General features: G+C 52.8%; 57 protein-coding genes, 3 tRNA genes and 3 pseudogenes (2 of these 63 only partly in view). 32 read left to right on the top strand and 31 right to left on the bottom strand.

Annotated features, from left to right (window positions below; all coding sequences use genetic code 11):
• The 3 genes from DRI82_RS11700 to DRI82_RS24760 form a co-directional block, all read left to right on the top strand.
• Positions 1-1,047: the 3' portion of a CMD domain-containing protein gene (locus DRI82_RS11700; RefSeq protein WP_114193812.1), read on the top strand. It extends 156 nt beyond the left edge of the window; the window shows 1,047 of its 1,203 coding nt (coding positions 157-1,203); its start codon lies off the left edge, out of view; the stop codon is at positions 1,045-1,047.
• Between the two features lie 577 nt (positions 1,048-1,624).
• Entirely contained in the window at positions 1,625-3,133 is a 1,509-nt protein-coding gene (gene dtpA / locus DRI82_RS11710; protein WP_425452650.1) for a dipeptide/tripeptide permease DtpA, read from the top strand.
• 108 nt (positions 3,134-3,241) lie between these two features.
• Positions 3,242-3,337: a hypothetical protein gene (locus tag DRI82_RS24760; protein ID WP_411705006.1), complete on the top strand. Its 96-nt coding sequence runs from the start codon at positions 3,242-3,244 to the stop codon at positions 3,335-3,337.
• Between the two features lie 97 nt (positions 3,338-3,434).
• Here the strand turns inward: DRI82_RS24760 and DRI82_RS11715 are convergent, their stop codons facing one another.
• Positions 3,435-4,466: an AraC family transcriptional regulator gene (locus DRI82_RS11715; RefSeq protein ID WP_114193818.1), complete on the bottom strand. Its 1,032-nt coding sequence runs from the start codon at positions 4,464-4,466 to the stop codon at positions 3,435-3,437.
• Positions 4,467-4,726: 260 nt separating this feature from the next.
• Between DRI82_RS11715 and DRI82_RS11720 the strand changes: the two genes are divergently transcribed.
• From DRI82_RS11720 to gstA, 4 genes are all read left to right on the top strand, one after another.
• The gene (locus DRI82_RS11720) at positions 4,727-5,521 is read left to right on the top strand and encodes a PhzF family phenazine biosynthesis protein (protein ID WP_114193820.1); all 795 of its coding nucleotides are present in this window, start codon (positions 4,727-4,729) and stop codon (positions 5,519-5,521) included.
• Positions 5,522-5,557: 36 nt separating this feature from the next.
• Complete coding sequence (locus DRI82_RS11725) at positions 5,558-6,181, top strand: glutathione S-transferase family protein (RefSeq protein WP_114193822.1); 624 nt, start codon at positions 5,558-5,560, stop codon at positions 6,179-6,181.
• A 170-nt stretch (positions 6,182-6,351) separates the two neighbouring features.
• The gene (locus tag DRI82_RS11730) at positions 6,352-6,624 is read left to right on the top strand and encodes a hypothetical protein (RefSeq protein WP_114194145.1); all 273 of its coding nucleotides are present in this window, start codon (positions 6,352-6,354) and stop codon (positions 6,622-6,624) included.
• A 174-nt stretch (positions 6,625-6,798) separates the two neighbouring features.
• A complete protein-coding gene (gene gstA / locus DRI82_RS11735; protein WP_114193824.1) occupies positions 6,799-7,404 on the top strand; it encodes a glutathione transferase GstA in 606 nt (201 codons plus the stop codon).
• 96 nt (positions 7,405-7,500) lie between these two features.
• Here gstA and pdxY read toward each other — a convergent pair whose 3' ends face one another.
• The 5 genes from pdxY to anmK all read right to left on the bottom strand — a co-directional run bounded on the left by pdxY (position 7,501) and on the right by anmK (position 12,079).
• Complete coding sequence (gene pdxY, locus DRI82_RS11740) at positions 7,501-8,361, bottom strand: pyridoxal kinase PdxY (protein ID WP_114193826.1); 861 nt, start codon at positions 8,359-8,361, stop codon at positions 7,501-7,503.
• Positions 8,362-8,451: 90 nt separating this feature from the next.
• Entirely contained in the window at positions 8,452-9,726 is a 1,275-nt protein-coding gene (gene tyrS, locus DRI82_RS11745) for a tyrosine--tRNA ligase (protein WP_114193828.1), read from the bottom strand.
• Between the two features lie 139 nt (positions 9,727-9,865).
• Positions 9,866-10,519, bottom strand: coding sequence for a pyridoxamine 5'-phosphate oxidase (gene pdxH, locus DRI82_RS11750; RefSeq protein WP_114193830.1), 654 nt, complete (start codon positions 10,517-10,519; stop codon positions 9,866-9,868).
• 89 nt (positions 10,520-10,608) lie between these two features.
• Positions 10,609-10,911: an MliC family protein gene (locus DRI82_RS11755; protein WP_114193832.1), complete on the bottom strand. Its 303-nt coding sequence runs from the start codon at positions 10,909-10,911 to the stop codon at positions 10,609-10,611.
• A gap of 46 nt (positions 10,912-10,957) precedes the next feature.
• Positions 10,958-12,079, bottom strand: a complete 1,122-nt coding sequence (gene anmK, locus DRI82_RS11760) for an anhydro-N-acetylmuramic acid kinase (protein ID WP_114193834.1) — start codon at positions 12,077-12,079, stop codon at positions 10,958-10,960.
• A 383-nt stretch (positions 12,080-12,462) separates the two neighbouring features.
• On the opposite strand from anmK, the gene DRI82_RS11765 reads away from it, so the two are divergent.
• On the top strand, positions 12,463-12,930 hold the full coding sequence (locus tag DRI82_RS11765; protein ID WP_114193836.1) for an outer membrane lipoprotein: 468 nt from the start codon (positions 12,463-12,465) through the stop codon (positions 12,928-12,930).
• 147 nt (positions 12,931-13,077) lie between these two features.
• Here the strand turns inward: DRI82_RS11765 and slyA are convergent, their stop codons facing one another.
• Positions 13,078-13,509: a transcriptional regulator SlyA gene (gene slyA / locus DRI82_RS11770; RefSeq protein WP_114193838.1), complete on the bottom strand. Its 432-nt coding sequence runs from the start codon at positions 13,507-13,509 to the stop codon at positions 13,078-13,080.
• A gap of 228 nt (positions 13,510-13,737) precedes the next feature.
• On the opposite strand from slyA, the gene DRI82_RS11775 reads away from it, so the two are divergent.
• From DRI82_RS11775 to DRI82_RS11780, 3 genes and pseudogenes are all read left to right on the top strand, one after another.
• Complete coding sequence (locus DRI82_RS11775) at positions 13,738-13,929, top strand: DUF1656 domain-containing protein (RefSeq protein WP_114194147.1); 192 nt, start codon at positions 13,738-13,740, stop codon at positions 13,927-13,929.
• 113 nt (positions 13,930-14,042) lie between these two features.
• A pseudogene (locus DRI82_RS24330) lies at positions 14,043-14,777 on the top strand (efflux RND transporter periplasmic adaptor subunit); the annotation flags it as partial.
• Positions 14,778-14,822: 45 nt separating this feature from the next.
• The gene (locus tag DRI82_RS11780; RefSeq protein ID WP_170138701.1) at positions 14,823-16,856 is read left to right on the top strand and encodes an FUSC family protein; all 2,034 of its coding nucleotides are present in this window, start codon (positions 14,823-14,825) and stop codon (positions 16,854-16,856) included.
• An 80-nt stretch (positions 16,857-16,936) separates the two neighbouring features.
• On the opposite strand, the gene sodC is transcribed toward DRI82_RS11780, so the two are convergent.
• The 3 genes from sodC to DRI82_RS11795 all read right to left on the bottom strand — a co-directional run bounded on the left by sodC (position 16,937) and on the right by DRI82_RS11795 (position 18,871).
• On the bottom strand, positions 16,937-17,458 hold the full coding sequence (gene sodC, locus DRI82_RS11785; RefSeq protein WP_114193842.1) for a superoxide dismutase family protein: 522 nt from the start codon (positions 17,456-17,458) through the stop codon (positions 16,937-16,939).
• 141 nt (positions 17,459-17,599) lie between these two features.
• Positions 17,600-18,496 (bottom strand): aldo/keto reductase, encoded by an 897-nt coding sequence (locus DRI82_RS11790; protein ID WP_114193844.1) that lies wholly within the window; start codon positions 18,494-18,496, stop codon positions 17,600-17,602.
• Between the two features lie 135 nt (positions 18,497-18,631).
• Positions 18,632-18,871 carry a DUF1289 domain-containing protein gene (locus tag DRI82_RS11795; protein ID WP_114194149.1) on the bottom strand — a complete coding sequence of 80 codons (240 nt, stop codon included), beginning with the start codon at positions 18,869-18,871 and terminating at the stop codon, positions 18,632-18,634.
• A 241-nt stretch (positions 18,872-19,112) separates the two neighbouring features.
• Between DRI82_RS11795 and DRI82_RS11800 the strand changes: the two genes are divergently transcribed.
• From DRI82_RS11800 to rnt, 4 genes and pseudogenes are all read left to right on the top strand, one after another.
• Positions 19,113-19,727, top strand: a complete 615-nt coding sequence (locus tag DRI82_RS11800) for a TetR/AcrR family transcriptional regulator (RefSeq protein ID WP_114193846.1) — start codon at positions 19,113-19,115, stop codon at positions 19,725-19,727.
• A 125-nt stretch (positions 19,728-19,852) separates the two neighbouring features.
• Positions 19,853-20,944 (top strand): alkene reductase, encoded by a 1,092-nt coding sequence (nemA, locus tag DRI82_RS11805; protein WP_114193848.1) that lies wholly within the window; start codon positions 19,853-19,855, stop codon positions 20,942-20,944.
• Between the two features lie 249 nt (positions 20,945-21,193).
• On the top strand, positions 21,194-21,601 hold the full coding sequence (gene gloA, locus DRI82_RS11810) for a lactoylglutathione lyase (protein ID WP_114193850.1): 408 nt from the start codon (positions 21,194-21,196) through the stop codon (positions 21,599-21,601).
• Positions 21,602-21,679: 78 nt separating this feature from the next.
• A pseudogene (rnt, locus tag DRI82_RS11815) lies at positions 21,680-22,356 on the top strand (ribonuclease T).
• An 86-nt stretch (positions 22,357-22,442) separates the two neighbouring features.
• Here the strand turns inward: rnt and DRI82_RS11820 are convergent.
• A complete protein-coding gene (locus DRI82_RS11820; protein WP_114193854.1) occupies positions 22,443-22,790 on the bottom strand; it encodes a Grx4 family monothiol glutaredoxin in 348 nt (115 codons plus the stop codon).
• Positions 22,791-23,218: 428 nt separating this feature from the next.
• Between DRI82_RS11820 and DRI82_RS11825 the strand changes: the two genes are divergently transcribed.
• Positions 23,219-24,052, top strand: a complete 834-nt coding sequence (locus tag DRI82_RS11825; RefSeq protein ID WP_114193856.1) for a C40 family peptidase — start codon at positions 23,219-23,221, stop codon at positions 24,050-24,052.
• Positions 24,053-24,220: 168 nt separating this feature from the next.
• On the opposite strand, the gene cydH is transcribed toward DRI82_RS11825, so the two are convergent.
• Positions 24,221-24,310 carry a cytochrome bd-I oxidase subunit CydH gene (gene cydH, locus DRI82_RS11830; RefSeq protein WP_114193858.1) on the bottom strand — a complete coding sequence of 30 codons (90 nt, stop codon included), beginning with the start codon at positions 24,308-24,310 and terminating at the stop codon, positions 24,221-24,223.
• Between the two features lie 340 nt (positions 24,311-24,650).
• On the opposite strand from cydH, the gene purR reads away from it, so the two are divergent.
• Complete coding sequence (gene purR / locus DRI82_RS11835) at positions 24,651-25,676, top strand: HTH-type transcriptional repressor PurR (RefSeq protein ID WP_114193860.1); 1,026 nt, start codon at positions 24,651-24,653, stop codon at positions 25,674-25,676.
• Positions 25,677-25,710: 34 nt separating this feature from the next.
• On the opposite strand, the pseudogene DRI82_RS11840 reads toward purR, so the two are convergent.
• Positions 25,711-26,034, bottom strand: a pseudogene (locus DRI82_RS11840) (LysR substrate-binding domain-containing protein); the annotation flags it as partial.
• Between the two features lie 70 nt (positions 26,035-26,104).
• Here DRI82_RS11840 and punC point away from each other — a divergent pair.
• Positions 26,105-27,313, top strand: coding sequence for a purine nucleoside transporter PunC (gene punC, locus DRI82_RS11845; protein WP_114193864.1), 1,209 nt, complete (start codon positions 26,105-26,107; stop codon positions 27,311-27,313).
• A gap of 345 nt (positions 27,314-27,658) precedes the next feature.
• On the top strand, positions 27,659-28,810 hold the full coding sequence (cfa, locus tag DRI82_RS11850; protein WP_114193866.1) for a cyclopropane fatty acyl phospholipid synthase: 1,152 nt from the start codon (positions 27,659-27,661) through the stop codon (positions 28,808-28,810).
• Between the two features lie 75 nt (positions 28,811-28,885).
• On the opposite strand, the gene bglB is transcribed toward cfa, so the two are convergent.
• Positions 28,886-30,025 (bottom strand): beta-galactosidase BglB, encoded by a 1,140-nt coding sequence (bglB, locus tag DRI82_RS11855; RefSeq protein WP_114193868.1) that lies wholly within the window; start codon positions 30,023-30,025, stop codon positions 28,886-28,888.
• 219 nt (positions 30,026-30,244) lie between these two features.
• Positions 30,245-30,898, bottom strand: a complete 654-nt coding sequence (locus DRI82_RS11860) for a riboflavin synthase subunit alpha (RefSeq protein ID WP_114193870.1) — start codon at positions 30,896-30,898, stop codon at positions 30,245-30,247.
• 265 nt (positions 30,899-31,163) lie between these two features.
• Here DRI82_RS11860 and DRI82_RS11870 point away from each other — a divergent pair, with 265 nt between their 5' ends.
• The 4 genes from DRI82_RS11870 (at position 31,164) to DRI82_RS11885 (ending at position 33,095) form a co-directional block, all read left to right on the top strand.
• The gene (locus tag DRI82_RS11870) at positions 31,164-32,537 is read left to right on the top strand and encodes an MATE family efflux transporter (protein WP_114193874.1); all 1,374 of its coding nucleotides are present in this window, start codon (positions 31,164-31,166) and stop codon (positions 32,535-32,537) included.
• A 212-nt stretch (positions 32,538-32,749) separates the two neighbouring features.
• Positions 32,750-32,826 (top strand) — tRNA-Val (locus DRI82_RS11875).
• A gap of 66 nt (positions 32,827-32,892) precedes the next feature.
• Positions 32,893-32,969: transfer RNA gene (locus tag DRI82_RS11880), tRNA-Val, on the top strand.
• A gap of 49 nt (positions 32,970-33,018) precedes the next feature.
• Positions 33,019-33,095, top strand: a tRNA-Val gene (locus tag DRI82_RS11885).
• A gap of 61 nt (positions 33,096-33,156) precedes the next feature.
• Here the strand turns inward: DRI82_RS11885 and narP are convergent.
• A complete protein-coding gene (gene narP, locus DRI82_RS11890) occupies positions 33,157-33,789 on the bottom strand; it encodes a nitrate/nitrite response regulator protein NarP (RefSeq protein ID WP_114193876.1) in 633 nt (210 codons plus the stop codon).
• A gap of 25 nt (positions 33,790-33,814) precedes the next feature.
• The gene (gene narQ, locus DRI82_RS11895; protein WP_114193878.1) at positions 33,815-35,542 is read right to left on the bottom strand and encodes a nitrate/nitrite two-component system sensor histidine kinase NarQ; all 1,728 of its coding nucleotides are present in this window, start codon (positions 35,540-35,542) and stop codon (positions 33,815-33,817) included.
• 300 nt (positions 35,543-35,842) lie between these two features.
• Here narQ and napF point away from each other — a divergent pair, with 300 nt between their 5' ends.
• The 7 genes from napF to napC are packed head-to-tail and all read left to right on the top strand — an operon-like array spanning position 35,843 to position 41,709.
• A complete protein-coding gene (napF, locus tag DRI82_RS11900; protein WP_114194151.1) occupies positions 35,843-36,364 on the top strand; it encodes a ferredoxin-type protein NapF in 522 nt (173 codons plus the stop codon).
• The gene (napD, locus tag DRI82_RS11905; protein WP_114193880.1) at positions 36,361-36,630 is read left to right on the top strand and encodes a chaperone NapD; all 270 of its coding nucleotides are present in this window, start codon (positions 36,361-36,363) and stop codon (positions 36,628-36,630) included. The genes napF and napD overlap by 4 nt, the downstream gene beginning before the upstream one ends.
• Positions 36,627-39,113, top strand: a complete 2,487-nt coding sequence (gene napA, locus DRI82_RS11910; RefSeq protein WP_114193882.1) for a nitrate reductase catalytic subunit NapA — start codon at positions 36,627-36,629, stop codon at positions 39,111-39,113. The genes napD and napA overlap by 4 nt, the downstream gene beginning before the upstream one ends.
• A gap of 5 nt (positions 39,114-39,118) precedes the next feature.
• On the top strand, positions 39,119-39,811 hold the full coding sequence (napG, locus tag DRI82_RS11915) for a ferredoxin-type protein NapG (RefSeq protein ID WP_114193884.1): 693 nt from the start codon (positions 39,119-39,121) through the stop codon (positions 39,809-39,811).
• Complete coding sequence (gene napH, locus DRI82_RS11920; RefSeq protein ID WP_114193886.1) at positions 39,798-40,661, top strand: quinol dehydrogenase ferredoxin subunit NapH; 864 nt, start codon at positions 39,798-39,800, stop codon at positions 40,659-40,661. Before napG ends, napH begins: the two co-directional genes overlap by 14 nt.
• Entirely contained in the window at positions 40,658-41,101 is a 444-nt protein-coding gene (napB, locus tag DRI82_RS11925) for a nitrate reductase cytochrome c-type subunit (RefSeq protein ID WP_114193888.1), read from the top strand. The genes napH and napB overlap by 4 nt, the downstream gene beginning before the upstream one ends.
• 8 nt (positions 41,102-41,109) lie before the next feature.
• A complete protein-coding gene (gene napC / locus DRI82_RS11930) occupies positions 41,110-41,709 on the top strand; it encodes a cytochrome c-type protein NapC (protein ID WP_114193890.1) in 600 nt (199 codons plus the stop codon).
• Positions 41,710-41,911: 202 nt separating this feature from the next.
• Here the strand turns inward: napC and ccmI are convergent, their stop codons facing one another.
• The 14 genes from ccmI to nrfA all read right to left on the bottom strand — a co-directional run bounded on the left by ccmI (position 41,912) and on the right by nrfA (position 54,216).
• Positions 41,912-42,781 carry a c-type cytochrome biogenesis protein CcmI gene (ccmI, locus tag DRI82_RS11935; RefSeq protein ID WP_114193892.1) on the bottom strand — a complete coding sequence of 290 codons (870 nt, stop codon included), beginning with the start codon at positions 42,779-42,781 and terminating at the stop codon, positions 41,912-41,914.
• Positions 42,778-43,239: a cytochrome c-type biogenesis protein gene (locus DRI82_RS11940; RefSeq protein WP_114193894.1), complete on the bottom strand. Its 462-nt coding sequence runs from the start codon at positions 43,237-43,239 to the stop codon at positions 42,778-42,780. The genes ccmI and DRI82_RS11940 overlap by 4 nt, the downstream gene beginning before the upstream one ends.
• Entirely contained in the window at positions 43,236-43,793 is a 558-nt protein-coding gene (locus tag DRI82_RS11945; protein ID WP_114193896.1) for a DsbE family thiol:disulfide interchange protein, read from the bottom strand. Before DRI82_RS11945 ends, DRI82_RS11940 begins: the two co-directional genes overlap by 4 nt.
• Positions 43,790-45,742, bottom strand: a complete 1,953-nt coding sequence (locus DRI82_RS11950; protein WP_114193898.1) for a heme lyase CcmF/NrfE family subunit — start codon at positions 45,740-45,742, stop codon at positions 43,790-43,792. The genes DRI82_RS11945 and DRI82_RS11950 overlap by 4 nt, the downstream gene beginning before the upstream one ends.
• Positions 45,739-46,218, bottom strand: coding sequence for a cytochrome c maturation protein CcmE (ccmE, locus tag DRI82_RS11955; protein ID WP_114193900.1), 480 nt, complete (start codon positions 46,216-46,218; stop codon positions 45,739-45,741). The genes DRI82_RS11950 and ccmE overlap by 4 nt, the downstream gene beginning before the upstream one ends.
• Positions 46,215-46,484: a heme exporter protein CcmD gene (ccmD, locus tag DRI82_RS11960; RefSeq protein WP_114194153.1), complete on the bottom strand. Its 270-nt coding sequence runs from the start codon at positions 46,482-46,484 to the stop codon at positions 46,215-46,217. Before ccmD ends, ccmE begins: the two co-directional genes overlap by 4 nt.
• Positions 46,484-47,221, bottom strand: a complete 738-nt coding sequence (locus DRI82_RS11965) for a heme ABC transporter permease (RefSeq protein WP_114193902.1) — start codon at positions 47,219-47,221, stop codon at positions 46,484-46,486. Before DRI82_RS11965 ends, ccmD begins: the two co-directional genes overlap by 1 nt.
• A gap of 275 nt (positions 47,222-47,496) precedes the next feature.
• Positions 47,497-48,315: a heme lyase NrfEFG subunit NrfG gene (gene nrfG / locus DRI82_RS11970; protein ID WP_114193904.1), complete on the bottom strand. Its 819-nt coding sequence runs from the start codon at positions 48,313-48,315 to the stop codon at positions 47,497-47,499.
• Entirely contained in the window at positions 48,312-48,716 is a 405-nt protein-coding gene (nrfF, locus tag DRI82_RS11975; protein ID WP_114193906.1) for a heme lyase NrfEFG subunit NrfF, read from the bottom strand. The genes nrfG and nrfF overlap by 4 nt, the downstream gene beginning before the upstream one ends.
• Positions 48,709-50,538 (bottom strand): heme lyase CcmF/NrfE family subunit, encoded by a 1,830-nt coding sequence (locus tag DRI82_RS11980; RefSeq protein WP_245956828.1) that lies wholly within the window; start codon positions 50,536-50,538, stop codon positions 48,709-48,711. The genes nrfF and DRI82_RS11980 overlap by 8 nt, the downstream gene beginning before the upstream one ends.
• Positions 50,539-50,603: 65 nt before the next feature.
• The gene (gene nrfD / locus DRI82_RS11985) at positions 50,604-51,566 is read right to left on the bottom strand and encodes a cytochrome c nitrite reductase subunit NrfD (RefSeq protein ID WP_114193910.1); all 963 of its coding nucleotides are present in this window, start codon (positions 51,564-51,566) and stop codon (positions 50,604-50,606) included.
• Positions 51,563-52,234, bottom strand: a complete 672-nt coding sequence (gene nrfC / locus DRI82_RS11990; protein WP_114193912.1) for a cytochrome c nitrite reductase Fe-S protein — start codon at positions 52,232-52,234, stop codon at positions 51,563-51,565. The genes nrfD and nrfC overlap by 4 nt, the downstream gene beginning before the upstream one ends.
• Entirely contained in the window at positions 52,231-52,797 is a 567-nt protein-coding gene (gene nrfB, locus DRI82_RS11995; protein ID WP_114193914.1) for a cytochrome c nitrite reductase pentaheme subunit, read from the bottom strand. The genes nrfC and nrfB overlap by 4 nt, the downstream gene beginning before the upstream one ends.
• Before the next feature lie 45 nt (positions 52,798-52,842).
• Entirely contained in the window at positions 52,843-54,216 is a 1,374-nt protein-coding gene (gene nrfA, locus DRI82_RS12000; RefSeq protein ID WP_245956829.1) for an ammonia-forming nitrite reductase cytochrome c552 subunit, read from the bottom strand.
• A gap of 792 nt (positions 54,217-55,008) precedes the next feature.
• Between nrfA and pykF the strand changes: the two genes are divergently transcribed.
• Both pykF and DRI82_RS12010 read left to right on the top strand, forming a co-directional pair.
• Positions 55,009-56,421: a pyruvate kinase PykF gene (pykF, locus tag DRI82_RS12005; protein ID WP_114193918.1), complete on the top strand. Its 1,413-nt coding sequence runs from the start codon at positions 55,009-55,011 to the stop codon at positions 56,419-56,421.
• A gap of 296 nt (positions 56,422-56,717) precedes the next feature.
• Positions 56,718-56,719, top strand: a 2-nt sliver of a protein-coding gene (locus tag DRI82_RS12010; RefSeq protein ID WP_114193920.1) for a major outer membrane lipoprotein. Its footprint extends 235 nt past the window's final position; only 2 of the gene's 237 nt are visible here; the start codon is cut by the window's right edge — 2 of its three bases fall inside, at positions 56,718-56,719; its stop codon lies beyond the right edge, outside the window.

Below are 56,719 nucleotides of genomic sequence, written 5' to 3' on the forward strand. Positions count from 1 at the left end.
CTTGAAGGACGCAAAGACGTATTTGACGTGTCATTGGCGGCTTACAGAGTTTTCTTTCCTGAATCAGTGAAGGTTTCGCGAGAAGTCACGCTGTCGCTTTATGACCGTTTGAGTACGGCGCTGACGGTGGCGCAGGTGACGGGCGTCCAAACGCTTTGTAGCCATTACGCTGCCCGCCTCACCCCGCTGCCCAGCCCAGATGCCTCCCGCCAAAGCAATACCCGCCTTACCCAGATTACCCAATACGCCCGACAGCTTGCCAGCCAACCGACGCTCATCACCCGGCATGGCTTGCAACAATTATTGGAGGTCGGATTAAGTGTGGCGGATATCGTCACCTTCACGCAAATCATTGGTTTTGTCAGTTATCAGGCCAGGGTCATTACCGGTATTTCAGCCCTGGCGGGTCGCCCTGTCGCTGTCATTCCTGCTTTCCCCGCCGTTGATGATGCACCGGCAGAGAATTTCCCGCCCCCGTCGTCGGCTTGGGTTTCACACTTGCCGCCGGTGCAAATGACCGAGGCGACGCCCTTGCAACTGGACATCCTGGATCAGAGCCACCCCGATGCACGTTTGCTGCCGTACTATTTGCTGCTGGCGCACGACGCTGCTGCACTTCGCGAGCAATCTGGCATCGTGAACGGCATTCTCTATGCCGAGGCAGGACTGAAAGACAGCCAGAGAGAGTTGGCTGCGCTGGTGGTATCAAGGATCAATGGCTGCGGTGAAAGTGCGAATACCCATGCCGAGGATTTCCTGCAACTTACGGCCGATCGGCTTACCGTCAATCGCCTGTGGCTTGGGGTACCAGACGCAATGGCGGTTGATAACACGGACAATCAGCAACAACAGCGATTGATTATCCGCCTCGTGGCTACTTTGACGCGTTCACCGGAAAGGTTCGGTCCGCAAGATCTGCAACCGTTATTGGCAGAGGGATTCAGCATCGCTGAGATATTGGATGTCATTTTAGCCACGGCATTAACCGGCTGGACCAATCGCCTGATGCAAACTCTCGGATCCACCGATACGCCGACTCTGCAATAACACTTTTACCCTCCTGAGCGCGAGTGAGAGCGTCCATTTCTGGCCTCTCACCCGCCGATTTATCTCGGAATTTTCTCGACAAATCTCTTTTTCAAATCCAAAACATCTTTTCAATCGAAAATTTAGTCTAATAATGCAGGGCAGATCACACTTGGCTGTGAATCGACTCAATAGTGCACGGCAAATGAGATGTCAGAATTTCGAATGTCATGGAAAAATTGATTTATGCATGACAATGAGTGGCATGCGGCGCACCAGACAATCACATGAACTGATTTTTCCATAAGTGACAGAATATATAACCATTTGAAAATTGAATACTATCTAACCAACACAATAGTTTGAATAATTGATTAAACATAAGCGTTAATTCTGCATAACATTTGAAGAACGGTTTTATCGGGACGTCCGAGATATATGTAACCGAATATGACAAATCTCTTGCCTCGTTGACAAAGATAGTGAACATTACCTGCCGTCATTCCTTCCTATAACAATGCAAAGGGTGCTTATTTCGCAGCACCAACTTTTGCTTTCCCAGACATTTTCTGGCGAGAAGTCTTACACAGAGGTCCCAGTGAAAACTGAAAACACAACAAAAGATGAAAGCGTCAGTATGAACGCGTTCAAACAACCCAAGGCGTTCTATCTCATCTTCTCCATCGAATTGTGGGAACGATTTGGTTACTACGGCCTGCAAGGCATCATGGCCGTCTATCTGGTCAAAATGCTTGGCCTGTCAGAAGCAGACTCCATCACCCTTTTCTCCTCATTCAGCGCACTCGTTTATGGTTTTGTCGCCATCGGTGGCTGGCTGGGCGATAAAGTGCTGGGAGCCAAGCGCGTCATTGTGCTCGGCTCGCTGGTTCTGGCCATTGGTTATGCGCTGGTGGCCTATTCCGGCCATGACATCATGTGGGTGTATATGGGTATGGCAACTATTGCTGTCGGTAATGGTTTGTTTAAAGCCAATCCGTCCTCCCTGCTCTCTACGTGTTACCAGAAAGACGATCCGCGCCTTGATGGTGCGTTCACCATGTATTACATGGCGGTCAATATCGGTTCGTTTTTCTCTATGCTTGCCACTCCGTGGTTGGCGGCGAAATATGGCTGGAGCGTGGCGTTTTCCCTGAGCGTGGTAGGTATGCTGATTACCCTGGTCAACTTCATGTTCTGCAAAAAATGGGTTAAGAAACAGGGTTCCAAACCTGATTTCGAGCCGTTGCAATACAAGAAATTGCTGATGGTCATTATTGGTGTGGTCGCGCTGATTACCCTGTCGACCTGGTTGTTGCATCACCAGCAAATCGCCCGCTATGCGCTGGCGCTGATTTCGGTGGGCATCATCATTATCTTCGCCAAGGAAACCTTTAACCTGCATGGCATTGCACGGCGCAAAATGATCGTCGCCTTCCTGTTGATGCTGGAAGCCGTGGTGTTCTTTGTGTTGTATAGCCAGATGCCGACTTCACTGAACTTCTTCGCAATTCACAATGTTGAAAAGACCCTGTTCGGCCTGACGTTTCAACCAGAACAGTTCCAGGCACTGAACCCGTTCTGGATTATGGTTGCGAGTCCGATACTGGCGGCGATCTACACCAAAATGGGCGATCGTATGCCAATGCCACACAAATTCGCATTGGGTATGGTGCTGTGCTCGGGTGCATTCCTGGTTCTGCCATGGGGCGCGTCGTTGGCCAATGATCAGGGTATCGTTTCGGTAAACTGGTTGGTATTGAGCTATTGCTTGCAGAGTATTGGCGAACTGATGATCTCCGGACTGGGTCTGGCGATGGTGGCACAATTGGTTCCACAGCGCCTGATGGGCTTCATTATGGGTTCATGGTTCCTGACTACCGCCGCGGCAGCGATCATTGCGGGTAAAGTGGCAAATCTGACTGCAGCGCCAAAAGACATCATTGATGCGCATGCTTCACTGGCTATTTATAGCCATGTATTTATGCAGATTGGTATTGTTACGGCAATCATTGCCGTGCTGATGCTGCTCACCGCGCCAAGGCTGCATCATATGACGCTGGATAACGCTGAAGACAAGCGGCTTGCAGAATTAGCTACCGCGCAATAAGACGTTCCTCAGCAGCATAACTGGAAAACGCGCCTTTCATTCAGGGCGCGTTTTTTTATCCTTTATTAAATAAATGATATTGATAAATAAAAGACGCTAGCCGAACCCATGGATAACGCGCGCAAAAGCCTTTTCAGCGAAGTGTGGCAAGTGCCTTATCTGCCGCTGGATCCTGCTGATGTCGGTTATAGTTATGAGGGCTGAAAAGGTTGTCGGTAAATTTCATGTTGAATCAATACGGTGTTTTTTACTTTAGCCCAGCATGCCACTATTGCCGCTATCTGCAACGGTTATCGCCTGATTAGAGCGCACCAACCCAATTTACGTGCGTCTGTTCACCCGCAACCAGACTCATTTTCTGCGCCATCATAATGTGCCGTAACTCCTTTGGCGTCGCGCCGTAGGTTTCAACAAAATGCCGGCGCAGCGTGCTCAACTCCAGACCACAACGCTTGGCAATAATCGACAGGCTGAGATCGGAAACGGATGCATTGCGCAGCAATCGTTTTGCCAACGTCAACCGCCGGTTACGGACAAAATGCGCTATGCCTCCCAACGGTTCAAAAAGACGGTAGAGGCTGGAGCGAGAAATCGCAAAGTGCTTGCACAATAGTTCAACGGAAAGGGGTGCGGAAAGATTTCTTTCGATATACAGGCAGATCCTTTCCAGTTTGCTGCCCAGTATCTCGGGTTGCTGCACGATATTACCGGCGGTGACCTGCAGGGCTTGCATAAATACCGCCGCAGCCCCTGCTCCCGTGCTGAGGATCTCCTGCTCGGTCATTTGATCAAAGACCTGCAGCATGGCGTTGAAGTGGTTGCGAACCAGAAAGTTGACCGGTGAAGTGACAGGAATAGGGTGTCCATGCAGCGAGGCGATATCCACTGAGTTGGTCACCGCATACTTTGGCATAATCATGTATTGGTAGGTGCACCGATGCGGCGGATGTTTTCCCGGATAAACATGCACTTTTATCGGCAGTGACATATCCTGGATCAGGATATCCCCTTGGGAAAGTAATACCCGTCGGCCAAAACATTGGCACTCCATGGCACCGATGATAACAATGAAAATCAAAATATGATCGGGCATGGAAAAGAGATTGCCATGCTGGCGATGAAGGTCGTGTTCGCAGACGGTGAGCACACCACCAATAATTTTGCCGAAGTTATACCCTGTCACACGCCAATCAAATTCAGCAAAATTCTTTTTAGGCAGTACCAATTTTAAACCTGCGGAGGACATCCCGTCTTCCCATTCGTAAAAGCTCGTATCAAAATCCTGATAATGTGTTGCCGAATCAGTGATTTTACGTGAAGCAGCATACGTCATTAGGAATATCCGTCAAATACTAGGAATATTCCTAGAGATTAATCCGATTACCGAAACCAAATCAACTAGCAAATGTAATCTTTAACGTAAATGCGTATTTTTGACTTTTTAATCCATGCAACCGCCTGTCCAGCCTGAACAATTTGAGTTAGACGGCTCGTTGTCTCGATGCTTGCCCCGTTTGCGCTTTATTAAAGACTCCGCCCACCTATTTCGGCATAATTCTGGCATAACGCCATCCAGTGAGGGAAAACCACACCATGACCGCACCTGATTTCTTTTTAGTCGATGCCTTTACCGACCATATTTTTGGCGGCAATCCTGCGGCTGTCTGCCCTCTGCAACGTTGGCCGGACGATGATCGCCTCCTGCGCATGACCCAGGAGCACAATCAGGCTGAGACGGCCTTTTTTGTCGCAACAGAAGACGGCTTCGAGCTGCGCTGGTTTACCGTGCTCGGCGAGATTAATCTCTGTGGGCACGCAACTCTGGCCACTGCGCAGGTGATTTTCAACCACCTGCACTATCCAGGGGATGAGATTCGCTTTTCCACCCGTTTTGTCGGGCCGCTGACGGTCAAACGCAAAGACGACGGGTTAATGCTGGATTTTCCTGCGTGGTACCCGGAACCGGTAGAAACACTGCCGTCGGCGCTGCTGGAAGGATTGGGCATCACACGGGCCGGGCAGGCGTTTTCAGGCCGCGATTACCTGCTGGTTTTGGAAAATGAACAGGCTGTTCGCAACGTCAATCCTGATTTTTCCCTATTGGGTCAGGCCGGCAAGTGCGTCTGCATTACCGCCGCTGGTGACGACTGCGATTTCGTCAGCCGCTTCTTTTGCCCCGGTGACGCCCATCAGGAAGATCCGGTTACCGGCTCCACGCACACCATGCTGATTCCTTTCTGGTCGAAACGCCTGGGTAAACAGCAGATGATGGCGCGTCAATTGTCAGCCCGCGGGGGCGAATTGCGCTGCGAATATACCGGTGATCGGGTATTGATTTCCGGACAGGCACGAACCTATTTGCAAGGCTCACTTTTCCTGACAAACTGAATTCCCGCATTCGGCGGATTAATCAGGAGCGACGCTGTGTTAACTATTCTAGGCAGGTCATCTTCCATTAACGTAAGAAAGGTTCTGTGTACTTGTGACGAGTTGGCGCTCAACTATGTGCAACAGCATTGGGGTGCAGGGTTTGCCCCCACGGCAACACCCGAATTTATGGCGCTCAATCCCAATGCGCTGGTCCCCGTCATGCAGGAGGGTGATTTTGTCCTCTGGGAGTCGAATACCATTTGCCGTTACCTCGCCAATACCCATCCGCAGGCGGGCCTATTACCGGTCGATCCACAGCAGCGTGCCCACGTTGAGAAATGGATGGACTGGCAGTTGGGGGATTTGAATAACGCCTGGCGTTACGTCTTTATGGCTCGTTTACGCAATACCCCAGCGAATCCCGATCCTGCGCTGCTGGCTGCCAGCGAGAAAAGCTGGAATCACCAGATGCAGATCCTCGATCAGCAAGTGGATAAAACGGCGGCCTGGGTGACCGGCGAGCACTTTACCCTTGCCGATATCGTGCTCGGGCTCTCCCTGCACCGCTGGCTGATGACACCCATGTCCCGCCCTGCGCTTCCGGCATTGGATGCCTATTACGACCGTCTGCGCGAGCGTCCGACATTTGCCACTTACGCCACGCAGGAATGGCCATAAACACTGATTACCGTTCCCCGTGACTGAAGGTTTTTCCCAGAGGGCATGCGGATTGAGTGCCCGATCGGCGAATCAATAATGTGATCTTCATTTAGGTCACATTATTTTCAGTCGCAAGGATAAAAATCTGATAACGTAAAGTTATGAATATAATCACCTGGTCGCACTCTATGAGCAAAGGAAAAGTACTGGAGGAATCACGTCAGTTAAAACGACTGCATGCCGCCACGCGCAAACAGTCGCACTGGTACAAATGGATTGCTTTCATCGCCGCTCTGGACTGCATTCTGGTGATTTTTTACGATCAGGATATGCGCAACATTGTCTTTTCGGGCGGCGTAACCCTAGTCTGTCTCTATCTCTACCTGAAAGAGCGTAATAAAGCGCGCGGCTATCGGCGTGAATACGACCAAAAGTTCGGCAGGGAAAAAGAGAACATCTGATTCCTGCCCTCTCTGAAATATCAGGGCGACCCTGCGCACCGGGCGAGGGTTACGGCGGATTTTGCTAAATTGTTAAGTTACCCACTGACTTTTATCATTACGCGCATTAGGATTAATGGCGTTTATGTTTCAAGCCGTATTGGCCACTCTCATCGCGCGCTTAAGGAGTCTTCGATGAAACTGTATTACAAACCCGGTGCCTGTTCGCTTTCTCCGCACATTGTTCTTCGTGAAGCAGGTCTGGATTTCACTATCGAGAAAGTCGATCTGGCCAGTAAAAAGACCGAACGAGGCGATGACTACCTTGAGGTCAATCCAAAAGGCCAGGTTCCTACATTGCAGTTGAATGACGGCAGCATTCTCACCGAAGGGGTGGCTATCGTTCAGTATATTGCCGATCAGAAACCCGATCGGCAGTTGCTGCCTGAAGTCGGTACTCTGGCGCGCTACCACGCCCTAGAGTGGTTGAACTATATTGCAACTGAACTGCACAAAGGATTTACCCCGCTGTTCAATCCACGTACCCCGGACGAATACAAAACTATCGCCCGCGAAACGCTGGACAAAAAGTTCGCCTATGTCAATGACGTGCTCGGCAAACAGCAATATCTGCTGGGCGCACGCTTCAGCGTGGCAGATGCCTACCTGTTTACCGTTCTGGGCTGGGCCAAGGCGTTGAAATTCGATCTGGGTGCCTGGCCCAATATTTCTGCCTATCTTGGTCGTGTCGCAGCGCGTCCGGCGGTTGATGCCGCGCTGACCGCTGAAGGTCTGAAGTAAGTCGGGCCAACAAACAGCCAGAAAAAAAGCGCCTCATTCAGGGGCGCTTCGATAGAGTGGCTACACTGGCGTTAACAACTGCCAGACGTTACCGAGCTAGACTTTAACAGCAGTAAAATGGTGCTGAGGCTGCACGATACCGTCCTGTGCGGCAACGATTTGCAACTCATACTCACCCATTTCGTGCGTGGTCTTCATCACTTCGTAGACTGCCGCGGTAACGTGCTCCAACGCATTCGCCAGAGACTCCCCCTTGAGCAAATTCACCAGCAGCAATCCGCTGGTCAGATCGCCCACGCCAACCGGTTGACGCGCCGGGAACTCAATCAATGGCCGACTGATATGCCAGGCTTCATCAGCCGTAACCAGCAGCATTTCAAAGCAGGCCGCGCTGTAACCTGCGCGCGCCAAATGCTTGACCAGAACGATTTTTGGCCCCTGCGCACACAGTTCGCGAGCGGCACTGACCGCCTGCTCCACATTGTTCACCGCATGGCCGCACAACAGTTCCAGCTCAATAAGATTTGGCGCAATCACATCGCTGCTTTGCAACGAACGCTTGCAGTGAAACTCTGCCACGCCCGGCGCAACAATACAGCCTTTCTCAGGATGACCCATGACCGGATCGCAGAAATAGAGCGCATGCGGGTTGGCCTTTTTCACCTGACTGACGATCTGCTGGATATGCTCACCCTGCTCAGCCGATCCAATGTAACCACTCAGCACCGCATCACAGTTTTTCAACTGATCGATATCCGCAATACCTTGGGCAATTTCACTCAGATGGCTGGCTGGCATGACGCAACCGGTCCAGTGACCATATTGGGTATGGTTGGAAAACTGTACGGTATTGAGCGGCCAGACATTCGCCCCCATCCGACGCATCGGGAATTCGGCGGCACTGTTTCCGGCATGACCAAATACAACGTGTGACTGTATTGAAAGAATATTTTTCATCGGGACAATCTAACCCATATCATCATCGCGTGGATGGACAGACGCCAAAATTAAGGGGGCGATCACCCCCTTGTTTGCCAGCTATTGTTGTTATTTCCAGCTCACGAGACAGTAGTGTTTTTTACCGCGACGCAGAAGCGTATAACGACCAAACAGGCGGTCGCTGTCGCTGAAGGTATATTCTGCGTTGGACTGTTTTTCACCGTTGATGGTCACTGCATTGGATCCAATCATGGTACGTGCCTGCCCACGGGAAGGCACCAGTTCAGCGGCGACCAGCGCCTGTTGCAAATCGGCATCTTTTTCCAGCTCGACCGATGGCATACCGTCCTGCGCCAATTGCGCGAAGTCGGCTTCCGTCATGTCGCCCAGCGATCCAGAGAACAGGCTCTGGGTGATGCGGCGCGCCGCAGCCAGACCTTGTGCACCGTGCACCATGCCAGTGACTTCCTCGGCCAGAACGTATTGGGCGCGTGGCGCGACGCCGCTGTTTTTGTCTTCTTCTTCCAGCGCATTGATCTCATCAAGGCTCAGGAAAGTGAAGAATTTCAGGAAGCGGTAAACGTCAGCATCCGCCGTATTGATCCAGAACTGGTAGAATTTATAGGGGCTGGTTTTTGCCGGATCCAACCAGACTGCGCCACCTTCGGTTTTGCCAAACTTGGTGCCATCGGCTTTGGTGATTAACGGCACGGTCAGGCCAAATACCTGTTTCTGATGCATACGACGGGTCAAATCGATTCCGGAAGTAATATTCCCCCACTGATCGGAACCGCCGATTTGCAGCTCAACGCGGTGCAGATTGTAGAGCGATGCGAAGTCGTAACCTTGCAACAGGTTGTAGGAGAACTCGGTAAACGAAATACCGCTGTCATCGCGATTCAAACGCTGTTTGACCGCTTCTTTATTAATCATCTGGTTGACAGAGAAATGCTTGCCGATGTCACGCAGGAAGGTCAGGACGTTCATGTCACCGAACCAGTCGTAATTATTCGCGGCAATTGCGCTGTTGTCACCACAGTCGAAATCAAGGAACGGCGAAACCTGCTTACGGATTTTCTCTACCCATTCATTGACGGTTTCGTTGGTGTTCAGCTTACGCTCGGCGGCCTTGAAGCTCGGATCGCCAATCAGGCCGGTCGCCCCACCCACCAGCGCAACCGGCTTGTGCCCGGCCAACTGAAAACGTTTAAGACAGAGCAACGGTACCAGATGGCCCAAATGCAAGCTGTCGGCGGTCGGATCGAAACCGCAATACAGTGCAATTGGCCCTTGCGCCAGCCGCTCCGCTAACGCTTCCTCGTCCGTAACCTGGGCCACCAGGCCCCGCTCTTGCAGTTGTTTAACCAAGTTGCTGCTTGTCATCAATGACTCCATTGTCTTGTGCATAAAACATATCTGGCAGCACGGCGTCGCGCGCGCCCAATCGCGAACATCTAAATAAGTGGCATAGAATAAAGCGCCCGTGACACGAGCGCTAGGATTTAGCGAGATATTTCGTTATTCAGGGGGCCAGACGGTCAATTTTCCACGCGTCGCCTTCACGCTGGTAAATAAAACGGTCATGCAGGCGGTGTTCACCGCCCTGCCAGAACTCTGCGGAGTGAATTGAAACGCGATAACCGCCCCAGAAGCTGGGTAGCGGGACGTCGCCCTGGCGGAACTTCTCTTTCAGTTCGAGGAACTTGCTTTCCAGAATGCCGCGCGCGGAAATCCGCGAGGATTGCTGTGATACCCAGGCACCAATCTGGCTGTCTTTAGGGCGACTGTTGAAATATTTCATCACTTCAAACGTCGAGAGACGCTCAGCCTCACCCAGGAAACTCACCTGGCGATCGAGCATATGCCATGGAAAAAGCAGGCTGACTTTGGGATTATGGGCAATCTGTAACGCCTTGCGGCTGCCGAGATTGGTATAGAACACCAATCCTTGCCGATCGTAGTGCTTGAGCAGGACAATGCGCTGGAACGGTTGACCAGTTTCATCCACTGTCGCAACACACATCGCCGTGGGGTCGGCCAGTTGTGCCTCGCAGGCCTGTTTCAACCAGCGTTCGAAGAGGTCAAGGGGATCGGCAGTCAGATCGTGGCGACGCAAGCCACCACGGGTATATTCACGTCGCAAATCAGCGACATCAAATTCATTCTTATCAGTCATATAGAATCGATCATCAACGAAGGGATATTACGGCCATTCTGCGCCCGGATCGCCAGAATCTCAATGATCCTGACGCCCGGTGCGGACGATTACTGGGTCAGGATGCAGTCGTTGATAATAATGTCATCCCCGCGTTGTACCATTGCCCCTTCACCTTTCGACCAGAAACTGTAGGTGCCATCACTGTATTTCGCGCCAGAGGCCGCTTCGACGTGGCTAAGCGTCAACTGTTTTCCATCAAGCACAAAACTCACGCGATCGTCTTTAACGTGCTGGGTCACTGTCAGCGGCAATGTGCCGCACTGGTAGTGCAGCTCCTGATCGGGGGTCGGTTTCGTCATCTGGCTGCATCCCGCCAGTGCGATAGCGACCAATACGATGAGCTTTTTCATGCGGCTTCTCCTGTCATTATGTCTGCAGCCCTTTAAGATTAGCAGCTTAAGCAGGCTTTTTATGCATAACCGGATAGATAGCACCAAGAAGCGTCGATTGACTGGCACCGGTAACCGACGGCATATTCCCCGGTAGCCCAGACAGCGTACGGAATGCCAGCCAGGCAAACGCCAGCGCCTCCATATCATCACCACTTACGCCAAAGTTATCAGTGGTGCAGACTTCGATTCCCGGTAAAAGTGCCGACAACCGGGTCATGACCAGCGGATTTCTCGCCCCGCCGCCGCACACCAGCAACCGTTCACAACCACCTGCCAGCTGTACCTGTTCCGAAATGCTCGTGGCGGTCAGTTCAGCCAGCGTGGCCTGCACATCCTCAGGACGCAACCCAGGCATGTTACTCAATTGCCGCTCAAGCCAGGCCATATTGAAATATTCACGCCCGGTGCTTTTCGGTGCCGGTTCGGCAAAATAGGGATCTGACAGCATCTGCTGCAACAGCGTCAGATTGACCCGCCCTTCCGACGCCATTGAGGCATCTTTGTCATACGGTTGGCTACGGTTACACCACACCCAGGCATCCATCAGCATATTGCCGGGGCCGGTGTCGAAGCCGCGCACCGGCTGGCCGGGCATCAGAATGGAGAGATTGGCGATACCGCCAATATTGAGCACCATCCGCCGTTCGTTGGGATGGGTCAGCAATGCAGCGTGAAAAGCCGGCACCAGCGGCGCACCCTGCCCACCATATGCCATATCGCGCCGACGAAAATCGCCGACGGTGGTAATTCCGGTCATGGCGGCAATACGGTTGTTGTCGCCCAATTGCAGCGAAAAAGTCGCCTCACCTTTGGGTTCATGCCACACCGTTTGCCCGTGATTGCCGATGGCAGTAATGTCCTGCGCATGCAGCCCGCATTTTTTCAGCAATTCCTGCACGGCTTCGGCAAAAAGAATCCCCAGTCGGGTATCCAGTTGGCCGACCGCCGACAGCGTGGTTCGCTGCCCCTGGCACATCCCCAGAATGGCCTGTTTCAACTCAATGGGGATCGGGTGCGAATAGCTTGCCTGCTGTGCCACCATACGCTCATCGATCGCGGCGAGTACCACATCAATGCCATCCAGACTGGTTCCGGACATCACGCCTATGTAGCGTCCTGATTTCATAATAATACCCCTTACTTCCGTCACGAAAGCGACAACAACACCAACATGCGTTCAATAAAACAGATTTAAAAAATTAACGCCATGAAATGGCGCGTTATTTTTCATCAATGTGAATGAAGTATTGATTTTATGTTGTCAACTTTGGCTTATTGCGCTGCCTGACAACCCATATGCCAAACACGGCCTACACTATAGGAAAGATAAACCACCGTTTATAATCAGTTGAAGAGACACCGGTTATGATTAGTGCCAATAACGTGGCAAAATAGGCAATACCTGTGTTACGCCATTACTGTAGCAGTTTCGTTTTCTCACGTAGTTCTGTCAGCTTCCCGGCTTATTTGGGGTCGCGCAAATTACGTATCCATAAATAGGAGTTTTGTATGATTAAGCGTCTTCTCGTTGTTGCCATGGCTGGATTCACACTGGCAGGGTGCGCGAATAACAGCACCCTTTCTGGTGATGTCTATTCTTCTGCCCAAGCCAAACAGGTTCAGAATGTCACCTACGGTACGCTGGTCTCCGTTCGCCCGGTTCAGATTCAGGGCGGGGATGAAAACAATATAATAGGTGCGATCGGCGGTGCGGTTCTCGGTGGTTTCCTGGGTAATACTATCGGTGGCGGTACCGGGCGTAGTCTGGCAACCGCAGCAGGTGCGGTAGCAGGTGGCATGGCAGGTCAGGGTGTGCAGGGTGCAATAAACCGCACCAACGGTGTCGAGCTGGAAATCCGTCGTGACGACGGCAACACAATCATGGTCGTCCAGAAAGCCGGACCAACCCAGTTCAGCGTCGGTCAGCGCGTCACCATGGCCAGCAGTGGCAGCACCATTACCGTATCGCCACGCTGATTTGTGGCATCAGATATTGCTTCTGCTGACATTGTTTTAGCTGACATTATTTACACAGACATTGTTTGAACAAACGATGCAAAAACCGGAGGCCAGGCCTCCGGTTTACTTTTGGGTGTGTGTGATAGTCAAGCGAACGAAAAATAATTATTTATCTTGTAACTCAGTGATATTCTTTTCTAATTTTTCAACCAATGCAGACAGTATCACCACTTCCTCCGGCGAAATCCCGGACAGGATTTCTTTACGGGTAATGCTGATGACATTTTCAACTTCACCAATGATTGGCGCTGCTGCTTCAGTAAGTTTTATGCGTTTGGCCCGCCGGTCGCTGGAGCAGGTATGACGGGTAATCAGGCCCTTTTCTTCCAGTTGATCCAGTGTCCTGACCAATGAGGGCTGTTCAATACCTATGGCTTTCGCCAGTTGGATTTGTGACTGTTCTGGCGGTAAGCGGCTGATATTATGCAACGTTACCCAGTGTGTTTGCGTCAACTCGAGTGGTTTCAGCCGATGATCAATCAGCGCTCGCCACACACGAACCAATCGTGCCAAATCTGATCCCAAGTTCGATTCCAATTCTCCCTCCTTATAATTAGCATGCTAATATTACACCCCAGAGTTTAGCCTATTTTGAGGATTTAACCTCCCAAATTCAATTCCCTATATAATGAACAGCAAGATTCGCGGACTCACTGCAAAAATACCTTATAATCATCCCGCGTTTTGTTCTGTTAATATTCGCCTCTAGGAATAAATACTGTGAATGCATTATGGTTCAGCAATGGCGCGGCCCTGAGGGATCTGGTGTTCGGCGCATCGCTCTATTTCCCACCCATTTTCAAAGCGTTCTTGCTTGGGCTGCTGCTGTGGCTGGTCATACACCACCTGCTGCGTGATTGGATCTATTCTGGCGAAGTTTGGCATCCGATGCTTATGGATTTATCTATTTTCGTGATAAGCGTCAGCACTTCTTTGTGGATTTTGACCCGCTGGTAACATTTTCTTCTCGTGGAAAAGTCAGAATGATACTTAAAACAATTAAATATTTCTCAACTATCCTGATTTTGGCGGTCGCTCTGGTAGCAGGATGGTGGCTCTGGAACTACTACATGCAATCTCCCTGGACGCGGGATGGCAAAGTTCGCGCCGAACTGGTGAACATTACACCAGAGGTTTCTGGCCGAATTACCGCAATCAATGTCCACGACAACCAATTCGTGAAATCTGGCGGCCTGTTGTTCACACTCGATCCAGAACCTTTTCACATCGCCCTGAGCAACGCCGAGGCTGCCGTCGCCAAAGCCGAATCCGATCTGGAAAAAGCCAATCATGAAGCAGCCAGACGCCGCAATTTGCCGAATAATGTTATCTCCGCCGAATCACTCGATGAATCCAACCTGTCTGCCAAATCCATGTTGGCCCAGTACAAAGCCGCACAGGCCAATCTGGAGCAGGCGCGCTGGAATTTGAGCAAAACGCGCATTTATGCCCCGACCGATGGCTATATCACCAATTTGCAAACGCGTCAGGGCAACTACGCCACGGCAGGTACGCCGCTGGTGGCGCTGGTTGATCTGCACTCGTTCTACGTCATGGGATATTTTGAAGAAACCAAATTGCGGCATATCCGCATCGGTGATTATGCCGATATCACTCTTTACAACGGAAATGTTCCCCTGCAAGGCCGCGTTGAGAGCATCGGGCGGGCGGTTTACGATCAAAGCGTCGACAATGCCAGCGACATGCTGATGGACGTGAAGCCCAATGTACCCTGGGTACGTCTGGCACAACGGGTTCCGGTGCGGATCAAGCTGGAAAATGTCCCTGCTGACGTGATGCTCGTCGCCGGTACACCTGTACGATATCAATTCGTCACTGAGGTCAGGGACGTGAAGCTGAGCTGGCTGGAATGGAAGCAAAGTCCGTGGGGTAAAGCCACATCCGGGCAATGGCGCTATGCGTTGCGCAATTCCATCGCCATGTGCCTGGCCCTGTGGGTGGCATTTGCCCTGCAATTGGATGAACCGACCTGGGCACTGACTTCCGCCGCCGTGGTCAGTTTCCCGACCGTCGGCGGTGTCATCAGCAAAAGTATTGGCCGGGTGATCGGCAGTCTGATGGGGGCCGCAGCCTCGATCATCATCGCTGGCCACTGCCTCAACGATCCATGGCTCTTCACGCTGTTTATCGCCTCGTGGCTCGCACTTTGTACTTTTATCTCCAACCACTACCAGAATAACGTCTCCTACGCATTCGCGCTGGCGGGATACACCGCCGCCATCATCGCCTTCTCCACCGTTGATGTGACCGACACCCAGCAAATCTGGGACATTGCGCAGGCCAGGGTATGCGAGGTCATCACCGGGATTTTATGTGGTGGCCTGATGATGATGATTTTGCCCAGCACCTCCGATGGCAGCGCCCTGCTCACGTCGTTGCGCACTATGCATATCCGCCTGCTGGAACATGCTGAATTGCTCTGGCAGCCTGAGATCAGTCACCGTATCCGAGTCTCACACGAAGGGGTTATCGGCCAGATTCTGACCATGAATGTGCTGCGTATCCAGGCATTCTGGAGCCATTACCGACTTCGTCGGCAAAACAACATACTGAATTTTCTGCTGCACCAGCACTTGACGTTGACCAGCGTGATCTCCAGTTTGCGGCGCATGTTGCTGAACTGGCCGAATCCGCCGGAGAATTTACCCGATATCCTGAAAGTGCTGTTTGCCGAACTGCGCCAGCCCAATACCAATAAATACCAGTTGGCAAAAATACTGCAAAAAATTGCGCCGCATGACGATGGCGATTACCGTCACCGGGCTTTCTGGCTGCGTCTGCGTCACTTCTGCTGGCTCTATCTGCAAAGCGATCGTTGGTTGAAGCGGGTGGAAAATGCGTCCCCGGTCAGCGAGTTCAATCCGCCGAAAGTCACGAAACTCGCGCGTCATACCGATACCTACGAAGCCGCCTATAACGGCCTGCGGACTTTCCTGTGTATCGTTTTGGGTTGCGCCTACTGGATCAATACGCAATGGGACGCGGGCAGTGCCGGTTTGACGCTGGTGGCGATCAGTTGCGTGCTCTATTCCTCCACACCCTCACCCATCAACAGCATCACCACGCTATTGAAAGCGATGATCGTGCTGTCGATAACTGCATTTATCGTTAAATTTGGCCTGCTGATCCAAATCAGCGATCTGTGGGTTTTTCTCTGTTTTTTACTGCCCGTATTGATCACCATGCAGATGCTGAAGCTACAGAATCCGCGTAATGCCGCGTTATGGGGGCAACTGATCGTGTTCATGGGCTCCTTTTTGTCGCTGACCAACCCGCCCGTTTATGACTATCAGACATTTATCAACGACAGTCTGGCAAAAATCGCCGGTGTCCTGCTGGCCTGTCTCGCTTTCCAAATCCTGCGTCCCAGTTCTGACCTGCGTAAAAGCCGCCGGTTGATTCGCGCTTTGCGCCGGGACTTTATCGATCAATTGAGCCGCAAACCGCAACTCAGCCAGACCCGCTTTGAGTCACTGATCTACCACCGAATCAGCCAGTTGAACCAAAGTCAGGATCAGCTATCACGTACCTGGCTGCTGCGCTGGGGCGTGGTGCTGCTCAATTGCAGCCATATCGTGTGGCAATTGCGCGAATGGCAGACGCGTTCGGACCCCCTGTCGGTAGTCCGCGACGTCTGTATCCATTGCCTGAAAGGGATCATGACCGAGCGTGGTGTCAGTCACCAGAATCTGGATGCCAGTTTGCAAGAACTACAGCGGATGAGTGATATTCTGGCACGCCATCCCGATCAGGCTGCACGCGATCTGGCTGGGGTGATCTGGCGTCTTTATTGTTCATTGTCACAACTGCAGCAGGCTATTTCAGTCGATGACAGTGTGGTTATGAATAAAGTGTGGTTGTGAATAAAGTGTCGTAGCACATAAATAGCGTAAATAATAACCCCGTTAATCAACGGGGTTAGGCATTGCTTGTGAGTCGGGTGTTAAATCACGCCACAGGCGAAACGCTCTCCGCCCCCGCCCAAAGGTTTGGGCATATCTGCATGGTTGTCACCACCCGCATGGATCATGAGGGCTTTATTCTCGATTTCAGCGATTTTCTTCAGGCGTGGTGCAAGAACCGCATCGTTTGATGTGCCATCAGCATTGACATAAATCGCGGGCAGATCGCCCAGATGTCCGGCTGCATAAGGCCCCAGATGTTTACCGGTCTTTTCTGGATCCAGGTGACCCCCTGCTGCCTGAGCCGCCACCTTTTTGCCATCTTTCATGGCCGCATCGCAACTGCCGTTTTCATGTACGTGAAAACCGTGGACGCCCGGTGGTAATGAGGTCAATTTAGGTGTGAACAGCAAACCATAGTCGGTTTCACTGATAGTAATAGTACCGATCGGCTCTGGTTTTCCATCCGCAGTGACGCGATCCATCTTGACTTCTTTGGTGGCAGATTGCGCGGCTCCACAAATAAGAAGACCCGTCATCACTAGCCAGGGAAGATGTTTCATAATGCCTCCATTGCTCTATGTTTTGGAGCCCTTAGTATAGAAGAGGCCAGAGCGGAAGACAGATCGAAAGGGAGTTTATCGGGCGAGAGTCACATTCTACCCTCTCCCGGCAGCCCATTTTGATGAAAATGCGTCGCTTAATTATGGAACATCGTAACCCAACGCCGCTTTACGAATGCGAAACCACTGCTGACGCGTCAGGCTCAGTGATAATGCGCGATGCGCCGAGCGTATCCGTTCAATTTTGCCGGAACCGATGATCGGCAGCGGTGAACTCGGCAGACGCATAACCCACGCATACACCACCTGCTCAATATTGTCAGCGCCAATCTCTTCTGCGACAGCGTGCAACTCATCGCGCAAAGGTTGGAACCCGGCATCATTGAACAGACGCCCACCGCCGAGGCAGGACCAGGCCATCGGCTTGATGCGCAGTTGCTGGCAGAGATCCAGCGTACCATCAAGAATCGCGGGCTGATGGAGCGGCGAAATCTCCACCTGATTGGTCGCCAATGGGAAAGGCAAACGTGATTGCAGCAGGTTGAACTGCGCCGGGGTGAAATTGGATACCCCAAAATGACGGACTTTGCCGCTTTGATGCAACTGGGTAAAGGCTTCAGCCACTTCATCGGCATCCATCAACGGATCGGGACGATGTATCAGCAGCAGATCGAGAGCGTCAATATGCAGATTGGTCAGCGATTTCTCGGCACTGGCAATAATGTATTGGCTATCGGTGATGTAATGACCCAGGGCATTTTCGGCTTTGGCCGTGGTGGCGATGCCACATTTACTGACCACTTGCAGTTGATCGCGTAATTCTGGTTTCAGCTTTATCGCCTCTCCAAACGCGTGCTCACACTGATAGCCACCGTAAATATCGGCATGGTCAACCGTTGTAATGCCCAACTCCAGGTGCTGCTGGATAAAGGTCAACAACGCCTGCGGCGTCATATTCCATTCCATCAAACGCCAGTAACCACAAATCATGCTCGAAAATTCAGGGCCTTGCACAGAGACTTGGCTGCGTTGCTTCATGTAGGATTCCTCGGTTGATCTTCTCCGCCAAGAATACACAACTGGACCTGACAGCAGAAATTTAAATTGTCCCGGGGGCGACAAAATAAGTAAGTAATGATGAAAACCTACCGGACAGTTTTTAAAATCAAGGGGTTAAAACAGAGAGGGCTGTTCTGGGGCGGGATCGTCGATCTTTTTGGCGGCACGTTGCAGACGCAACCAACGCTGGTGGCATAAATGCAAAACCCGGCGTTTTTCAGCATCGGTCATTTTCATCCAGCCAAAGCGCTCATCGCGACTGCGCAGGCAGCCTCGACAGTAGCCTCTTTCATCGGCCTGACAAATGCCGCGGCAAGGACTGGGGATGTCAAAAAACTCAAGTTGCTCTGCCACAACGCCTCCACGTTCACCGTAGATCTCATTGAAGATGCATTTTTGCTGACTGGCAAGTATTTTGCGCCATCGAGACCACAATTTGCGCCCGTTGCCTCTATTCCACTATTGTTCCACTATGCCGTGAAAATCCGATCGGATCGCCTCTGGTCGCGTATATCTCCGTCAGCATCTCTGATTATCTCAGACTGTCCGCTTTTTTTTCTTGACCTAGACCGATCGGTCTATTACGCTTTGTCCTATGAACAAACAACTGCAATCACATCCTCACGTCGATACGCGTGAACATCTGCTCGCCACTGGCGAAGAACTGAGTCTGAGACTCGGCTTTACCGGTATGGGGCTAACCGAGCTTTTGAAAACCGCGGGCGTGCCTAAAGGCTCTTTCTATCACTACTTCCGATCCAAGGAAGCCTTTGGTGAGGCGATGTTGCAGCGCTATTTTGACTGTTATGACAAGCAGCTTGCGACGCTTTTCAGCGATAAACAGCGCGATCAGCGCCAGCATTTGCTGTCGTACTATGCACAATCCATTACCAACTATTGTCACAGCGAATGCCATAACGCCTGTCTGGCGGTCAAGCTCTCCGCTGAGGTCAGCGATTTATCCGAGCCAATGCGTCATGCATTGGAACAAGGGACCGCCCGCATTATTGGGCGCTTGCAGGATGCACTTGAACAAGGGATCACCGAGCAGTCCCTGAGCATAGCCCTTAGCCCGGCAGCGACGGCGGAAACGCTGTACGCACTGTGGCTGGGTGCGTCGCTCCGGGCAAAAATCAAACGTTCCATTGCACCACTGAGCATCGCGCTGGAAGCCGTGGAACTGCTGCTGCCCCTAAACAGTAAGCCCTAAACAGTAAATTTGCATCACGACGTTTTACTCTCGATTCGCCCGCGGGGACGGAAAGTTAGCACCCATTGGGTGGTAGTTTTACTCTCTACTAGTCGACCAGTCTATTTAAAGGAAACAGGACCACTATGAGCAAACTCTTTTCCCCCATTACGGTTGGCGCAAAAACACTGCCAAACCGTATATTCATGGCTCCACTGACCCGCCTGCGCAGCATTGAACCAGGTGATATTCCTACGCCATTGATGGGCGAATATTACTCGCAGCGTGCCAGTTCAGGACTGATTGTGACGGAAGCAACTCAGATATCCTTCCAGGCGAAAGGTTATGCGGGCGCACCGGGTTTACACACGCCGGAGCAGATCGCAGCGTGGAAGAAAATTACTGCGAAAGTCCATGAAAAACAGGGGCATATCGCTGTGCAACTGTGGCACGTTGGCCGTATTTCCCACAAGAGCCTGCAACCGGGTCAGCAAGCGCCTGTCGCACCATCCGCCATTGCTGCCGAGACGCGTACTACGGTACGTGATGAAAAAGGCGACTGGGTACGTGTTCCTTGCTCCCTGCCACGCGCGCTGGAACTGAGTGAAATCCCAGGGATCGTTAATGATTTCCGTCAGGCGGCAGCCAATGCCGTTACCGCTGGCTTCGACTATATCGAACTGCATGCGGCCCATGGTTATTTGCTGCATCAGTTTATGTCACCAGCGTCTAACGAACGTACCGACCAGTACGGCGGCAGTATTGAAAACCGCACCCGCCTGACCCTGGAAGTGGTTGACGCCACGGTTGCCGAAATTGGTGCCGATCGCGTCGGGATCCGCATTTCCCCGCTGGGTCCATTCAACGGCCTGGATAACGGTGAAGATCAGGAAGAAGCCGCGCTGTATTTGATTGAAGAATTGAATAAACGCAAACTGGCCTATCTGCACATTTCCGAACCGGACTGGGCAGGTGGCAAACCGTATTCCGAGCAGTTCCGTGACGCCGTCCGTGCCCGCTATCAGGGTGTGATTGTCGGAGCCGGTGCCTACACGGCCGAGAAAGGTGAAGAGCTGATGCAGAAAGGCTTCATCGATGCGGTCGCGTTCGGTCGCAGTTACATCTCCAATCCGGATCTGGTTGAGCGCTTACAGCAACATGCCTCGCTGAACGAGCCTAAACCCGAGCTGTTCTACGGCGGCGGAGCCGAAGGTTATACGGATTACCCTACCCTGTAATTCTTTCGTTCGTTCTCATCTTGTAGAGGCCGCAACGCGCGGCCTTTGTAGATCCCGATGCATTGCCCCCGTCAGCGATCGGACAAGGGAGCGGAGCCAACGCCCCCTGCAATTTCAAGTACAAAGGGTATATACTGTAATGAAACCCTGTTTTAATCATACCGCATCCAACATCCGCTTCTGGCTCTGCATACGCGTGCCGAAGGCGATGATCCCTACTGCGGTTACAACTGACAACCAGAGGAAATTATGCGCTTACTCCATACCATGATCCGCGTCGGTAACCTTCAGCGTTCTATCGATTTCTATACCCAGGTATTAGGCATGCGCTTGCTGCGTACCAGCGAAAATACCGAGTACAAATACTCCCTGGCATTTGTGGGCTATACCGAAGAGACCGAAGGTGCGGTGATCGAATTGACCTATAACTGGGGCGTCGAGAGCTATGATCACGGTAATGCGTTCGGCCATCTGGCGCTGGGCGTTGATGATGTGGCCGCGACTTGCGATCGGATTCGCAACGTCGGTGGTAAAGTGACCCGTGAAGCCGGTCCGGTCAAAGGCGGTACGACCATTATCGCTTTTGTGGAAGATCCGGATGGTTACAAAATTGAATTGATTGAGAATAAGCAGGCTGGTCAAGGTCTGGGGCATTAATTCTCTTCGGGCGCTTATATGCGCCCTTCTCTTTCCCTGCAAAAATCCCTTCTGCAACCGGCTGTGAAATTTGCCATAATGCGCGCTGAATTCGATGAAGAAAAAAATCTATGGCTGAAAATAGTGATCTTAACGCCCTGAGTGGTCGTTTTCGTGGGTTTTATCCCGTTGTTATTGATGTAGAAACTGCAGGCTTCAACGCCAAGACAGATGCCATGCTCGAGATCGCGGCAATTACGCTGCGTATGGATGAACAAGGTTGGCTAGTGCGGGATGAAACATTGCATTTTCATGTCGACCCCTTTGAAGGTGCCCTGCTCCAACCTGAAGCGTTGGCGTTCAACGGCATCGACCCACATAACCCTTTGCGCGGTGCGGTCAGTGAATATGATGCGCTGCACGCCATCTTCAAAATGGTGCGCAAAGGTATTAAAGATCAAAACTGTAATCGAGCCATTATTGTTGCGCACAACGCCAATTTCGATCACAGCTTTGTCATGGCGGCAGCCGATCGCGGTAGTTTGAAACGAAACCCGTTCCATCCCTTTGCCACGTTTGACACTGCGGCATTGAGCGGTCTGGTACTGGGGCAAACCGTGCTGGCAAAAGCCTGTCTGACTGCAGGCATCGAGTTCGACAGCACACAGGCACATTCAGCACTCTACGATACCGAGCAAACTGCCCTGCTGTTCTGCGAGTTGGTAAACCGCTGGAAGCGATTGGGCGGCTGGCCTCTGGCAATCGCCGAAGAGTAGATGTGCCCGCTGAATTCGGGGCAAAATGTAAATCGGGCGACCCTAGTGGTCGCCCGATTGCATTTTATTTATTGGCGTGACGTGACTCAGTTACCGCTGTTTTCTTCCTGAGATTTATATTTCTCTGCGGTCTCTTTAATCAGGGGCTGCAGTTCACCACGTTGGTACATTTCCATGATGATGTCGCACCCGCCAACCAACTCGCCATCGACCCACAACTGCGGGAACGTCGGCCAGTTAGCGTATTTCGGTAATTCGGCGCGGATATCCGGGTTCTGCAAAATATCGACATAGGCAAAGCGCTCGCCACAGGCAGAGAGTGCTTGTACAGCCTGCGCGGAGAAACCGCAGCTTGGCAATTTCGGTGAGCCTTTCATGTACAGCAGAATCGGGTTATCGGCGATCTGGGTCTGGATTTTTTCAATTGTCGTCATTGTCTTGCTTCCTCAAGCCATACGCTGGCTATAACATGCATCACTTTATCTGGCATACGCCTATTGTAACGATGGCAGCGACCGGATAAAAACGCCATTTTTTGCAAGGTTATTGCCCATGGTGGCGGGGATGTTTACCACCAGCCAGCGACACGTTATTTAAACATCCATATAGAATAACATTTTTAACCCACGCTTTTCACTAACATCTTCATGCTTTCCCATAACGCTTTGGAATAAGCTAAGTCCTTGACTAATGGTTACTAATGAAACAAAAACCGGCTAATTTATCTCCTGAAAAAAAGCTATTAACTTTTTCTCACAATATGAATTAGAATCAATGGGCTTAATGCTTTTTTGAACGGTGAGTTTCGGCAATAATGAGGCTCTTGTGAAGTTCTTTTGGAATCACTTTTGGTAACGTCGTCATGCGTCTAATTGTTACGCTTTTTGTGCTTCTGTTTACCCAGCTATTTCTGAATCTGGCGCATGCGTCGCCACAAACTCGCGTTGCTGCCGATCAGAAAAAGAGCCATGTCAGCGAAGCCAAAACCGACGACCGTAAAAAACGAAAGCAACCCGTAAAAACCAGCAGCAAGAAAGTAAAATCCAGTCCAGTGAAAGAAACGGCAGCAACCAAACAGAAAACAACGACTGAAAAGAAACTCAAAACCACCAAAGTAAGCCGGAAAACCTCCACTACACGTCCGGTAAAAGTGGCTAAAGTGACGCCACCGAAGAAAGGCTACAAAAAAGGATATGGTCGGCAGCGTATTAAAGCCAAACCCGAGATGGAGCTCGCCAGCAACGCCCGCAGCAAACCTCTCGTTCTCAGTCCCGCGCATAAAAAGCGTTATCAACACGCCAAGCAGACCGCAATGAACAAACTGATGAGCCAGATGGGCAAACCCTATCGCTGGGGCGGAACGTCACCCAATACCGGTTTTGACTGTAGCGGCCTGATCTATTACGCCTACAAAGATGTGGTTCGCATTAAAATGCCGCGCACCGCCAATGAGATGTATCACTTGCGCGATGCCGCACCGATTAACCGTGCCGAACTGGAAACCGGTGATCTGGTCTTCTTCCGCATCAATAACCGGGGTGCGGCCGATCACGTTGGCGTTTACCTTGGCAACGGCAAATTCATTCAGTCACCGCGCACCGGTGAAGAAATCCGCATCAGCTTCCTGAATAACGATTACTGGCAGGATCACTATGTCGGCGCGCGCCGGGTAGTAACGCCTAAAACGATCCGCTAACCTGGTATTTACATCACATTAGCATCGGTGAATGGCGGGTTTTAGGTTGGGCCAGTGGGAACGGGATGGGATGGCAAAACACTTTCGACGGGATAGAACGATTTACCTACTCTTACCTGCTCGCAGAACAGTCAGGAGAGGCGTGTTTTCCGCCTCTCCTGAACCGTATTAATTCAGGACAGCAATGAAACTGAATATAATGATCATTACCAGTGCACCAACGGTAGTCAGCAGCGACATTTTCAGATCGGTATCCATATAGAAACTCCTCAGCAGATCAATTTTAGCGTGGGCGTATAGGCACACATTTTGTGCGTTAACTCATTTTCTCATACTTTATCAAGAAAATCTTCCGTTCATTACTGATTAAACAAGCACTTTTTTCGCTTCCCCTTTTACTCAATATGAGTGAAAATTCGCGGTTTACACACTGCGTACCCGGCAGCGTTCGCCAACTCATTCACTGGCGCGAAAGCAAATCGCCCTCTCTTCCCCGAATTCACTGATATCTTACCGGTGGGCAGGAGAATAAACGCAGGCAAACGATTAACATACTGCTTACGTGCTGTAACATGTAGCATCAGGAGTCATTCTTACTATGGCAACGATTAAAGATGTCGCCAAACGCGCTAGCGTTTCGACGACCACCGTGTCACACGTTATTAATAAAACGCGTTTCGTCGCCGAAGATACCAAGACTGCCGTTTGGGCAGCGATTAAAGAGCTGCACTATTCTCCCAGCGCTGTGGCGCGCAGCCTGAAAGTCAACCACACCAAATCCATCGGCCTGCTGGCAACGTCAAGCGAAGCCCCCTATTTTGCCGAAGTGATCGAAGCCGTAGAGAACAGTTGCTATAGCAAAGGCTATACGCTGATTCTGTGCAACTCGCACAATAACCTCGCTAAGCAGCAGGCGTATCTGGCGATGCTGGCGCAAAAACGCGTCGATGGCCTGCTGGTGATGTGTTCCGAGTATCCCGACCAGTTGCTGGGGATGCTGGACGAGTACCGGAATATTCCCATGGTGGTCATGGATTGGGGCTCTTCCCGCAGCGATTTCACCGATTCGATTATCGATAACGCCTTCGAAGGCGGATACATCGCCGGAAAATACCTGATCGAACGCGGTCACCGTGACATTGGCATTATCCCCGGGCAGCTTTCGCGCAATACCGGTGGTGGCCGTCATCAGGGCTTCCTGAAAGCCCTGGCGGAAGCCGATGTCGAGGTTCGCGATGAGTGGGTGGTTCAGGGCGATTTTGAGCCTGAATCCGGTTACAAAGCGATGCACCAGATTCTGACGCAGAAGCAGCGCCCTACCGCAGTATTCTGCGGGGGGGATATTATGGCGATGGGCGCGATCTGTGCGGCCGATGAGCTGGGCCTGCGCGTCCCGCAGGATATTTCCGTGATCGGTTATGATAATGTCCGCAATGCGCGTTATTTCTCTCCGGCATTGACCACCATCCATCAGCCAAAAGAGCGTCTGGGTGAAAGTGCATTCGCCATGCTGTTAGATCGCATCGTCAGTAAACGTGAAGAGTCGCAGACTATTGAAGTGCATCCAAAACTGGTTGAACGCCGCTCCGTGGCAGACGGCCCATTCCGCGATTACCGCCGCTAAGAGTCCATTGCCTGGCGGCAGAGTCATCATTGATTCAGCCGCCGAGCCATTCCTGATTCAAGCTTTCACTGTCGCCCAAATATGCCAGTAACCACGCCAGCGCCAGTGACGGGTTCTGGTGTTCCCACGTCAGGCAACAGGTGCTCTGTGGGAAAAGCTGCGCCAATGACAACGACTGTAAGTAACCGTCATCGATCAACGGCTGCGCCAAATGCGAAGGCAGCATGCCCACGCAAAACCCGGCGCACAGGCAGTCGATCGCACTGATCCAGTCTGGCACCACCAGTTGGCGCTGATTGTCCAACATCCAGGTGTCACGCTTGGGTAACGTTCGCGAGGTATCTTCGAGGCAGCAAGACGATTACACTTCGCCCGTTCTAATTCCTAAAATAAATTCATCTGCTGCCAAGAATAACGAGATCCAATCTATGAAGAAGTCCCCTGCTTTCATGTTCTACCTTGCCGGGTTGAGCATGCTTGGCTTTTTAGCTATCGATATGTACCTGCCCGCGTTTAGTGCCATGCAAAACGATCTCCAGGCTTCTGCTGGCTCCATCAGCGCCAGCCTGAGTATTTTCCTTGCCGGCTTCGCCTGCGCCCAACTGGTTTGGGGAACGCTCTCCGATCGCATTGGCCGCAAACCTGTGCTGATTATGGGATTGACGTTGTTTGCGATGGGCTGTCTGGGTATTTTCTGGATCACCACCAGTACGCAACTATTAGTGCTGCGCTTTATTCAGGCGGTGGGCGTGTGTTCCGCTGCCGTGAGCTGGCAAGCGTTGGTGGTTGATCGTTATCGCGATGGTCAATCCAACCGGGTTTTCGCCACCATCATGCCGCTGGTTGCGCTCTCCCCCGCGCTGGCACCGTTGCTGGGCGCATGGACGCTGAACCACCTCAGTTGGCGGGCAATTTTTGGGGTGTTGCTGATCGTCAGTTTGCTGCTGTTGGTCCCGACGCTGTTTTTGCGCGAGAGGCGTACCGTCAGACAGCAGAAAACTGCTGACAATGTTGGGTTCTTCAGCTTGCTGTCATCAACGGTCTTCTCAGGTAACGTGCTGATTTTTGCCGCCTGCTCAGCGGGTTTCTTTGCCTGGCTGACCGGTTCTCCTTTCATTCTGGCAAACATGGGATACAGCCCCAATGACATTGGCTTGAGCTATGTTCCGCAAACCGTGGCCTTTTTATTGGGCGGTTATGGCTACCGCATGGCGATAGCCCGCATCGCGGGGAAAACGTTGCTGCCATGGCTGTTGGTTTGTTATGCGCTCAGTATGATGGCGTTGTATCTGATTGCCGTTCTCACCCAGCCAACGCTGCTCATGCTGCTGATTCCGTTCTGTATTATGGCGCTGGTCAATGGGGCAATTTATCCGATTGCGGTAGCCAACGCACTCACGCCCTTCACGGGAAGTACGGGCAAAGCGGCAGCACTGCAAAATACACTGCAACTGGGGTTATGTTTTATCGCCAGTGTGATTGTCTCTGCGTTTATTGCGAATGCATTGCTGGCAACGGTAACGGTGATGCTCTCAACCGCCGTATTGGCGGGGACGGGATATTTACTGCAAAAACGTCGGGTGGGTGATGGGAAACAGTTGAAGAGTCAAACCGCACATGCTAACTCTGCGTCATAATTTCCTTTGTTAATAATCACTTAAATAATATGTTGGTTGGATGTGATTTATTATTGAGAATCACATCCGCCGCGCCTATACTCAATTCCAACCACTATTAATAACACTTTTACAAAACTTTTATTATCAGCATGTTTTTGTGGCGTGGAACGCGTCACACTTTATCGTTCAAGGATGGACCTCTCCCGTTGCCAGCGAGTAACCGGAGTTCTTCAAAATTTTCCTCTGTTCATAATCGGATATCAGATACTGCGGACCAACCGCTGGTTCTCATATACGCCTGCAAATATTGTCTATGCTTTTCCTTGCAGGTTATAAGCCAGAAGAGAAAGAGGTGGAGAAGCTATGAGTTCATCATGTATAGAAGACCTGAGTATTCATGACAACCAATGGTACCGGATTGTTCATGAGATGCTCGGCATGGCCGATATCGAAATCAACGGATCACGACCGTTCGATATTAAAGTGAATAATCCGGATTTTTTTAAGCGAGTTTTGCAAGAAGGTTCACTTGGCCTCGGCGAAAGCTATATGGACGGCTGGTGGGAATGTGAACGACTGGACACTTTTTTCCATAAAGTGCTGCACGCCGGACTTGAAAGAAAACTGCCCCATCACCTGAAAGATACGCTGCGCATAGCCGCGGCCCGTCTGACCAATCTGCAATCCAAAAAAAGAGCCTGGATTGTTGGCAAAGAGCATTACGATTTAGGTAACGATCTCTTTGCCAAAATGCTCGACCCTTACATGCAATACTCCTGTGCTTACTGGAAAGATGCAGCAACGCTGGAGCAGGCCCAGGAAGCGAAACTGAAATTAATCTGCGACAAACTGCAATTGCAGCCGGGGATGACCCTGCTGGATATTGGCTGCGGTTGGGGCGGATTGTCTGAGTACGCAGCGCGCCATTACGGTGTTTCGGTAACTGGCGTCACCATTTCTGCCGAGCAGCAGAAGATGGCCCAGAAGCGCTGTGAAGGTCTGGATGTCATTATCTTGCTGCAAGATTATCGCGATCTTAATCAGCAGTACGACCGCATCGTGTCGGTGGGGATGTTCGAACATGTCGGCCCCAAAAATTATCCCACCTATTTCAGCGTGGTTGAACGTAATCTCAAGCCTGACGGCCTGTTCCTGCTGCATACCATTGGTTCCAATAGAACCAATTTGAGTGTTGATCCCTGGATAGACAAATATATTTTCCCCAATGGTTGTCTGCCGTCGGTGATACATATTGCGCAAGCCAGTGAAGGGCATTTCGTCATGGAAGATTGGCACAATATCGGGGCCGATTACGATCGCACGTTGATGTCCTGGTATGAACGTTTCCAGCAGGCATGGCCTGAACTGTCAGAAAGATACTCAGAACGTTTCGAACGTATGTTCAGCTACTACCTGAATGCCTGTGCCGGTTCGTTCCGTGCCCGTGACATTCAGTTGTGGCAGGTTCTTTTTAGCCCAAGGGGCGTTGAGGGTGGTATTCGCGTAACGCGTTAATTTCGGATAGCGCATTAAAAAATGCCGGTCAGAATTCTGACCGGCATTTTTTTTCTGCTCGTCATTATTCAACGATTAAATGTAGACCCGCAGATACTCCGACAGACACAGAATCGCCATGGCCTGGCCGTAAGGCATGGAGGTCAGCGCAATTTCGCGATAGAAATCCAGATCGTTGCCCATCGCCGTTCCGAAGGAGACCTGCGTCAACTCGCCCTGATCATTGATGTGTTTCACCACACCCTGCACCGCGCGAACGCCCATTTGCGCATAAGACTTGTCGACGTAACGCTTGCGGACCGCTTTCAGAATACCGTAGGCGAATCCGGCGGTGGCTGACGCTTCCAGGTAAGAATCATGATCGTCAATCAGCGTATGCCACAGTCCCGATGCATGCTGATGCTCGGCAAGTGCCGCAATCTGACTCTCAAGCACCTGTAACAAGAAGCGGCGCGTGGCGTCATGCTCAGGCAAATCGAGCATTTCGATAAAATCCGGGATCGCCACGGTGATCCAACTGTTGCCGCGAGCCCAGCGCGCCCTGGCGAAATTATGATTGCCAGCAAACGTCCAGCCGTGGAACCACAGCCCCGTTTCGCGATCCATCAGATACTGGATATGCAGCATGAACTGATACTTGGCTTCTTCGACATATTCAGGTTTATTCAGCAACTTGCCGATTTTCGCCAACGGCAGCACGCTCATCATCAGCGTGTCGTCCCACATCTGCTGATGGTTTTCATTGTTGTAAACCACATGCTGCAAGCCGTTCTTTTCGGTGCGCGGCATATCGTACATCACCCACTCTGCCCAGGCTTCGAGGTAAGGCAACCAGCTCTGATTGCCGGTCTCTTCATAGCGGTAAGCCAACGTCAGGAATGGGCAAACTGTATTCACATTCTTGGTCGGCATCTGCTCGGCCAGACGGGCAACAAACCAGTCATCAATGATCGCCAGCGCGGTAGGATCGTTGGTTTGCTGATAGTATTTGTAGATGCCATACAGGCCGACGCCATGCGTCCACTCCCAACCGGCCCAGCCTTTAGTGTCAATAACCCGCCCATCGTCAAGCCGCAGCAGGAACTCACCGGTTTCATCTTTGATATTGATGAGGTTGTTCGCTACCTTATGGATTAATCCCTTCACTTCATCGCGCGTGATAAAGTATTCCGGCTGACGCAGCAGTTCACTGTGTTTAACACTAAATACTTTCATTCATGTCACCTTTGGCTGGCTAATCGGAAAATGTTCAATGCTGACAGTGTAGTAATTCGCGGCATGCGACACCTTTTGCTGACTGCCATGCAGGGTTTTTCACTGGCAAAAAGAGAAAGGCCCCCGCCACCGTCATCACAGTTTTGTCTTTGTTGGTTCGTGTTGAGGGGCACAGCGGACTGCCAGTGTGATGACCGGGAGGGCCTGAACGCGGCAAAATCAGCGGGTAGTTTCACCGAAGGTTTTTACGGTGGGGCCCGCCAGATCGCGATGCGCCAGCACACGTTCTACGGTATCGACTACCGCCTGGGTTTGCGGATCAATTTCAATATTCACTTTGTCGCCGAGGCGCTTTTTACCCAGCGTGGTTCTTTCCAGCGTTTCCGGAATCAAATGCACGCAGAAACGGTTGCGGGTCACTTCGCCCAGCGTCAGACTAATTCCGTCGATGCCGATGAATCCTTTGTGCAGGATATATTTCATGTTCTGTTCATTGGCAATACGGAACCACACCTGGCGGTTATTTTCTGACGTCAGGATTTTAACGATCTCGGCGGTACACATAATATGGCCCGACATCAGATGCCCGCCAATTTCATCATTGAATTTCGCTGCGCGCTCGACATTGACCAGATTGCCCACTTGCAGATCACCAAGATTGGTCAGGCGCAGCGTCTCTTTAATCAGGTCAAAGCTGATGCGATCACCCTCAATAGCGGTCACCGTCAGGCAACAGCCATTATTGGCGACGGACGCCCCGAGCTCCAGATTTGCCAGCATCTCTGCGGGAAGCTGCACGGTGTGTGTACGGAAATTAGCCTTGTCTTCTATAGCAACCAGGGGAGCAACACCCTGAACAATACCGGTGAACATATGTCATGCCTCTCGAGTTAAACGTGGACAATGCCTCTCAAGTCAGTTTGCCGCAGATTCAGGTGAAAGCCAAACCGTAAGGACTAAAATATTACAGTACCGTGTCAGCTTGATATTTAACGCCAAAATTTGCTTAAAATGGCGGGATATGTACAATCTTTCCAGCCCATCCCACACTTTCTTAAAATCACTTTTACTGGTGATGGTTTTTTTCGCTCTTGAATGATGGTTTTTTTGCTCTTGAATATAGTAAAGAGGTGTATGCGTGCAGAAGTACATTAACGAAGCGCGTAGTTTATTGGCTCTCGCTCTTCCTGTCGTCATCGCGCAAATATCCCAGACGGCAATGGGCGTTGTCGACACGATCATGGCTGGTTCGGTCAGCGCGACGGATATGGCGGCCGTGGCCGTCGGGACGTCAATCTGGTTACCGGTCATTCTTTTTGGTCACGGTATTCTACTGGCGATGACGCCAATAATTGCGCAATTGAACGGTTCGGGTCGCCGCGACCGGATTGCCCATCATGTGCGCCAGGGGTTCTGGCTGGCCTCCATTTTGTCCGTACTGCTTATCACCGTGCTGTATAACAGCCATCTGGTGATTGAACGGATGCACAATGTTGATCCGCTGCTCGCCGAGAAAGCGGTCGGTTTCCTGCACGCCATTATGTGGGGTGCGCCGGGCTATCTGTTTTTCCAGGTGTTGCGTAACCGATGCGAAGGACTGTCCAAAACCAAACCCGGTATGGTGGTGGGTTTTCTTGGATTACTGGTCAATATTCCGGTTAACTACATTTTCATTTATGGGAAATTCGGTGCGCCAGCACTCGGTGGCGTAGGCTGTGGCGTGGCAACCGGGACGGTGTATTGGGTCATGTTCCTGGCGATGAGTGTCTATGTGAAGCGCTCTGCCCTCCAGTTGGAACTCAAGCCAGCCGACGCGTTTGAAAAACCGAACGCACAGACGCTCATACGCATGACACAACTCGGTTTGCCGATTGCATTGGCGCTGTTTTTTGAAGTGACGTTGTTTGCTGTTGTGGCACTGCTGGTGTCACCGCTCGGTATTGTGTCGGTTGCAGGCCACCAGATTGCGCTCAATTTCAGTTCGCTGATGTTTATGTTGCCGCTGTCGCTGGGCGTTGCGGCAACCATCCGCGTCGGCCACCGATTGGGGGAAGGTTCACCGGATGCCGCGCGCATCGCGGCGTATACCGGTCTGGCGACCGGCGTTGCGCTGGCCTGCATGACCGCCATTTTCACTACGCTCTTTCGCGAGCATATTGCCCTGCTCTATAACAAGAACCCGGCGGTGGTGGCGATGGCCTCACACCTGATGTTGCTGGCGGCGGTTTACCAGATCTCCGATTCCATTCAGGTGATTGGAAGCGGCATATTGCGTGGATATAAAGATACCCGCTCCATTTTCTATATCACCTTCGTGGCATATTGGGTGCTGGGGCTGCCGAGTGGTTATCTTCTGGCGCTGACGGATTATATTGTGCCCGCGATGGGGCCGAGCGGATTCTGGTGCGGCTTTATTATCGGTCTGACGTTCTCCGCCATCATGATGGCACTGCGTATGCGCTGGCTGCAGAAATTACCTGCGGAGATGATTTTACAGCGCGCAGAACGCTAATTCAGGGTAAACGGAACAGGAAATCCAGCAGTGATTTTCTGTTCCGCGCACCTCGTCACCTCGTTGGAAATGTTGAAAAAATCGACGGAGTGCGCATAAGCGCAGCAATCACATGCATTTGGGAGAAAAATTCCATTTTTTCCCTTGCCAGCAACCGGGTAGCTCGTTAATATTCGTCCCCGCTGCCCCCTGAGGCAGCAGAAAACAGCAGTGCGTCCGTAGCTCAGTTGGTTAGAGCACCACCTTGACATGGTGGGGGTCGGTGGTTCGAGTCCACTCGGACGCACCAAAATTTTCTGATTTGCCTGAAATGTTTTTCTGATTTGCCTATATACCTTTGATTTACCTAAATTGTGCGTCCGTAGCTCAGTTGGTTAGAGCACCACCTTGACATGGTGGGGGTCGGTGGTTCGAGTCCACTCGGACGCACCAGGTAAAACAGCCAGTCCCTCTCTGCACTCTGTCTTTATCATCAAGTAATGCGTTCTTAGCTCAGTTGGTTAGAGCACCACCTTGACATGGTGGGGGTCGATGGTTCGAGTCCATTAGAACGCACCACACTTGTTTGCGCAGATATCCTCCATGTTTTACCCATCACCCCGTTTTGACACTCATCCGTTTACAAACCACGCGTCTCCAGAAACAGCACCGTTGCCGCAACGCGCGAACGTACATTCAATTTGCGCAAGAGATTACGGATATGCACTTTTACCGTTTCTTCAGAGACATACAGTGCCGCAGCGATCTGTTTGTTCGACAGGCCCGCCGCCACCTCTTGCAGCACATCCAGCTCGCGCTCTGTCAACACGGCAAACGGCGATACCGAATCCTCTTTTTCACCTCGACGATGCAAAACATCCCGAACCTGTTCGCTGAATGCATCACCGTGACGAATGGCATCCAGCAGGGTTTCCGGGGCGCTGTCCTTGAGCAGGTAGCCATCTGCGCCTGCATCAACCAGCGCGTAAATGTCGCTGGGCGTATCAGAAACGGTCAGCACAATCACCCGGGCGGTAATGCCATCAAGGCGCAGCGCGTGGAGCGTATCCAGGCCGCTCAATCCCTTCATGTTCAAATCCAGCAGAATAATGTCTGGCGAGAGACGATTGGCAAGGCTTACCGCTTCCACGCCGTTGCTGGCTTCGCCGACCACATCAAACGCATCGTCCATTTCCAGCAACTGGCGGATACCCCGACGCATGAGCGGATGATCATCAACGATCATCACCCGATAACCTGGTTTTCCCAACATGCTCAAACTCCATTTTCTTATTGATTTAATTATTTTTATTGTTTATTTCGCGTTCAACTTCCGCTGTCGGTGTCATGAAATGGACGCTAATCAGCGTACCGCCCTGCGGATGACGCCCGATATCAATCGTGCCACCTAACCGTTCGGTGCGTTCCTGCATGATATTCAAACCGTAATGCCCCGCGGGTTCTTCCCGATTAACGATACCGCGCCCGTCATCACGGATCTCAACCCGATGACTGCCATCGGACTGCGTCCAGCAATCGACAACAATATTGTTTGCCTGCGCATGCTTGATCGCGTTCAGCACGGATTCACGGATAATTTGCAGCAAATGAACTTGTTGCGAAGCGTCCAGTACCTGAGTCGGAATACGGCAATTAATCTGAATTTTGGCGCTGGTCTGCGCGCGCAACGGTTCAATCATTTCCTGCATCGCGGCGGGTAAATCCGCTTGTTGCAGGGTCTGCCGGAACGTGGCGAGCAGTTCCCGCAACTGGCGATAGGCGTCATTCATCGCTTGCTCAAAGTCGGCGATAAATTGTCTGGCGCGGGTGTTTTCCTCTGGCACCGCACGTTTTAACAGCGTCAACTGGATATTCAGATAGAAAAGCACCTGCGCCAATGAGTCGTGCAACTCCCGGGCAATGGTGGCGCGCTCTTCCATCAGCAAAAGTTGCTGATAGTGTTTTTGCGCCTGATTAAAGTAGAGTCCGCGCCCCAGCATACTGGCGACGCTTTGCATCAGTTGTGCCGACGGTTGTTGTACTGACGATGATTGCTCCGGTGCCTGCCAGCGCAGTTGCCCGAAAACCACTTCCTGTAAACTGATGGGTAACGTCTGCCATGCGCGATCCTCAGTCGGCGTACCTTCGCACAACAACCAGTTCTCCCCGACCACCATTTCCAGGCAGCTCACCGTTTCATAGCGGTGGACAATCTGTAGGATCTGCTGGAAACAGTGCTGATCGATGGTGGTAACATTCAGCGCCTGCGAACAGTTGTACAACACTTCCAACATGCGATTGGCTTCCTGCAATCGCACCGTTTTCTGCCGTACCTTGGCCTCAAGCGAATGATAGAGTTTTTGCAATTCGTCGCTCATGCGCTCGAAGGTGCGAGCCAGCGATCCCAGTTCATTGGGCAGGTTCGTATCCAGAACCAGATGGGAGAAATTCCCCTGCTCAATGGATGCACAGGCTGCGACCAGTTTGTTAAGGGGTACCACCACCTGACGGCGAATACGGTGCAGCGTAAAAAATATCAGGGTAAAAATAGCGCACGAACCCATGATTGACGCCACCACCACCAGCATCATCTTGCGTTCAGCGTAGTGCTGCAATGCCAGTACAAAGAGATCGATCTGGGTGACATAGCGGACGATATTGCTCTGATACCACGCCAAATCCCCGGCGCGAAGTCGGTCATCCATCATTATCCAGTTCTGCTGCAAGGCGGCATACTGCGCACGCACCTCGCGCGGCACATACCAACGATTCAACAGATGAAATACCGGGGAATCCAGCGTTTGCGCATAGAGCTGATTGTGTTGCAGCAACTCGGCCCGATTGCCTTGTAAATCATACCCCATACGATAACTCTGCATGCGCATCGAACCGGCGATATTGATCGCTTCCGCATCGCGCAAACTGCTGGCAAGCGTCAGCAACGCAATGCCGGTGGTCAGCAGCGATAACAGGGCGATATAAAAAAATGCGCGTGCGAGACTGGCAGAAACCGGGCGTTTTACCATCACAATAAATAATCCCTTTATCTTTGTGTGGACAACCTAACAAAAAAGCCGCGTGGGCGAAAACGGTCTGAGCGGTTATTGCGACCTGCCTCCCTTCCTCCGTCACCCTGCCTATTTTCAACGCTCCCGATCGGTGCCGCCGCCGTAATCGCTCATAAGCTTGATCCCACGTCGCCATTTACCTCTAAAGGGTGATTACCCCCTACCCTGCGCGAAGCATAGTGTTATCCATATAATAACAACACGATCTATATGGAATTTAACTGTGTGTATTTTCTGGCTTTGGAGCAACAAACAGCCATGACCAACCTTTCGCGGCGTTCATTACTGACCGGTGGCCGACATTGCGCGGCGAATACACTGCGCCCACCGTGGAGCGGTGCTGAAAGTGATTTCCTCAGTCAATGTACACGCTGCAATGCCTGCATCTCCGCCTGTGGAAGCGGGATTTTACAACGCGGGCCAGGAGGATTTCCCTTCGTCGATTTCCAGCGCGGAGAGTGCCTGTTTTGCTACGACTGCGCCAACGCCTGCCCAGAAGGATTGTTTGCCGCGCGCCATACAGCGCCGTGGAACTACCAACTGACTATCCGCGGTAGCTGTTTGTCGCTCAATCAGGTGGAGTGCCGCTGCTGTCAGGATGCCTGCGAATCGGGCGCGATCGCCTTTCGCCCAACGTTACGACGTGTCGCTCCCCCTTCGCTCGATGAAGCGCTTTGTACTGCCTGCGGCGCCTGCATCGCGTATTGCCCGGCCGGGGCGATTGCAATGGAAAGTCGTCCAGCGGCAGAGCGCCGCCCAACGCTACAGGAAAACCCATGAATACAGTCTGGCATGTTTGCAGTTTAGTGGTTCGAGCCCATACGGAACGATTGGCTGAAGTGAGCGCAACGCTGAGTTCCCTGCCCGGTTGTGACGTTGCCGTCAGCGATATCGCCAGCGGTAAATTGGCCGTGGTGCTGGAGTCGGACTCAGAAGAATCGCTGTTAAAACAAATGGCGTCAGTACGCGATCTCGCAGGCGTGCTGGCAGTTTCGCTGGTTTATCACCAGTTCGATGAACAAATCCAGGGTGAGGAAACACCATGAGACTCAGTCGACGACAATTTATGAAAGCCAATGCTGCCGCCGCGGCAGCCACGGCGGCAGGCATGACTATTCCGACAACCGCTCTCGCCGTCGCAGGCCCGCAGGACGCCATCCACTGGGATAAAGCACCATGCCGTTTCTGCGGCGTAGGTTGTGGTGTACTGATTGGCACGCAAAATGGCCGGATAGTCGCCAGTCAGGGCGATCCCGAGGCACCGGTGAATCGCGGGCTTAACTGCATCAAAGGCTATTTTCTGCCGAAGATCATGTACGGCCAGGATCGGGTGACCCAACCGCTACTACGTATGCGCGACGGCAAATACGACAAGGAAGGCGAATTTACCCCGGTGAGCTGGGAGCAGGCTTTCGATGTGATGGCGGAGAAATTCAAAACCGCGTTGAAAGAGAAAGGCCCGGGATCGATAGGAATGTTTGGTTCCGGCCAGTCGACCATTTGGGAAGGCTACGCGGCTGCCAAACTGTTCAAGGCTGGATTTCGCTCCAACAATCTCGACCCCAACGCCCGCCACTGTATGGCTTCAGCCGTCGTCGGCTTTATGCGCACCTTCGGCATGGACGAGCCGATGGGCTGTTATGACGATATCGAGCAGGCCGATGCTTTTGTGTTGTGGGGATCGAACATGGCAGAAATGCACCCGATCCTCTGGTCGCGCATTACCGATCGCCGCCTTTCGGACACCAATGTCACGGTAGCGGTGCTTTCCACTTTCCAGCATCGCAGCTTTGAGCTGGCTGATAACGGCATGGTATTCACGCCGCAAACTGACCTCGCCATTCTCAATTACATCGCCAATTACATCATTCAGAATAATGCGGTCAATGAGGAATTCTTTGCCCGTCATGTGAATTTACGCAAAGGCGCGACCGATATCGGCTACGGCTTGCGTCCGTCGCACCCGCTGGAAAAAGCGGCGAAAAACCCCGGCTCCGATGCCTCTGAACCGATCCAGTTTGAAGAATACAAAGCGTTTGTCGCCGAATATACGCTGGAGAAAACCGCCGCACTGAGCGGCGTGCCAGCCGATCAACTGCAAGCGCTGGCGCAGCTTTATGCCGATCCAAAGAAAAAAGTGGTCTCCTATTGGACCATGGGATTCAACCAGCATACGCGCGGGGTGTGGGCCAATAACCTGGTCTATAACCTTCACCTGCTGACGGGCAAGATTTCCCAACCTGGCTGTGGCCCGTTCTCGTTGACCGGACAACCGTCCGCCTGCGGCACCGCGCGCGAAGTCGGAACGTTTGCCCATCGCCTGCCCGCCGATATGGTGGTCACCAATGAGAAACATCGCGCCATTGCTGAAGCATTGTGGCAATTACCGACCGGCACCATTCCAGACAAAGTCGGCCTGCACGCCGTGGCGCAGGATCGCGCGCTGAAAGACGGCACGCTCAACGTCTATTGGGTCATGTGCAACAACAACATGCAGGCGGGGCCGGCGATCAATGAGGATCGTATGCCCGGCTGGCACGACCCGCGCAATTTCGTGATCGTCTCCGACCCCTATCCGACAATCAGCGCGCTGGCCGCCGACCTGATTTTGCCGACCGCCATGTGGGTGGAAAAAGAAGGTGCCTACGGCAACGCCGAGCGACGCACGCAATTCTGGCGTCAGCAGGTCAAGGCGCCTGGCGAATCAAAATCGGATCTCTGGCAGTTGGTCACCTTCGCCAAACGCTTCACTGTGGAGGAGGTCTGGCCGGAAGCCCTGTTGGCGCAGAAACCGGCCTATCGCGGCAAGACGCTCTACGATGTGCTGTTCGCCAATGACAAGGTTACGCGTTTCCCGGTGACCGAACTGGCCGACGATCAACTGAACGATGAGTCGCGTGAGCTCGGCTTCTATTTGCAGAAAGGGCTGTTTGAGGAATACGCCGCCTTTGGTCGCGGCCATGGCCACGATCTGGCACCGTTTGATGCTTACCATCAGGCACGCGGGCTGCGCTGGCCGGTGGTGGATGGCAAGGAAACCCTGTGGCGCTACAGCGAAGGCCACGATCCTTTTGTCAAAGCCGGGGAAAAATACCGTTTTTATGGCAAACCAGATGGCAAAGCGGTGATTTTCGCGCTGCCGTATGAACCTGCGGCAGAAGCACCGGACAGTGAATACGATCTTTGGCTCTCCACGGGTCGCGTTCTCGAGCACTGGCACACCGGCAGTATGACGCGCCGCGTGCCGGAACTGCACCGGGCCGTTCCCGAAGCGATGCTGTTTATCCACCCGCTGGATGCCAAAGCGCGCGATCTGCGCCGCGGTGAAAAGGTGCGGATTATCTCGCGCCGGGGCGAAGTGGTGTCGGTTGTCGAAACGCGGGGACGCAACCGTCCACCGCAAGGGCTGGTGTATATGCCGTTCTTTGACGCCGCGCAGTTGGTCAACATCCTGACACTGGATGCGACCGATCCGCTCTCCAAAGAGACGGACTTTAAAAAATGCGCCGTTAAACTGGCCAAGGTGTAGCAGACATGGCTCGCCCGGTGAAACCTCAACCTGCCCGCCGCCGCTTTCTGCGCGACACCGTCCGCGCCATTGCCGGGTTATCGGCCGTGGTGGTGGTACTTGGCGTACAGCAGCGGCGCAGCCAGGCCGACGTGCTCCGGCTTCGTCCGCCGGGAGCAGTGGCGGAAGCGGCGTTTTCCGGCACCTGCATACGCTGCGGTCAATGTGTGCAGGTCTGTCCGTACCAGACGCTGAAACTGGCGACGTTGGTGTCCGGCCCGGCGGCGGGTACCCCGTATTTTGTTGCCCGTGATATCCCGTGTGAAATGTGTGAAGACATTCCTTGCGTCGTCGCCTGTCCGAGTGGCGCATTGCAATCGCTGGGCTCTATCGATGAGGCGAAGATGGGGGTGGCAGTGCTGATGGATCAGGAAAACTGTCTTAATTATCAGGGACTGCGCTGCGATGTGTGCTATCGCGTCTGCCCCTTGATCGACAGCGCCATCACACTCGAGTCGGAGCGGAATGCCCGCACCGGCAAGCACGCCCGTTTCCTGCCTACGGTACATAGCGATATCTGCACCGGCTGCGGAAAATGCGAAAAAGCCTGCGTACTGGAACAGGCGGCAATCAAGGTGTTGCCGCGTGCGCTGGCGAAAGGGGAACTCGGGCACCACTACCGTTTCAGTTGGCTGGAGTCGAACGATGGCAAATCGTAAGCAGGACGCCGGGCAAGCGGCGCGGGACACAAAAGGCTGGTGGCGCAGCCATCGCTGGCTGGTGTGGCGGCGCCTGACGCAATCTCTGGTACTGGGCATGTTTCTCTGCGGGCCGTGGTTGGGTCTGTGGATCCTGCGGGGCAATTACAGCGGCAGCCTACTGTTGGATACCGTTCCGCTCAGCGATCCATTGATGATTCTGCAAAGTCTGGCAAGCGGTCACCTGCCCGCAACGCTCGCACTGGTTGGCGCGCTGATTATCGCGGTGGGTTATGCGCTATCAGGTAAGCGCCTGTTTTGCAGTTGGGTCTGCCCGATTAACCCGCTTACCGATCTGGCTGCCTGGTTGCGTCGCCGCTTCAATATTACCGCGTCCGCCACGCTCCCACGCAAGCTGCGTTATCTGTTGCTGATAGTGATTTTGCTGGGCAGTACGCTGACGGGCAGCCTGCTATGGGAATGGATCAATCCGGTTTCGCTGGCAGGAAGAGGGTTGATTTTCGGATTCGGTGCAGGCATCTGGCTATTGCTGAGTCTCTTCCTGTTCGATTTGCTCGTTGTGGAACACGGCTGGTGTGGTCATCTGTGCCCCACAGGCGCGCTGTATGCCGCCATCGGCAGTAAAGGCGTGCTGGTCGTTGATGCGGTCGATCGCGAGCGCTGCACGCGTTGTATGGACTGTTTTCATGTCTGCCCAGAACCGCAGGTGCTGCGCGCGCCGGTGTTGGATGAGCAGAGCCCGGTGCAGGTCACTGACCGCGATTGTATGACATGCGGACGCTGCGTTGATGTCTGCGCTGAAGACGTTTTTAAAATAACCCTTAGATGGAATTCGGGAGCTAAATCATGAAAAGCCAGAACCTGACGACAGGATGGTTACGCTGGATAACCGCCCTGCTGATGATGGGCAGTGCGATGGCGGCTGCGCAGGTCGACTTGAGTCAGTCGCCGGAAGTGTCTGTCACACAACCGGGAAACAATCGGATGCCGAAGCAGCAGGAGCGCATGGCGCTCAACTATGTGAACCAACCGCCGATGATCCCCCACAGCGTGGACGGTTATCAGGTTAGCGCCACGTTTAACCGCTGTCTGCAATGTCACAATGTGGAAAATTATCGCGCCTCCAGTGCGCCCCGCGTCAGCCCTACCCATTTTGTGGACAGGGACGGCAAAGTGCTCGGCAATGTGGCTCCCGCACGCTATTTCTGCCTGCAATGCCATGTGCCGCAAACCGATGCCGCGCCGATTACGGGCAACACCTTCGCCCCTTCTAAAGGTTTTGGACAGTGAGGTCTTCGATGGAACAACCTGAAAAAGCGGGACGGCTACGCCGACTATGGCAATGGTGGCGGCGGCCAAGCCGCCTGGCGTTGGGAACACTGTTAATTATTGGTTTTGCTGGCGGCATTTTCTTTTTGGCGAGTTTTAACAAAACAATGGAAATGAGCAACAGCGAAGCGTTTTGCATCAGTTGCCACGAGATGCGCGATAACGTCTATCAGGAATATACGAGCACCGCGCACTACAGCAACCGTAGCGGTGTGCGCGCAACCTGCCCGGACTGCCACGTTCCGCATGAATTTGTACCGAAAATGGTGCGAAAAATACAGGCCAGCAAGGAGTTGTACGTCAAAATACTGGGCAGCATCGATACGCCGCAAAAATTCGACTCACATCGGCTGGCGATGGCGCAGAACGAGTGGCGACGGATGAAAAACAATAACTCCCAGGAGTGCCGTAACTGCCATAACTTTGACTATATGGATTTCTCCGGGCAGAAAACGGTGGCGGCAGAGAAGCATAGTGAAGCGATTAAAACCGGACAGACCTGTATTGATTGCCATCAAGGCATTGCGCATAAATTACCGGACATGACCGGCGTACACAGCGGCTCATGACTCATCCAATTTACGCGGGGATGACTATTTAGAGATGACTATACGGGTCAGCAATGACTATGCGGGGATCGGCTAACGCCCTCCCCGCTTTTTTTCGCCACGCGTGCGTCAAATCCCACTCACCACGGCCTTATCCCGATACACGTTAAAACCTATCCCGATACACATTAAAACCCTGCACGATGTGTTCAAGAGAGGCTTATCAACCGCCTGTTGAGGCACCCGACGCCAATGCCGCCTGGGCCTGGCTGATACTGCGTTCAATCACCGCCCGGCGCGTATCGTTTTGCGGCAACACCCGCAACATGCTTTGCCAGGCGTCGATGGCTTCCTGATAACGTTGACCTTCAAACGCATTGAACGCCAGCAGGCTCAACACCCGTACATTTGTCGTACCGGAATGCTGCAGTTCGCGCAGCATTTCCCCGCCGCGCAGGTTTTCCCGCGGATTGCTGGAGCGCAACAGGAATTCGGCATAATCGAGTTTAAGCTCTTCATTTTGTGGATCAAGCTGATAGGCGCGGGTCAGCGCCTGAGCCGCCATTTCGGCATTGTTCAGCGCTCCGGCAATGCGGCCAAGCAACCACCAATCCTGTGGATTGTTGGGATGATCTTCCAGTTGACTGCGCAGACCCAGGCCAAGGAGCGCCACGTCTTCGATGGTGAGTTGTTCCGCCTGCGGATCCATCACGCGTTTCATCAGTTCCGGCGTCAGGTCAACTACCCGCCGCCACTCCTGCACCTGATTGACGCTCGATGTTTGCCAAAACAGTCCAAGGCTGACGGCCACCAGCAACAGGATCCCCGGCAGTAGCACCCAGCGGGGCAAGGGGCGTGCCCGCACCGCAGATTCACCGGGGATATCCTGCAATAAGCTGTGCTGGAGTTCTTCAACCATACCCGCGCGCTCGGCGTCGTTGGTATTATCCACGGCAAGTTCGCGCAGGCGGTCATGATATAGCGCCCGATTTATCGCATCCCGATCGCGTTCACCCTGCGTTGACCAGGGCGCAAGCAACAGCGCCGAAAGCGCCAGAAGCGAAAGAATAATTGTCGTTACCAGCAGCATCATTGCCGTTTCTCCTTGCCTGTCAACAGCGCCTGTAACCGCTTTTTCTCCTGCTCGCTCAGTGTCGACGGTTCGTCGCGCTGGTGGCGACGGGCGCGGCGAAAGATCATCCCGCCGCCTACCAGCAGAAACAGGGCCGGCAGCAACCAAAGCAACACCGTCACGGGCGTGACGGGCGGTTCATAGGTAACAAAATAACCATAGCGATCAATCATATAATCGATAACTTGCTGTCTGGTCTGTCCCTCTTGCATCAACTCATACACTTTTTGTCGCATATCAGTGGCAATCATTGAATTCGAGTCGGCGATACTGTTGTTCTGACATTTCGGGCAACGTAATTGCGTGGTCAACTCACGGAATTGCTGTTCCTGCGCCTCATTTTCGAAGTGCCAGGCATCCGACGAGGCCAGCGCACTGAATGACAGCAGTAACGCACCAAGAAAACCGATCATTTTCATGCGCAGCTCCCTTCGCTGTACTTTTCCCAGAGTGGTTGCAACGTTTCCCGCCACACTTGCGCATTGAGATCGCCCGCATGACGGAAGCGGATAATGCCGCATCCATCGATCAGAAAGGTTTCCGGCGCACCGTACACGCCCAGATCCAGCCCCAGCATGCCGTTACCGTCAAACAGGCTCATCGCATAAGGATTCCCCAGCTCATTCAGCCACGTGATGGCTTTTTGCCGGTCGTCTTTATAGTTCATGCCAACCACACGTATCCCCTGCGCCGCCAGCGTGTTGAGGAACTGGTGTTCTGCGCGGCACGTCGGGCACCAGGTCGCCCAGACATTCAACAAGAGGGGTTTGCCATCGATCAGCTCAGATTGGTTGTGAATTTTTCCCGGGTGCTCCAGTGCCTCAAGCTTGAAGGGTGGGATCGGTTTGCCGATCAGGGCCGATTCCAGCCGCATCGGATCGTCACCCTCACTGTTGCGCATCAACTGCCACAGCAGGGCAAAGGAGAGCAATAAAAATAGAATCAAGGGAATAAACAGCATCTTGCGGCTCATGACGCCTCCCGATCGGTGCGTCGCAGGCGGTAGCGCGGATCCAGCATGCACAGCACGCCGCCGAACGCCATTAATGCACCGCCGTACCAAATCCAGCGCATGAAGGGCTTATAATAGAGCCGTAACGCCCAACTGCCGTCGTCCATCTCTTCGCCCAATGCCGCATAGAGATCTCGCGTAATTCCGGCATCTATCGCGGCTTCCGTCATGATCATGCCGCTGTTATTGTAGAAACGTTTTTCAGTCTGCAAGGTGGCTTCCGCTTTGCCGTTGCGCGTCACCTCGAGAGTGCCTTCGCCACTCTGCCAATTGGGGCCAACAACATCGCGAACGCCCTGGAATGTGAAGCGATAATCGAGGATAAAGACACTATCTCCCGTATTCATTCGAACATCGCGCTCAATGCTGTAGTTTTGGCTGAAGGCGATCCCCACCACCGTTACCGCCAGGCCAACGTGGCCGCACACCATGCCCCACTGACTGCGCGACAGCCCCGTCAGGCCGCGCCAAAACCCCTGTCGGCGGGTGGCGTTGCTATACACATCAACCAGCGTCAGCACAAACACCCATATCGCCATCGATAATCCGACCACGGTCATGGCCATAATGGTGTCTTGCAACAACCACGGAAGCAGAAAAGACAGGGCCGCAGTGACGATCAGCGCGATAACCAACAGGCGACGCAGTTTTTTGGGCTCATCACGCCGCCAACGCACCAGTGGCCCAATCCCTAACAGCAGTGCAAACGGCGCCATCAACGTACTGAACATAATATTGAAGAACGGCGCGCCGATAGAAATACTGCCCAGCCCCAGTTGTTTATGCACCAACGGCAACAGCGTTCCCAGCAACACCACCAGCGTCGCCGCAACCAGCAATAGATTATTGCCCAGCAGAAAAGATTCGCGCGACCAAAGCGTATTGCTCACCCGCGCCCGTACCCGATTGCCTTTGATGGCGAACAACAGCAGGGAACCGCCGATGACGATGACCAGAAACGCGAGGATAAACATGCCTCGCGCCGGATCCGAGGCGAAGGCGTGTACCGAGACCAGCACCCCGGAGCGCACCAGAAATGTACCCAGCAGACAGAGCGAGAATGCGCCTATCGCCAGCAATACGGTCCAGGCTTTAAAACTGCCGCGCTTCTCGGTGACCGCCAGCGAATGCATCAACGCCGTCCCTACCAGCCACGGCATCAGCGAGGCGTTTTCCACGGGATCCCAGAACCACCATCCGCCCCACCCTAATTCGTAATAGGCCCATGCCGAACCGAGGACGATACCTAGCGTCAGAAATACCCAGGCCGCCTGAGTCCACGGGCGCGACCAACGGGCCCAGGCGTTGTCCAATCTTCCTGCCAACAATGAGGCCACCGCAAAAGCAAAGGCCACTGAAAATCCGACATACCCCATATAGAGCAGCGGCGGATGGAAGATCAGCCCGACATCTTGCAGCAACGGATTGAGATCGCGACCATCGATCGGATAATCCGGCAGCGTGCGGGTGAAAGGATTGGACGACAGCAGAATGAACAACAAAAAACCGACATTGATCATTCCCATCACGGCAAGCACCCGCGCCACGGCCTCTGTCGACATTGCGCGGCTGAATATCGCCACCGCAAAGGTCCATCCACTCATCAACAACACCCAAAGCAGCAGCGATCCTTCATGCGCCCCCCACGCGGCGGCAATGCGATACCAGACCGGCAAGGCACGGTTCGAGTTATTCGCCACGTAGAGAACGGTGAAATCATTGATGACCAGCGCATACACCAGAATAAGAAATGCGCCCAGAATACAGGCGAACAGGGCCCAGGCGAGAGGGCGCGCCAATGCCATCAGACGCGCCTCCTGACGCGATGCCCCCCAGAGCGGATAAACGCTCAACAGCAACGCCACCCCGAGCGCCAGACAGAGCAGATAATTCCCCACTTCAGGCATCATATGCGATTGCCCCCTTTGATGGCGGGAGCGTGTTGATGCTGCTCATCCATGGCGGCTTTTACTTCCGGCGGCGTGTAGTTTTCATCATGCCGCGCAAGCACTTCCTGGGCGACGATATGTGTCTCAGACTCCAGCACACCTTGCGCTACCACACCCTGCCCCTCGCGGAACAGGTCGGGCAGTATTCCCTGATAACTGACCTTCACTTCGCCCCGGGCATCATACAATGTGAAATGAACCTGCAAACCCTGACTGTCACGCTGCACGCTGCCGGGCATGACCATGCCACCGATGCGCAGACGCTGCCCCTGCGTCGGTTTCTGCTGGGTTTCATTTTTACCGTAAAGAATTTCGCCAGGGGTATAAAACAGATCGATATTGGAACGCAGCGCATAGAGCATTAACGCTACCGTCACCACAACTCCGCAGATAATGGCCACAATGCCATAGAGGCGAGTTTTCGCAGGTAAGCTCATTGATCTCCCCCCGACGTCTCACCCTGCAATGGCGTGAGTTTTCGCTGCTCGTGTGCCCCCTGGTGGCTGACATCGCGTGCCTTTTCCCGGCGGATGTCACGAGCCCTTTGGTGGCGAATGTCGCGTAGCAAAGTACGCCTTTGCCATAGCGTGTGGGCAACAAGGGCGCTCAATGGCAATAGGGTCAAGGCGGCGGCCAACCAGACATAAAAGGCATAACCGCCCATCGCGAAGAAATCTTGCCAGCCAGTAAACGCTGTGTTCATCATGCCATGCCTCCCTTGTTGGCCAGTTTCGCCACCCAGCCGCACGCACGTTGCTGCGCCAGAATCAAATTCCCCAGCCGTATCAGTGACAGGGTAACAAACAGACTCATAAAGCCGAATATCATCATTCGCAGCGGCATGCGCATCGCGGGATCGAGCGTTCTCTGCATATTGGTCGATCCCTGATGCAAGGTGTTCCACCACTCAACCGAATAATGAATAATGGGCAAATTCACTACGCCCACCAGCACCAGAATTCCTGCGGCACGCCCGGCCAAACGGCGATCGTCAAAGGCGTTATAGAGCGCAATGACGCCTGCATAGAGAAACAGCAACACCAGCTCCGACGTCAGGCGGGCGTCCCAGACCCACCAGGTTCCCCACATCGGCTTGCCCCAGGTCGATCCTGTTGTCAGCGCAATGAAGGTATACACCGCACCTACGGGCGCCATCGCGGCAACAACCAGCTCTGCCATTTTTGACTGCCTGACCAAGCTGATGAGTGCAGCAACTGCCATCGCGGCATATACCCCCATCGACCAGATTGCCGCGGGAACATGCAGATAAATGATGCGATAGGCTTGCCCTTGCTGGTAATCAGCGGGGGCGAACACGAAACCCCACAGGCAGCCGCCGAGCAATAGCGCTGCGCTGAGCATCCCCAACCAGGGAACGAGCCTTTCACAAAGGCGATAAATACGCTGTGGCTGTGTCTGCTGAGATGAGGTTTTCGACATAATCAATTGCTCTCCATGCTGAGATCCCTTCCCTGTCGTGCGATGAACATGTGGGTAGGACGATAAATACCTGTCGGCAGACCGGTGGTTTCCAAGTTACAAAGCCTTACACTATTAATGGTTTTAGCATACCATAGCGCCCCCTGGTACTCGACGCTCGTCCTCTCGAAAACACTACCCAGAAAGAGGTAATTTCTTTATTGAGATCAATAAAATGAATAAACGAAGCGCGGCCAACAAATGGAAACCGTCCCCACTGCGCAGGTAACCACGCGCTATTCCTGGCTGTTTTGCAGGAGTTTCGCGGTATTAATCGCCTCTAACAATTGAACACGATTGATGCGCGGGCTGTATGTGTCCAGCAGACGCTGCCAAATCGTTATCGCCTGGGCATACTCTGTCCGCATAAAGGCATCTGACGCCAATAGCATTAGCGCCGTAACTTCATTCGCATCCTGCGCAAGCGCTTTATCAATCATCGCCTGCGCCTGAGGCGTCATATTCTGCCCCGCCTGATAATAAAGCACCGTCGCCAATGCCGAATACAACTCGCCATTCTCCCCGCGCAGCAGCAACGCCCGCTGGTAGGCAGTCAACGCATTTTCATACGCATTGCTGTAGAGATAATATTCACCCAGTTCGGCCCACAGCGCGCTGTCCTGCGGATTCTCACGAATTTTATGTTGTAACGCGACAAGCTGTTTTTCCTGTTGATCGGCAACGCTGAAGGCATGCAGTGGATCAGCCAGTCGCTGCTGTTCCACCCGTACCTGGGCTATTCGTGGACTCAACATATAGAGTCCAGCGCTGACCGAAAATATCATTACTACCGCAAGAATTACCGGTAAACGCGGTACAGGCTGATGGCTCAATGGAGCAGGTTGCGGGGTCAATGGCAGATCGTGCACCAGTTCCCGGCAAAATTGTTCCGCCTCGTTTTCTGCCAACAGTTTACCGGCCTGATCGCGCTGAAAATGCCAGATATTGTCAGACAACCGTTGTAGCTTTCCTTCGTCGCTGTGCCGCTCAGTGAAAAAGAGCGGCCATAAAAGCACGGCTGCCAGCAACACCAACAGCGCAGCTATCAGGATCATCGACGCGATCTCCTGTTCTGTCGGCGCATCACCCACCACATAATCGCGATAATCGCTAACAGCAACAGCAGTGGGGTCACCCAGAGTAGGCCGGTTTGCATTTTCAATGGCGGGTTGTACTGCACAAAGTCACCGTAACGCTGAGTCATAAACGTCATGATTTCCGACTCATTTTTTCCCTGCTCAACCATGGCAAACACTTCACGGCGCATACTGACGGCGACCGGCGCATTCGACTCCAGCAGGTTCTGGTTCTGACACTGCGGGCAACGCAATTCCCCGGCAATTTTCATCGCGCTTTGCCTCTGTGCCTGCGTGGAAAACGCCCAGGTGTCAACGATCTGCGCCTGCACAGTGGAAGACGTCAACAGCATCACCAGGAGCGCAATTATTTTAGCCATCCGCTTTTCTCCCCCGGTGCCATCCCAGCAGGGCGCCCGCCATCATCAATATGCCGCCGCACCAGATCCAGCGAATGCCGATCTGTATACAAAAGCGCATGGCATAACGATTTTCACCGGTTTTTTCCCCCATCACGACATACCAGTCCCTGAACACGTTCCAGGCAACGCCGGGTTCAATCATCTGCTGATTGCGCGCGCTGTAATAACGGCGTTCAGGTATCACGCTGGCGACCCGTTTTCCATCACGATAAATATCAATCGTCGCCTGTTCCGTGGTGTAATTCTGAACCGCGTTCAACGTCAGTTGTTGAAAATGGAACTGGTAGTCATCCAGCACGACCGTCTCTCCCTGCGTTACGTTGACGCTGATTTCCTCTCGGCTCCCCGCCGAGAAAACGATGCCCAGTGCCATCAATGCCACGCCGGTATGCGCCACCAGCGCGGGCAATTGGCGATATATCGCGGCCAATGGCTGAATCCATTGCATAGCCAAGACCCAACCAATCACGCCAGCAGCCAGTGCCAGTACCGCCCCTTGACCCCAGAAAACAGCTGCCGTTATTCCCGCCGTTGCCAGTGTGGCAGCCAAACGCCTGGCGCTCCCTCTGTTGCTGTGTTTCCAGTACCCCCCCGCCGAAAACCCGATCACCAACAGCATGAGGACGCCGAAAGGCAGTAGCGTTCGATTAAAATAGGGTGCGCCAACCGATATCCGGCCCCATCCCATCAGCCCATAAATCATTGGGTAGAGCGTGCCTAACAGTACGACCAGCGTGACAGCACTGAATAATAACAACGTAAGAAGTATCGCCGTTTCCCGCGACCAGCCGGTATAAATTGCGACGGGTCGCCCGCCTTTGGCACACCAGCCATAAATCAGCAAGGCGAGAAAACTCAACAACGCAAACAGGATAAACAACGGCACCGCCCTGTCGTTATCGAGTGCAAAGGCATGTACCGAAACCAGAATACCGGAACGAACAATCAGCGTGCCCAGCAGGGATAAAATAAACGTCAGGATCGCCAGCAACAGCGACCAGTGGCGATATATCCCCCGCATCCGGGTCACAAAAAGGCTATGCAGCAGCGCGCTGGACGTGAGCCAGGGAAGCAGCGACGCGTTTTCGACTGGATCCCAGAACCACCAGCCGCCCCACCCCAGCTCGCTGTAAGCCCACCATGACCCCAGCAAGATGCCTGATGTCAGCGCACACCAGGCGGGTAACGCCCAGCGCCAACAAAGCCAGGCGACCGCAGCATTGAACTCGCCGTGGATCAACGCAGCCAGCGTCAGTGCGGCGCTGACCATGAGCCCGCCATAACCCAGATACAATAAAGGAGGGTGAAGAATGAGACCGATATGCTGCAACATAGGGTTGAGATCCCGCCCCTCGATTGCGGGAGGAAAGAGGCGGACGAAGGGATCGGAAAACAGCAGAATAAAGGCCAGCAGAGCGGCGGCGATGGTGGCGAGAACGGCAAGCGTGAGCGGAAACAGGGGATCAGTTGCGCGGAAGTAGCGGCAGGCAAACGCGGCACTCCACCCGGACAGGCATAACACCCACAACAGCAGCGATCCTTCATGTCCGCCCCACACCGCCGCGATCTTTAACCCCAGGGGTAAATCGCGATGACTGTGCTGTGCCACATAATTCACGGAAAAATCATCCTGAACGAAGCACAGCGCCAGTATGGCAAAAGCAAACAGGAGTACTCCAAATTGTGCCAGCGTCCAGCACGCCACGATGCGTTGGAAACGACGCCAGCGGAAAATATATCCCGCCAGCGTATATGTCCCTATTGCCACGCAGATCGCCATGGCGATCAATAGCGCGACAAACCCTGCCTCTGGCAATAGCAGTCCCAACGTTCCGCTAACCCTGCTCACACTACCGTCAACTGTCCGGCATAGAGGATGAAAAATCGCAAGAACAGCACCCCAGCGAGACTCATGGCGCTGACCGCGAGCACCCCGTAGGGCGATTGCAAGCGGTTAGCCCATGACTTGAGGAGTAAAGGCGTGACCAGTCCCAACCCCACGACCCCCAGCCAAAACCACCATGCCCAGAATCCACCGCCAAGCGCCGCGGCCAGCGCCCGTGTTTTTCCGTCGTCGCCCAGCGCCAAACCGACAAAAAACGCCACCAGCAAGAAAATTTCCATCCAGACGATCGGTGTTTCAATACGATGGACGAAGTGCGCTTCTTCACTGTGCGGGTTGTGACGGCTGCGATACGTCATGGCGATAAGCGCCACCGCCGCGCCAGAAGAGATCCCAGAGAACAAGAACAGTACCGGCAAAATCGGGTTATTCAGTAAGGGGTAGGACTTCAGCGCCGAAAGCAGGAATCCGGTGTACGCCCCCAGCATAACCGCCAGCACCAGCAGCAGGATTTCCAGGGATTTCTGCACCGGCGTCAGCCAGTTAAGTATCTTTTTGACAATATTCAGCCTTGGCAGCCAGCGTTGTTGCAGCACAATAAGGTCTTTTTCAAACACCTTGGCCAACCACAGCACCATAACCAGCATATAGGCTTGAAACAGCAGCACCCCCATCGACATCACGGACGTAACGCTGAAATGGAACATGAGTTTCCAGAATGTCCACGGGCGAGTCAGGTGGAAAACCAGAATCAGCAAGCCCAGAATAATGGTACTCGGCGCGACGATCAGCGTAGTGCGCAGCAAAGTGCTTTCTGCCGTTCCCTGCGCCGGATGATAACGTCGTAACAGCACCGCCAGCGTCACCAGTCCTGCCGAAATGCCGACCAAAAACAGGTAAATCGCTATCGGCCAATCCCAGACCAGGGAGTCAAAATGAAAGGCACTTGAGGAAACGGGCGTCATTGAGAAATCTCCCCGTATTTAAAGGGTACGCGGTATACCTTGGGTCGGGTGCCCAAGGCAATTTTGAAGCGATAGGTGTTTTTTTGCCGCAGCATGCGGGATATCTGGCTGTCGGGATCATCAAGGTTACCAAACGTCAAGGCGCTCGTCGGACAGGCCGACACGCACGCAGGGAGTTTGCCTTGCTGCAGATTCGTCTTGCGGCAAAAATCGCACTTATCGGCCGTCTTGTTTTGTGGATGGATAAAGCGCACCTGATAAGGACAGGCGGCGATACAGTACTGGCACCCTACGCACAAATCCGGATTCACATCCACAATACCGCTGGCGGCATCGCGAAATGAGGCCCCGGTAGGACACACGTCCACGCAGGGCGCATTGTCACAGTGCTGACATGATTTGCGGAAAAAGCGATATTTTACGTCAGGGAACTCCCCTATTGGTTCGCTGCGCACGATCGTCAGGCGCGACACCCCTTCCGGCACCAGATTGACTTCGCGACAGGCTTCCATGCACGCAGTACAGCCGATACATAACGACTCGTCATGGATCATGCCGTAGCGGACGCCGTTAATCTCAAGCGTGCGTGCAACAACCTGGCCTGCCGCACCGCTTACCGCGGCCAGCGCCCCCAGGCGGGTAATGAATTGCCGGCGAGAGCAACTCATGGCTGCCTCTCACCCAGATGAACCGAGGCAGGATTGAAGTTCGGGTTATCTCGTTGATCGCTATGGCAATCCACGCACAGTTTGATGCGTGATTTATCGTTCAACGTCTGCATCGTGTCCTGTTTCGGATGCAACTGATGGCAACTGGCGCAAGTCACTTTCGTCACATGCACGTCATGCGGCCAGAACGCTTTCTGCAATTGATCCGGTAAATGGCACGACATACAAACGCTATTTTGTTGCTCAACCGTAAACATCGGGAAGTTAAAACGCATCACGTCTTTAACCCCCTCGCGGTGATGCAACGATGGATTGCCATGACAATTGGTGCAGGTCAACGGCAGTTGGTTATGAGGATTCACTGCCGAAGCGTGTTTACCCTGCATACCCTCCTGTTCCGGCTTATGGCATTTCAGGCAAGCCTCATCAGGATTGCGCTGCTGCGTTACCGTCCACCGTTGCCCAGTTTCTGCCTGAGGAGCGGGCTGAGTCAGCCCTGGCAATGCCCAAAGCATGCCTGACGCCAGCACCCCGGCAGTTAATAACGAACGTAATACGCTCATATTCACTCCACTAATCAACCGCCCCTAAAAGGAGCGGAAAGGGGTTTATTGGCTCAGTAGCCCTGCTTTACGCGCCTGCTCATCCCACTGAGGCACTACCGTTTCCAAGAAATCCTGTTTCTCGGCGGTAATTTGCTGCATGTTGAGTCCTACCGCCTGCTGGGCTTTCTCTTTGGTAGAAATATCCGGCAGTTGGATTTCCTCTGTAATGCCCTTCGTCGCCAGTAGGCGTACCAGTTTGGTTCGCGCATCGGCTGCTTTATCCAGTGCCGAACCGAGAATGCGCAATCCCTCCTCCGGGGCATGCATATGGATGCCATGGGAGGCGATAGCCAGGTCCCAACGCCACTGGGCATGGCGGATATCCGTCAGAATCGGCTTCATTTCCGCTTCCGTCGCACCCGCGTCCCAGGCCGCCTTGGCTTCAAAATGGGCATGAACCAGTTGGTTTTCCACTTTCAGCTTCAGTGCCTGAATTGCCGCCTTACGCTCAGCAACAATATCTTGCAGGGTCGCTTTATCCTGTGTATGGCAATTCGCACAGGTCTGGCCGAATTTATCAAACGGATTGCCAATTTTATGGTCGGTGTACAATTTGCCCTGTGTGTTCTGAACCTTCGGCATATGGCAATCGACACAACTCACATTGTTCTTGCCGTGAATGCCAGTTCGCCATGTTTCATATTCCGGATGCTGGGCTTTCACCATCGGTGCCTTGGAAAGCGAGTTAGTCCAGTCAGAGAAGGCGATGGTGTCGTAGTATTTTTCCATGTCTTCGACGCGTGTGCCGTCGTCCCATGGGAGCTTCACTGCCTTATCCGCGCCTGAGAAGTAATACTCGACATGACACTGTGCGCATACCATCGATTGCTTATCGTTATTGCTGGCCTTGTCAAAAGGTTTACCAATCGACACCAAACCGCGCTCAATGTAAGGGCGGGATATCGTCAGCGCTGGCTTGCCCTGGGCAAATTCAGGGGAAGCGGTATTGTGGCAATCTGCACACCCCAGATCGTTGACAATTTCTGGTCCGCCTCGCGCCCATTTACCATGGAAATACCCCTCTTCGCCCTCTTTTTGAATCAACCGGGCGACATCCGGGCTTTTACAACTCCAGCAGGCCATCGGCAGAGGGCCATCTTCTGCGGTCTTTGGCGCACCGGTACGCAACGATTCACGAACGTCAGTCACCGCGTAAGCATGGCCGCGCGGCTTGTTATAATCTCTGGAGAAGGGATATCCAGCCCAGAGGATCACCATTCTGGGGTCTTCGCCCAACGCATCGCTCCGTTCGGACTGCTCACTGGTGGCTTTCCAGGAACTGAACTGATCGGGGTGTTTATCGACGAATGTCGAGTTTTTGGCTTCCACCGGTGCGGAAGGGGCTGGCACAACGGCGTCGGCAGCATGGGCCGGCATTAATAGAAAGAGACTGGCTAACATACCCCATAGGTAGGGGACTATCGCGCTTATCCTGAGCATGAATTTTTATCCATTGTTATTCGCCTGTTGGGTCAGTCACCAGCAGGCGGTGGTTTTTGTTTCCCTACATGACAGAAACCACAAATACCGTCATGACATCGCTCAAACGACACTTACTCGCTACTCTTATCAAATAACCACACTATAGTTAGTGTCTTTGTTCACATGTAGCGAGAAATAAGAAAATGTTTAGATAAATTTATGAGGAGGTTCAAATTTCCTCATCTGGCAAATATGAAGTTAGGACTGTATGGCGTCGTTGGCCCGAGTTTAAAGCTAACGCAGGGGAGGAAACTTTTGGTGAGGAAAAAAAATGGACGCAATAAATCACAAAAAACAGCACAAAATCTCATGCATTTGCGCAACAAAGCACGCTGAAAATGTTCATTTGCGCGACATTTATCATCTTTTATGGCTTTAGCGCTGCCGAAGCTGATTTTTATTTTGTTTCCCCGGCGCTTACCTACTATAATACGAAACGTCATTTCAATTGAATGGTTTCAGCACCTTGATCTGCCGATACGATATAAAATTACTCCTTCGACTGACCCGGTCTTGTATCGACCAGATAGCCGTATACCGGCACCACTTTTCCATACCCTTTTTGCTGCGGTCACCTATCCTTAGTTATATTTCGCCGCAGCCAGCTAAGACTCAATTCCACGCTGATGGCCTCAGCCGTCAGGCAAACCAGAATTCTATCCATCACAACTTGTAGAAAACTCCGTCATGAAAAAGACTAAAATTGTTTGTACCATCGGCCCGAAAACTGAATCCGAAGCGATGCTGACCAGCCTGCTGACTGCAGGTATGAACGTTATGCGTCTGAACTTCTCTCACGGCGACTATGAAGAGCATGGTCAACGTATCAAGAATATCCGTGCTGTTATGGAAAACACCGGCAAAAAAGCGGGCATCCTGCTGGACACCAAAGGTCCGGAAATCCGCACCATGAAACTTAACGGTGGCCAAGATGCACCGCTGGTTGCCGGACAAACATTTACCTTCACGACAGATCAGAGCGTTATCGGTGACAATTCCCGCGTAGCTGTGACCTATAACGGTTTCTGTGCTGACCTGAAAATTGGCAACACTGTTCTGGTTGATGATGGCTTGATCGGCATGGAAGTGACTGAAGTCACCGAAACCGAAGTTATCTGTAAAGTGCTGAACAATGGCGATCTGGGTGAGAACAAAGGCGTTAACCTGCCAGGCGTTTCCATTCAGTTGCCTGCACTGGCTGAAAAAGACAAACGTGACCTGATCTTCGGTTGCGAGCAAGGCGTTGATTTCGTTGCGGCCTCTTTTATCCGTAAACGTTCCGACGTACTGGAAATCCGTGAGCATCTGAAAGCCCACGGCGGCGAAAACATCCAGATCATCTCCAAGATCGAAAACCAGGAAGGTCTGAACAACTTTGACGAAATCCTGGAAGCTTCCGACGGTATCATGGTTGCCCGTGGTGACCTGGGCGTCGAGATCCCGGTTGAAGAAGTGATTTTCGCGCAGAAAATGATGATCGAGAAATGTAACCGTGCACGTAAAGTCGTTATTACTGCGACCCAAATGCTTGATTCCATGATCAAAAACCCACGTCCTACCCGCGCAGAAGCCGGTGACGTTGCGAACGCCATTCTTGATGGTACTGATGCGGTGATGCTGTCAGGTGAAAGCGCCAAGGGTAAATACCCACTGGAATCCGTTACCATCATGGCGACCATCTGCGAGCGTACTGACCGCGTTATGCCAAGCCGCATCGACGCCATCAACGACAACCGCAAACTGCGTATTACCGAAGCAGTGTGCCGTGGCGCCGTTGAAACTGCTGAAAAATTAGACGCTCCGTTGATTGTTGTTGCGACAAGTGGTGGTAAATCCGCTAAAGCAGTGCGTAAATACTTTCCGCATGCTACCATCCTCGCGCTGACAACAAATGACGTAACAGCACGCCAGCTGATCCTGAGCAAAGGTGTTATTACTCAGTTAGTAAAAGAAATTGCTTCCACTGACGACTTCTACCGTATCGGTAAAGAAGCCGCGCTGGAAAGCGGTCTGGCTCAGAAGGGTGATGTAGTGGTGATGGTGTCCGGTGCCCTCGTGGCAAGCGGTACCACTAATACAGCATCTGTGCACGTTCTGTAATTAGGACGTGACAAAATGCAAATTAAAAACGCCGTCTTCGGCGGCGTTTTTTTTATGCGCAGTAATGCATTTTGTATGAAATGCAAAAATAAAGCACTTAATGCAAATAAGACTTATCCCATGGAAGTAGCATGTTTTCGCAGGTTTTTTTAACTTTTTTGTAAAAGAAGATGCTTCTTTGAGCGAACGATCAAATTAAAGCGCTTCCCATACAAAAATTTATTCTCATTAGAAAAAACTTTGTGTAATACTTGTAACGCTACATGGAGATTAACTCAATCTAGAGGGTATTAATAAT

The organism is Edaphovirga cremea, from assembly GCF_003332275.1.
Taxonomy (GTDB): Bacteria; Pseudomonadota; Gammaproteobacteria; order Enterobacterales; family Enterobacteriaceae; genus Edaphovirga; species Edaphovirga cremea.

What these genes read in the sequence shown, in the direction of transcription:
- napA (WP_114193882.1), top strand. Translation starts at nt 36,627, where the DNA reads ATGAGACTCAGTCGACGACAATTTATGAAAGCCAATGCTGCCGCCGCG.
- DRI82_RS11715 (WP_114193818.1), bottom strand. Translation starts at nt 4,466, where the DNA reads ATGACGTATGCTGCTTCACGTAAAATCACTGATTCGGCAACACATTAT.
- DRI82_RS11860 (WP_114193870.1), bottom strand. Translation starts at nt 30,898, where the DNA reads ATGTTCACCGGTATTGTTCAGGGTGTTGCTCCCCTGGTTGCTATAGAA.
- DRI82_RS11800 (WP_114193846.1), top strand. Translation starts at nt 19,113, where the DNA reads ATGAACAAACAACTGCAATCACATCCTCACGTCGATACGCGTGAACAT.
- DRI82_RS11980 (WP_245956828.1), bottom strand. Translation starts at nt 50,538, where the DNA reads ATGGCGATCTGCGTGGCAATAGGGACATATACGCTGGCGGGATATATT.
- bglB (WP_114193868.1), bottom strand. Translation starts at nt 30,025, where the DNA reads ATGAAAGTATTTAGTGTTAAACACAGTGAACTGCTGCGTCAGCCGGAA.
- tyrS (WP_114193828.1), bottom strand. Translation starts at nt 9,726, where the DNA reads ATGACAAGCAGCAACTTGGTTAAACAACTGCAAGAGCGGGGCCTGGTG.
- nrfF (WP_114193906.1), bottom strand. Translation starts at nt 48,716, where the DNA reads ATGGCTAAAATAATTGCGCTCCTGGTGATGCTGTTGACGTCTTCCACT.
- nemA (WP_114193848.1), top strand. Translation starts at nt 19,853, where the DNA reads ATGAGCAAACTCTTTTCCCCCATTACGGTTGGCGCAAAAACACTGCCA.
- DRI82_RS11720 (WP_114193820.1), top strand. Translation starts at nt 4,727, where the DNA reads ATGACCGCACCTGATTTCTTTTTAGTCGATGCCTTTACCGACCATATT.
- punC (WP_114193864.1), top strand. Translation starts at nt 26,105, where the DNA reads ATGAAGAAGTCCCCTGCTTTCATGTTCTACCTTGCCGGGTTGAGCATG.
- nrfA (WP_245956829.1), bottom strand. Translation starts at nt 54,216, where the DNA reads ATGCCGGCCCATGCTGCCGACGCCGTTGTGCCAGCCCCTTCCGCACCG.
- narP (WP_114193876.1), bottom strand. Translation starts at nt 33,789, where the DNA reads ATGTTGGGAAAACCAGGTTATCGGGTGATGATCGTTGATGATCATCCG.
- DRI82_RS11940 (WP_114193894.1), bottom strand. Translation starts at nt 43,239, where the DNA reads ATGAAAATGATCGGTTTTCTTGGTGCGTTACTGCTGTCATTCAGTGCG.
- napD (WP_114193880.1), top strand. Translation starts at nt 36,361, where the DNA reads ATGAATACAGTCTGGCATGTTTGCAGTTTAGTGGTTCGAGCCCATACG.
- nrfB (WP_114193914.1), bottom strand. Translation starts at nt 52,797, where the DNA reads ATGAGCGTATTACGTTCGTTATTAACTGCCGGGGTGCTGGCGTCAGGC.
- pdxY (WP_114193826.1), bottom strand. Translation starts at nt 8,361, where the DNA reads ATGAAAAATATTCTTTCAATACAGTCACACGTTGTATTTGGTCATGCC.
- purR (WP_114193860.1), top strand. Translation starts at nt 24,651, where the DNA reads ATGGCAACGATTAAAGATGTCGCCAAACGCGCTAGCGTTTCGACGACC.
- DRI82_RS11825 (WP_114193856.1), top strand. Translation starts at nt 23,219, where the DNA reads ATGCGTCTAATTGTTACGCTTTTTGTGCTTCTGTTTACCCAGCTATTT.
- napH (WP_114193886.1), top strand. Translation starts at nt 39,798, where the DNA reads ATGGCAAATCGTAAGCAGGACGCCGGGCAAGCGGCGCGGGACACAAAA.
- DRI82_RS11820 (WP_114193854.1), bottom strand. Translation starts at nt 22,790, where the DNA reads ATGACGACAATTGAAAAAATCCAGACCCAGATCGCCGATAACCCGATT.
- ccmD (WP_114194153.1), bottom strand. Translation starts at nt 46,484, where the DNA reads ATGAACACAGCGTTTACTGGCTGGCAAGATTTCTTCGCGATGGGCGGT.
- ccmI (WP_114193892.1), bottom strand. Translation starts at nt 42,781, where the DNA reads ATGATGCTGCTGGTAACGACAATTATTCTTTCGCTTCTGGCGCTTTCG.
- nrfC (WP_114193912.1), bottom strand. Translation starts at nt 52,234, where the DNA reads ATGAGTTGCTCTCGCCGGCAATTCATTACCCGCCTGGGGGCGCTGGCC.
- pdxH (WP_114193830.1), bottom strand. Translation starts at nt 10,519, where the DNA reads ATGACTGATAAGAATGAATTTGATGTCGCTGATTTGCGACGTGAATAT.
- DRI82_RS24760 (WP_411705006.1), top strand. Translation starts at nt 3,242, where the DNA reads ATGGATAACGCGCGCAAAAGCCTTTTCAGCGAAGTGTGGCAAGTGCCT.
- DRI82_RS11945 (WP_114193896.1), bottom strand. Translation starts at nt 43,793, where the DNA reads ATGAGCCGCAAGATGCTGTTTATTCCCTTGATTCTATTTTTATTGCTC.
- DRI82_RS11755 (WP_114193832.1), bottom strand. Translation starts at nt 10,911, where the DNA reads ATGAAAAAGCTCATCGTATTGGTCGCTATCGCACTGGCGGGATGCAGC.
- DRI82_RS11765 (WP_114193836.1), top strand. Translation starts at nt 12,463, where the DNA reads ATGATTAAGCGTCTTCTCGTTGTTGCCATGGCTGGATTCACACTGGCA.
- gloA (WP_114193850.1), top strand. Translation starts at nt 21,194, where the DNA reads ATGCGCTTACTCCATACCATGATCCGCGTCGGTAACCTTCAGCGTTCT.
- cydH (WP_114193858.1), bottom strand. Translation starts at nt 24,310, where the DNA reads ATGGATACCGATCTGAAAATGTCGCTGCTGACTACCGTTGGTGCACTG.
- cfa (WP_114193866.1), top strand. Translation starts at nt 27,659, where the DNA reads ATGAGTTCATCATGTATAGAAGACCTGAGTATTCATGACAACCAATGG.
- DRI82_RS11790 (WP_114193844.1), bottom strand. Translation starts at nt 18,496, where the DNA reads ATGAAGCAACGCAGCCAAGTCTCTGTGCAAGGCCCTGAATTTTCGAGC.
- pykF (WP_114193918.1), top strand. Translation starts at nt 55,009, where the DNA reads ATGAAAAAGACTAAAATTGTTTGTACCATCGGCCCGAAAACTGAATCC.
- DRI82_RS11965 (WP_114193902.1), bottom strand. Translation starts at nt 47,221, where the DNA reads ATGTCGAAAACCTCATCTCAGCAGACACAGCCACAGCGTATTTATCGC.
- DRI82_RS11730 (WP_114194145.1), top strand. Translation starts at nt 6,352, where the DNA reads ATGAGCAAAGGAAAAGTACTGGAGGAATCACGTCAGTTAAAACGACTG.
- anmK (WP_114193834.1), bottom strand. Translation starts at nt 12,079, where the DNA reads ATGAAATCAGGACGCTACATAGGCGTGATGTCCGGAACCAGTCTGGAT.
- napG (WP_114193884.1), top strand. Translation starts at nt 39,119, where the DNA reads ATGGCTCGCCCGGTGAAACCTCAACCTGCCCGCCGCCGCTTTCTGCGC.
- narQ (WP_114193878.1), bottom strand. Translation starts at nt 35,542, where the DNA reads ATGGTAAAACGCCCGGTTTCTGCCAGTCTCGCACGCGCATTTTTTTAT.
- gstA (WP_114193824.1), top strand. Translation starts at nt 6,799, where the DNA reads ATGAAACTGTATTACAAACCCGGTGCCTGTTCGCTTTCTCCGCACATT.
- napC (WP_114193890.1), top strand. Translation starts at nt 41,110, where the DNA reads ATGGAACAACCTGAAAAAGCGGGACGGCTACGCCGACTATGGCAATGG.
- nrfG (WP_114193904.1), bottom strand. Translation starts at nt 48,315, where the DNA reads ATGATCCTGATAGCTGCGCTGTTGGTGTTGCTGGCAGCCGTGCTTTTA.
- napB (WP_114193888.1), top strand. Translation starts at nt 40,658, where the DNA reads ATGAAAAGCCAGAACCTGACGACAGGATGGTTACGCTGGATAACCGCC.
- napF (WP_114194151.1), top strand. Translation starts at nt 35,843, where the DNA reads ATGACCAACCTTTCGCGGCGTTCATTACTGACCGGTGGCCGACATTGC.
- sodC (WP_114193842.1), bottom strand. Translation starts at nt 17,458, where the DNA reads ATGAAACATCTTCCCTGGCTAGTGATGACGGGTCTTCTTATTTGTGGA.
- DRI82_RS11950 (WP_114193898.1), bottom strand. Translation starts at nt 45,742, where the DNA reads ATGATGCCTGAAGTGGGGAATTATCTGCTCTGTCTGGCGCTCGGGGTG.
- nrfD (WP_114193910.1), bottom strand. Translation starts at nt 51,566, where the DNA reads ATGACGCCCGTTTCCTCAAGTGCCTTTCATTTTGACTCCCTGGTCTGG.
- ccmE (WP_114193900.1), bottom strand. Translation starts at nt 46,218, where the DNA reads ATGAGCTTACCTGCGAAAACTCGCCTCTATGGCATTGTGGCCATTATC.